The sequence below is a fragment of the Maribacter spongiicola genome, assembly GCF_052119685.1.
In the GTDB taxonomy this organism is placed as follows: domain Bacteria; phylum Bacteroidota; class Bacteroidia; order Flavobacteriales; family Flavobacteriaceae; genus Maribacter; species Maribacter spongiicola_A.
This window is the reverse complement of the sequence record NZ_JBGQOO010000010.1, coordinates 57,672-114,774: the sequence shown is the minus strand read 5'-3', so window position 1 is coordinate 114,774 and position 57,103 is coordinate 57,672. Positions and strand designations below refer to the sequence as shown.

62 protein-coding genes (2 of these 62 only partly in view) are annotated in these 57,103 nt (G+C 34.3%); 39 read left to right on the top strand and 23 right to left on the bottom strand.

Going from position 1 to position 57,103, the window contains the following annotated elements; genetic code table 11:
- On the bottom strand, positions 1-105 hold the start of the coding sequence (locus ACEN2N_RS14510) for a DJ-1/PfpI family protein (RefSeq protein WP_441825000.1). 639 nt of this gene lie to the left of the window's left edge; only the first 105 of its 744 coding nucleotides appear in the window; the start codon lies at positions 103-105; its stop codon lies beyond the left edge, outside the window.
- A 90-nt stretch (positions 106-195) separates the two neighbouring features.
- Here ACEN2N_RS14510 and ACEN2N_RS14505 point away from each other — a divergent pair, with 90 nt between their 5' ends.
- Positions 196-840 (top strand): DUF1684 domain-containing protein, encoded by a 645-nt coding sequence (locus ACEN2N_RS14505; protein ID WP_441824999.1) that lies wholly within the window; start codon positions 196-198, stop codon positions 838-840.
- Positions 841-924: 84 nt separating this feature from the next.
- Here the strand turns inward: ACEN2N_RS14505 and ACEN2N_RS14500 are convergent, their stop codons facing one another.
- The 5 genes from ACEN2N_RS14500 to ACEN2N_RS14480 all read right to left on the bottom strand — a co-directional run bounded on the left by ACEN2N_RS14500 (position 925) and on the right by ACEN2N_RS14480 (position 4,560).
- Positions 925-1,989, bottom strand: a complete 1,065-nt coding sequence (locus ACEN2N_RS14500) for an outer membrane beta-barrel protein (RefSeq protein WP_441824998.1) — start codon at positions 1,987-1,989, stop codon at positions 925-927.
- A gap of 99 nt (positions 1,990-2,088) precedes the next feature.
- Positions 2,089-3,327, bottom strand: a complete 1,239-nt coding sequence (locus ACEN2N_RS14495; protein WP_441824997.1) for an ammonium transporter — start codon at positions 3,325-3,327, stop codon at positions 2,089-2,091.
- A 33-nt stretch (positions 3,328-3,360) separates the two neighbouring features.
- Complete coding sequence (locus ACEN2N_RS14490; RefSeq protein WP_133672409.1) at positions 3,361-3,699, bottom strand: P-II family nitrogen regulator; 339 nt, start codon at positions 3,697-3,699, stop codon at positions 3,361-3,363.
- 291 nt (positions 3,700-3,990) lie between these two features.
- On the bottom strand, positions 3,991-4,362 hold the full coding sequence (gene crcB, locus ACEN2N_RS14485; RefSeq protein ID WP_441824996.1) for a fluoride efflux transporter CrcB: 372 nt from the start codon (positions 4,360-4,362) through the stop codon (positions 3,991-3,993).
- A gap of 18 nt (positions 4,363-4,380) precedes the next feature.
- Complete coding sequence (locus tag ACEN2N_RS14480) at positions 4,381-4,560, bottom strand: hypothetical protein (protein WP_441824995.1); 180 nt, start codon at positions 4,558-4,560, stop codon at positions 4,381-4,383.
- Between the two features lie 351 nt (positions 4,561-4,911).
- Here ACEN2N_RS14480 and ACEN2N_RS14475 point away from each other — a divergent pair, with 351 nt between their 5' ends.
- Positions 4,912-5,298: a nucleoside triphosphate pyrophosphohydrolase family protein gene (locus ACEN2N_RS14475; protein WP_133686810.1), complete on the top strand. Its 387-nt coding sequence runs from the start codon at positions 4,912-4,914 to the stop codon at positions 5,296-5,298.
- Positions 5,299-5,323: 25 nt separating this feature from the next.
- Here ACEN2N_RS14475 and ACEN2N_RS14470 read toward each other — a convergent pair whose 3' ends face one another.
- The gene (locus ACEN2N_RS14470; protein ID WP_441824994.1) at positions 5,324-6,394 is read right to left on the bottom strand and encodes a branched-chain amino acid aminotransferase; all 1,071 of its coding nucleotides are present in this window, start codon (positions 6,392-6,394) and stop codon (positions 5,324-5,326) included.
- A gap of 108 nt (positions 6,395-6,502) precedes the next feature.
- Here ACEN2N_RS14470 and ACEN2N_RS14465 point away from each other — a divergent pair, with 108 nt between their 5' ends.
- The 10 genes from ACEN2N_RS14465 to ACEN2N_RS14420 all read left to right on the top strand — a co-directional run bounded on the left by ACEN2N_RS14465 (position 6,503) and on the right by ACEN2N_RS14420 (position 16,045).
- Positions 6,503-6,982, top strand: a complete 480-nt coding sequence (locus tag ACEN2N_RS14465) for a DUF4920 domain-containing protein (RefSeq protein ID WP_441824993.1) — start codon at positions 6,503-6,505, stop codon at positions 6,980-6,982.
- Between the two features lies 1 nt (position 6,983).
- Positions 6,984-7,646, top strand: a complete 663-nt coding sequence (gene mnmD / locus ACEN2N_RS14460; RefSeq protein ID WP_441824992.1) for a tRNA (5-methylaminomethyl-2-thiouridine)(34)-methyltransferase MnmD — start codon at positions 6,984-6,986, stop codon at positions 7,644-7,646.
- A gap of 113 nt (positions 7,647-7,759) precedes the next feature.
- Complete coding sequence (locus ACEN2N_RS14455) at positions 7,760-8,722, top strand: TIGR01777 family oxidoreductase (protein ID WP_441824991.1); 963 nt, start codon at positions 7,760-7,762, stop codon at positions 8,720-8,722.
- Between the two features lie 146 nt (positions 8,723-8,868).
- Positions 8,869-9,426: a nucleotide exchange factor GrpE gene (locus ACEN2N_RS14450; RefSeq protein WP_441824990.1), complete on the top strand. Its 558-nt coding sequence runs from the start codon at positions 8,869-8,871 to the stop codon at positions 9,424-9,426.
- Positions 9,427-9,435: 9 nt separating this feature from the next.
- Complete coding sequence (gene dnaJ, locus ACEN2N_RS14445) at positions 9,436-10,557, top strand: molecular chaperone DnaJ (RefSeq protein ID WP_441824989.1); 1,122 nt, start codon at positions 9,436-9,438, stop codon at positions 10,555-10,557.
- Positions 10,558-10,794: 237 nt separating this feature from the next.
- A complete protein-coding gene (locus ACEN2N_RS14440; protein WP_441824988.1) occupies positions 10,795-11,733 on the top strand; it encodes an ABC transporter ATP-binding protein in 939 nt (312 codons plus the stop codon).
- The gene (locus ACEN2N_RS14435) at positions 11,726-13,072 is read left to right on the top strand and encodes an ABC transporter permease (protein WP_441824987.1); all 1,347 of its coding nucleotides are present in this window, start codon (positions 11,726-11,728) and stop codon (positions 13,070-13,072) included. Before ACEN2N_RS14440 ends, ACEN2N_RS14435 begins: the two co-directional genes overlap by 8 nt.
- On the top strand, positions 13,069-14,004 hold the full coding sequence (locus ACEN2N_RS14430) for a mechanosensitive ion channel family protein (RefSeq protein WP_441824986.1): 936 nt from the start codon (positions 13,069-13,071) through the stop codon (positions 14,002-14,004). Before ACEN2N_RS14435 ends, ACEN2N_RS14430 begins: the two co-directional genes overlap by 4 nt.
- Positions 13,991-14,872: a DUF6268 family outer membrane beta-barrel protein gene (locus tag ACEN2N_RS14425; RefSeq protein WP_441824985.1), complete on the top strand. Its 882-nt coding sequence runs from the start codon at positions 13,991-13,993 to the stop codon at positions 14,870-14,872. The genes ACEN2N_RS14430 and ACEN2N_RS14425 overlap by 14 nt, the downstream gene beginning before the upstream one ends.
- A 9-nt stretch (positions 14,873-14,881) precedes the next feature.
- Positions 14,882-16,045, top strand: a complete 1,164-nt coding sequence (locus ACEN2N_RS14420) for a sigma-54-dependent transcriptional regulator (RefSeq protein WP_441824984.1) — start codon at positions 14,882-14,884, stop codon at positions 16,043-16,045.
- Positions 16,046-16,055: 10 nt separating this feature from the next.
- On the opposite strand, the gene ACEN2N_RS14415 is transcribed toward ACEN2N_RS14420, so the two are convergent.
- Positions 16,056-16,751 (bottom strand): hypothetical protein, encoded by a 696-nt coding sequence (locus tag ACEN2N_RS14415; RefSeq protein ID WP_441824983.1) that lies wholly within the window; start codon positions 16,749-16,751, stop codon positions 16,056-16,058.
- Between the two features lie 184 nt (positions 16,752-16,935).
- Between ACEN2N_RS14415 and ACEN2N_RS14410 the strand changes: the two genes are divergently transcribed.
- The 3 genes from ACEN2N_RS14410 (at position 16,936) to ACEN2N_RS14400 (ending at position 20,215) form a co-directional block, all read left to right on the top strand.
- On the top strand, positions 16,936-17,814 hold the full coding sequence (locus ACEN2N_RS14410; protein ID WP_441824982.1) for a PPK2 family polyphosphate kinase: 879 nt from the start codon (positions 16,936-16,938) through the stop codon (positions 17,812-17,814).
- On the top strand, positions 17,789-19,183 hold the full coding sequence (locus tag ACEN2N_RS14405) for a M20/M25/M40 family metallo-hydrolase (protein ID WP_441824981.1): 1,395 nt from the start codon (positions 17,789-17,791) through the stop codon (positions 19,181-19,183). The genes ACEN2N_RS14410 and ACEN2N_RS14405 overlap by 26 nt, the downstream gene beginning before the upstream one ends.
- A 99-nt stretch (positions 19,184-19,282) precedes the next feature.
- A complete protein-coding gene (locus tag ACEN2N_RS14400; RefSeq protein WP_441824980.1) occupies positions 19,283-20,215 on the top strand; it encodes a peptidylprolyl isomerase in 933 nt (310 codons plus the stop codon).
- A gap of 319 nt (positions 20,216-20,534) precedes the next feature.
- Here ACEN2N_RS14400 and ACEN2N_RS14395 read toward each other — a convergent pair whose 3' ends face one another.
- Both ACEN2N_RS14395 and ACEN2N_RS14390 read right to left on the bottom strand, forming a co-directional pair.
- Positions 20,535-20,729 (bottom strand): cold-shock protein, encoded by a 195-nt coding sequence (locus ACEN2N_RS14395; RefSeq protein ID WP_068486174.1) that lies wholly within the window; start codon positions 20,727-20,729, stop codon positions 20,535-20,537.
- 129 nt (positions 20,730-20,858) lie between these two features.
- Positions 20,859-21,497: a peroxiredoxin gene (locus ACEN2N_RS14390; protein WP_423998385.1), complete on the bottom strand. Its 639-nt coding sequence runs from the start codon at positions 21,495-21,497 to the stop codon at positions 20,859-20,861.
- A gap of 110 nt (positions 21,498-21,607) precedes the next feature.
- On the opposite strand from ACEN2N_RS14390, the gene ACEN2N_RS14385 reads away from it, so the two are divergent.
- A complete protein-coding gene (locus ACEN2N_RS14385; protein ID WP_441824979.1) occupies positions 21,608-22,144 on the top strand; it encodes a YfiT family bacillithiol transferase in 537 nt (178 codons plus the stop codon).
- 5 nt (positions 22,145-22,149) lie between these two features.
- Here ACEN2N_RS14385 and ACEN2N_RS14380 read toward each other — a convergent pair whose 3' ends face one another.
- Together ACEN2N_RS14380 and ACEN2N_RS14375 are read right to left on the bottom strand one after the other, a co-directional pair.
- On the bottom strand, positions 22,150-22,677 hold the full coding sequence (locus ACEN2N_RS14380; RefSeq protein ID WP_441824978.1) for a GNAT family N-acetyltransferase: 528 nt from the start codon (positions 22,675-22,677) through the stop codon (positions 22,150-22,152).
- Between the two features lie 25 nt (positions 22,678-22,702).
- Positions 22,703-23,266, bottom strand: coding sequence for a thioredoxin family protein (locus tag ACEN2N_RS14375; RefSeq protein ID WP_441824977.1), 564 nt, complete (start codon positions 23,264-23,266; stop codon positions 22,703-22,705).
- A gap of 89 nt (positions 23,267-23,355) precedes the next feature.
- On the opposite strand from ACEN2N_RS14375, the gene ACEN2N_RS14370 reads away from it, so the two are divergent.
- The 4 genes from ACEN2N_RS14370 to ACEN2N_RS14355 are packed head-to-tail and all read left to right on the top strand — an operon-like array spanning position 23,356 to position 25,970.
- Positions 23,356-23,658 (top strand): phosphoribosylpyrophosphate synthetase, encoded by a 303-nt coding sequence (locus ACEN2N_RS14370; protein WP_441824976.1) that lies wholly within the window; start codon positions 23,356-23,358, stop codon positions 23,656-23,658.
- Positions 23,658-23,996, top strand: coding sequence for a tRNA-binding protein (locus ACEN2N_RS14365; RefSeq protein ID WP_441824975.1), 339 nt, complete (start codon positions 23,658-23,660; stop codon positions 23,994-23,996). Before ACEN2N_RS14370 ends, ACEN2N_RS14365 begins: the two co-directional genes overlap by 1 nt.
- A gap of 4 nt (positions 23,997-24,000) precedes the next feature.
- Positions 24,001-24,921 (top strand): bile acid:sodium symporter family protein, encoded by a 921-nt coding sequence (locus tag ACEN2N_RS14360; RefSeq protein WP_441824974.1) that lies wholly within the window; start codon positions 24,001-24,003, stop codon positions 24,919-24,921.
- Positions 24,918-25,970 (top strand): lysophospholipid acyltransferase family protein, encoded by a 1,053-nt coding sequence (locus tag ACEN2N_RS14355; protein ID WP_441824973.1) that lies wholly within the window; start codon positions 24,918-24,920, stop codon positions 25,968-25,970. Before ACEN2N_RS14360 ends, ACEN2N_RS14355 begins: the two co-directional genes overlap by 4 nt.
- Before the next feature lie 71 nt (positions 25,971-26,041).
- Here ACEN2N_RS14355 and ACEN2N_RS14350 read toward each other — a convergent pair whose 3' ends face one another.
- The gene (locus ACEN2N_RS14350; protein WP_441824972.1) at positions 26,042-26,428 is read right to left on the bottom strand and encodes a PUR family DNA/RNA-binding protein; all 387 of its coding nucleotides are present in this window, start codon (positions 26,426-26,428) and stop codon (positions 26,042-26,044) included.
- Between the two features lie 65 nt (positions 26,429-26,493).
- Entirely contained in the window at positions 26,494-28,245 is a 1,752-nt protein-coding gene (locus tag ACEN2N_RS14345; protein ID WP_441824971.1) for an ABC transporter ATP-binding protein, read from the bottom strand.
- A 278-nt stretch (positions 28,246-28,523) separates the two neighbouring features.
- On the opposite strand from ACEN2N_RS14345, the gene nusB reads away from it, so the two are divergent.
- The 4 genes from nusB to ACEN2N_RS14325 all read left to right on the top strand — a co-directional run bounded on the left by nusB (position 28,524) and on the right by ACEN2N_RS14325 (position 31,739).
- Positions 28,524-29,471: a transcription antitermination factor NusB gene (gene nusB, locus ACEN2N_RS14340; RefSeq protein ID WP_441824970.1), complete on the top strand. Its 948-nt coding sequence runs from the start codon at positions 28,524-28,526 to the stop codon at positions 29,469-29,471.
- Positions 29,472-29,514: 43 nt separating this feature from the next.
- Positions 29,515-29,985, top strand: coding sequence for a DUF1573 domain-containing protein (locus ACEN2N_RS14335; RefSeq protein ID WP_441824969.1), 471 nt, complete (start codon positions 29,515-29,517; stop codon positions 29,983-29,985).
- A gap of 24 nt (positions 29,986-30,009) precedes the next feature.
- Positions 30,010-30,297, top strand: a complete 288-nt coding sequence (yajC, locus tag ACEN2N_RS14330; protein WP_068486194.1) for a preprotein translocase subunit YajC — start codon at positions 30,010-30,012, stop codon at positions 30,295-30,297.
- Between the two features lie 92 nt (positions 30,298-30,389).
- Positions 30,390-31,739, top strand: a complete 1,350-nt coding sequence (locus ACEN2N_RS14325; protein WP_441824968.1) for a Gfo/Idh/MocA family protein — start codon at positions 30,390-30,392, stop codon at positions 31,737-31,739.
- Here ACEN2N_RS14325 and ACEN2N_RS14320 read toward each other — a convergent pair.
- Together ACEN2N_RS14320 and pepT are read right to left on the bottom strand one after the other, a co-directional pair.
- A complete protein-coding gene (locus ACEN2N_RS14320; protein WP_441824967.1) occupies positions 31,734-32,342 on the bottom strand; it encodes a YdeI/OmpD-associated family protein in 609 nt (202 codons plus the stop codon). The two genes, ACEN2N_RS14325 and ACEN2N_RS14320, sit on opposite strands and share 6 nt — an antisense overlap.
- Positions 32,343-32,346: 4 nt before the next feature.
- The gene (gene pepT / locus ACEN2N_RS14315; protein ID WP_423998399.1) at positions 32,347-33,570 is read right to left on the bottom strand and encodes a peptidase T; all 1,224 of its coding nucleotides are present in this window, start codon (positions 33,568-33,570) and stop codon (positions 32,347-32,349) included.
- 71 nt (positions 33,571-33,641) lie between these two features.
- Between pepT and ACEN2N_RS14310 the strand changes: the two genes are divergently transcribed.
- Both ACEN2N_RS14310 and ACEN2N_RS14305 read left to right on the top strand, forming a co-directional pair.
- Positions 33,642-34,091 carry a hypothetical protein gene (locus tag ACEN2N_RS14310; protein WP_441824966.1) on the top strand — a complete coding sequence of 150 codons (450 nt, stop codon included), beginning with the start codon at positions 33,642-33,644 and terminating at the stop codon, positions 34,089-34,091.
- A gap of 57 nt (positions 34,092-34,148) precedes the next feature.
- The gene (locus ACEN2N_RS14305) at positions 34,149-35,192 is read left to right on the top strand and encodes a quinone-dependent dihydroorotate dehydrogenase (RefSeq protein WP_441824965.1); all 1,044 of its coding nucleotides are present in this window, start codon (positions 34,149-34,151) and stop codon (positions 35,190-35,192) included.
- Between the two features lie 79 nt (positions 35,193-35,271).
- On the opposite strand, the gene ACEN2N_RS14300 is transcribed toward ACEN2N_RS14305, so the two are convergent.
- Positions 35,272-35,679, bottom strand: a complete 408-nt coding sequence (locus tag ACEN2N_RS14300; RefSeq protein WP_441824964.1) for a Dabb family protein — start codon at positions 35,677-35,679, stop codon at positions 35,272-35,274.
- An 86-nt stretch (positions 35,680-35,765) separates the two neighbouring features.
- On the opposite strand from ACEN2N_RS14300, the gene ACEN2N_RS14295 reads away from it, so the two are divergent.
- From ACEN2N_RS14295 to guaB, 7 genes are all read left to right on the top strand, one after another.
- A complete protein-coding gene (locus tag ACEN2N_RS14295) occupies positions 35,766-36,386 on the top strand; it encodes a LysE family translocator (protein WP_441824963.1) in 621 nt (206 codons plus the stop codon).
- Between the two features lie 53 nt (positions 36,387-36,439).
- Positions 36,440-37,309, top strand: a complete 870-nt coding sequence (locus ACEN2N_RS14290; RefSeq protein WP_441824962.1) for a hydroxymethylglutaryl-CoA lyase — start codon at positions 36,440-36,442, stop codon at positions 37,307-37,309.
- A 143-nt stretch (positions 37,310-37,452) separates the two neighbouring features.
- Positions 37,453-38,688 carry a DUF4856 domain-containing protein gene (locus tag ACEN2N_RS14285; protein ID WP_441824961.1) on the top strand — a complete coding sequence of 412 codons (1,236 nt, stop codon included), beginning with the start codon at positions 37,453-37,455 and terminating at the stop codon, positions 38,686-38,688.
- A gap of 86 nt (positions 38,689-38,774) precedes the next feature.
- Entirely contained in the window at positions 38,775-39,905 is a 1,131-nt protein-coding gene (locus ACEN2N_RS14280) for an imelysin family protein (RefSeq protein WP_441824960.1), read from the top strand.
- A complete protein-coding gene (locus ACEN2N_RS14275; protein WP_441824959.1) occupies positions 39,905-41,272 on the top strand; it encodes an HTTM domain-containing protein in 1,368 nt (455 codons plus the stop codon). The genes ACEN2N_RS14280 and ACEN2N_RS14275 overlap by 1 nt, the downstream gene beginning before the upstream one ends.
- Positions 41,253-43,727, top strand: coding sequence for a TonB-dependent receptor domain-containing protein (locus ACEN2N_RS14270; protein ID WP_441824958.1), 2,475 nt, complete (start codon positions 41,253-41,255; stop codon positions 43,725-43,727). The genes ACEN2N_RS14275 and ACEN2N_RS14270 overlap by 20 nt, the downstream gene beginning before the upstream one ends.
- A gap of 163 nt (positions 43,728-43,890) precedes the next feature.
- Positions 43,891-45,363: an IMP dehydrogenase gene (gene guaB / locus ACEN2N_RS14265; protein ID WP_441824957.1), complete on the top strand. Its 1,473-nt coding sequence runs from the start codon at positions 43,891-43,893 to the stop codon at positions 45,361-45,363.
- 62 nt (positions 45,364-45,425) lie between these two features.
- On the opposite strand, the gene ACEN2N_RS14260 is transcribed toward guaB, so the two are convergent.
- Both ACEN2N_RS14260 and lysA read right to left on the bottom strand, forming a co-directional pair.
- On the bottom strand, positions 45,426-45,962 hold the full coding sequence (locus ACEN2N_RS14260) for a thioredoxin family protein (RefSeq protein ID WP_441824956.1): 537 nt from the start codon (positions 45,960-45,962) through the stop codon (positions 45,426-45,428).
- Positions 45,963-46,022: 60 nt separating this feature from the next.
- Entirely contained in the window at positions 46,023-47,261 is a 1,239-nt protein-coding gene (gene lysA / locus ACEN2N_RS14255) for a diaminopimelate decarboxylase (RefSeq protein ID WP_441824955.1), read from the bottom strand.
- A gap of 151 nt (positions 47,262-47,412) precedes the next feature.
- Between lysA and ACEN2N_RS14250 the strand changes: the two genes are divergently transcribed.
- From ACEN2N_RS14250 to ACEN2N_RS14235, 4 genes are all read left to right on the top strand, one after another.
- The gene (locus tag ACEN2N_RS14250) at positions 47,413-48,051 is read left to right on the top strand and encodes an LON peptidase substrate-binding domain-containing protein (protein ID WP_441824954.1); all 639 of its coding nucleotides are present in this window, start codon (positions 47,413-47,415) and stop codon (positions 48,049-48,051) included.
- Positions 48,052-48,202: 151 nt separating this feature from the next.
- Positions 48,203-49,396: an ADP-forming succinate--CoA ligase subunit beta gene (gene sucC, locus ACEN2N_RS14245; protein WP_423998414.1), complete on the top strand. Its 1,194-nt coding sequence runs from the start codon at positions 48,203-48,205 to the stop codon at positions 49,394-49,396.
- Positions 49,397-49,622: 226 nt separating this feature from the next.
- Positions 49,623-49,958, top strand: coding sequence for a hypothetical protein (locus tag ACEN2N_RS14240; protein WP_441824953.1), 336 nt, complete (start codon positions 49,623-49,625; stop codon positions 49,956-49,958).
- A gap of 364 nt (positions 49,959-50,322) precedes the next feature.
- Positions 50,323-50,658, top strand: a complete 336-nt coding sequence (locus tag ACEN2N_RS14235) for a hypothetical protein (RefSeq protein WP_441824952.1) — start codon at positions 50,323-50,325, stop codon at positions 50,656-50,658.
- Between the two features lie 48 nt (positions 50,659-50,706).
- Here the strand turns inward: ACEN2N_RS14235 and ACEN2N_RS14230 are convergent, their stop codons facing one another.
- A complete protein-coding gene (locus tag ACEN2N_RS14230) occupies positions 50,707-51,108 on the bottom strand; it encodes a DUF1456 family protein (RefSeq protein WP_441824951.1) in 402 nt (133 codons plus the stop codon).
- 301 nt (positions 51,109-51,409) lie between these two features.
- Here ACEN2N_RS14230 and ACEN2N_RS14225 point away from each other — a divergent pair, with 301 nt between their 5' ends.
- Entirely contained in the window at positions 51,410-51,847 is a 438-nt protein-coding gene (locus ACEN2N_RS14225; RefSeq protein WP_441824950.1) for a TerB family tellurite resistance protein, read from the top strand.
- Here the strand turns inward: ACEN2N_RS14225 and ACEN2N_RS14220 are convergent.
- Positions 51,844-53,112 carry a DUF2254 domain-containing protein gene (locus ACEN2N_RS14220; protein WP_441824949.1) on the bottom strand — a complete coding sequence of 423 codons (1,269 nt, stop codon included), beginning with the start codon at positions 53,110-53,112 and terminating at the stop codon, positions 51,844-51,846. The genes ACEN2N_RS14225 and ACEN2N_RS14220 overlap by 4 nt on opposite strands.
- A gap of 205 nt (positions 53,113-53,317) precedes the next feature.
- Between ACEN2N_RS14220 and ACEN2N_RS14215 the strand changes: the two genes are divergently transcribed.
- A complete protein-coding gene (locus ACEN2N_RS14215) occupies positions 53,318-53,743 on the top strand; it encodes an Hsp20/alpha crystallin family protein (RefSeq protein WP_441824948.1) in 426 nt (141 codons plus the stop codon).
- A gap of 73 nt (positions 53,744-53,816) precedes the next feature.
- On the opposite strand, the gene ACEN2N_RS14210 is transcribed toward ACEN2N_RS14215, so the two are convergent.
- Complete coding sequence (locus ACEN2N_RS14210) at positions 53,817-55,343, bottom strand: M20/M25/M40 family metallo-hydrolase (protein ID WP_441824947.1); 1,527 nt, start codon at positions 55,341-55,343, stop codon at positions 53,817-53,819.
- A 135-nt stretch (positions 55,344-55,478) separates the two neighbouring features.
- Positions 55,479-57,103: the 3' portion of an excinuclease ABC subunit UvrB gene (gene uvrB, locus ACEN2N_RS14205; RefSeq protein WP_441824946.1), read on the bottom strand. The gene runs 364 nt beyond the window's last position; 1,625 of the gene's 1,989 nt are visible here — the last part of the coding sequence; its start codon lies beyond the right edge, outside the window — the gene reads right to left on this strand; its stop codon occupies positions 55,479-55,481.

Below are 57,103 nucleotides of genomic sequence, written 5' to 3'. Positions count from 1 at the left end.
TATTCTAATATCTTCAGTGATGATCTCTTTTTCAACGGTAGTTTTTTTCTCTTGACAGCTTATTAAAATTATAAGAAATAGCGGTAAAATATAGGTGAATTTCATATTAAAAAAGTATAAGGTTCTAAAGTACGATTATATGTAAAAAAAACTTACAATGAATAAATTGTATTTTTGAAGTGTAAAGTTAGAGATATGAGATTATGTATTGCTGTTTTGGTTTTAGGTATGTTGATTTCGTGCGGACAAGAAAAGAAATATCATGATGTTAAGAATGATGTGGCATCTACCGTAACTTCAGATAAATTAGCAGATATTTTATTGTTTCAAAAAGAATTGAATGCGGAGTTTAAAAACCCAGAAACTTCCCCATTGGCGGATCGTTTTCGTATAAATTTTGAAACTTTAGATTTCTTTGAGGTAGATACAAACTACGTAGTTGTTGCAGAGTTTATTAGAACTCCGGAAGCACTTCCTTTTTCAATGCCAACCACTACAGATAGAGAATCAACAGAGGTGCTTTATGGTATTGCGAAATTTACATTAAACGGTAAGGCGCATCAATTAGAAATATACCAGACTCCCGAATTAATTACCCAAGAAAAATATAAAGATTATTTGTTTTTACCCTTCACAGATAAAACAAATGGCGCCGAGACCTATGGTGGTGGACGATATTTAGATTTAAGAATACCAGAAGGGAATACTATTGTTTTAGATTTCAATAAAGCATACAACCCATACTGTGCTTATAACAAGAAATTCAGTTGCCCATTGGTGCCTTCGGTAAATAATTTAAAAACTGCAGTGAAAGCCGGGGTAAAGGCTTTTGAACATTAGGTTGTGAAATTAAAAAACCTCGGCAGGTATTGCCGAGGTTTAAAACTTAAACTATAAAATCAACCATTAATTTTATTTTTCAACTTAGAAAGAATATACCGCTGCAAGTACAAAAGACGAAAGACTGCTCATTGGCTCTCCGTTTCCGTTAACAAAAGTAGTGTCTTCAGAAGTACTGTCTAATCTAAATTCAGGCTTAATTATTAAATCACCTATTGTCGCACTTCCTGTTAATGTAACGGCAAATACACTAGCGTCACCATCTGCATCTACAGCACCGATTGCACCAAAGAAATCAGTTTCAGCAAAATATTCACCTCTAAGACCTATTGTAAAGTTTTCAGAAGTTGCTAATTGCGGATATACAGCTACACCTGCAAAGCTTCCAATGCCATCTTCATCATCCCCGCTAAAGTAAGCAGCGTTTAATCCTAAGAAAAAATCATCAGAAAGATCAAAACCACCTGTGTAATCTATTTCGAATGAACCATTATCCATTAATAGATTTGCATATTGCCCACTATATCCTAATTGGACACCATATGCATATTGTCCTGTTGGGTTAAATTCAGTTAAATCTGTAGGATTCATTACTGCTAACATTAAACTAAAATCATCAGATAAAGCAAAATCAGCTTTTAGACCAGTATGAGAAAATGGTCCGTAAGAGAATAGGTAAGATGTGCTGTAGTTAAAGTTTGCTACTGGTGAAATAACTTCGTAACCTAAGAAGGTATTGAAATTACCAAAAGTTAGAGTTACCTTGTCACTAACATTCCAATAAGCATATAACTGATTGACTATATCACCTGTAGCAGAGTACATTGGAGATGCGAAAATTGCATCTGTACCTCTAGGACCAAAAACTAAGTCAGCAACAAAACCAACTTTTTCACCTTCGTAACCTGCTATTACATTTGCCATGCCCAAAGAGAATCCTGGTAAATTTGCAAATGAACTGCCTGGGGCTTGAGAGTCAATGCCGTTTCCAGCATTTAAGTTTGCTCTGTAGTAAGCATCAATTGATCCACTTAAGGTGAATTTTTTCTCTTCTTCCTCTTCTTGAGCTACTACACCAGCCGCTGCAAAAAGCATAAGACCTGTTGCGAAAATATTTTTTACGTACTTTGTATTAATAATCGTTTTCATAAGTTTTGATTTAATCCCCAATGGGATGAATTAATTTTGAGAAATTATTTATTGAAAAGGTTATGTAACGGAGCGTTCTGCAAAACGCTCCGTATTTTTTTAGTGTTGATTCATTCTAAAATCGGCATAAGCATCCATACCGTGCTCATGAAGATCTAAGCCTTCAACTTCTTCTTCTTTAGAAACTCTAAGTCCCATTGTTGCTTTAAGTACACCTAAGATGATACCAGAAGAGACAACACAGAACCCACCTACGATTAATACACCGTATAGTTGCGTCATAAATTGTGCTCCACTAGCCATGCTTCCGAAAATACCTACTGCTAATGTTCCCCAGATACCGCAGATCAAGTGAACTGCTACCGCACCTACAGGATCGTCTAATTTAATTTTATCTACTAATGCTACACCGCCAACGATGATAATACCTGCGATGAAACCGATTACTACAGCTTCATTAGGTGACATTAAATCTGCACCGGCAGTGATACCAACTAATCCGCCTAGAATACCATTTAAGAACATGGTTAAATCTAAATTTTTATATAGTATAGTTGATGTAATCATTGCGCCAAAACCACCAGCTGCTGCTGCTAAACTTGTAGTAACCAATACTAGCGAAGTTAATTCTGGATCTGCAGATAAAACTGATCCACCGTTAAAACCGAACCAACCTAACCATAGTATTAATACACCGGCAGTTGCCATTGGTATACTATGACCTGGTATTGCATTTGGTTTACCGTCTTTACCGAATTTTCCAATTCTAGAACCTAATAAGAAAATTGCTACTAAAGCAGCCCATCCACCTACTGAGTGTACTAATGTTGAACCTGCGAAATCGTAGAATCCCATTGAATCCAAGAATCCACCACCCCATTTCCAAGCGCCTACAATTGGGTATACTAAACCTACGTAGATAACGGTGAATATCATAAAAGCACCAATTTTCATACGTTCTGCCACTGCACCAGATACAATTGTAGCTGCTGTTGCTGCGAACATTCCTTGAAAAAGAAAATCTGTCCACCATGTATAACCTCCGTCTGCGTATTCTGCAGTCATTCCGCCTTCTGGGGCAGCAATACCGAAGCCTGCAAATTTTAAGATTCCCATGTCACCTTCTTCGAAACCAGGGTACATTAAATTGAAACCCCATGCGTAATAAAGTAATAGACCACCTGTAATAATAAAGATGTTCTTAAATAATATGTTTATTGTGTTCTTTTGTCTGGTTAAGCCAATTTCTAAAAAGGCAAATCCTGTATGCATGAAGAATACCAATGCGGTAGCCAACATCATCCATATATTATTAGCTGTAAATAATCCTGCGTCCATTTCGTTTAGTTTTTAGTTATTTAGTTTTATGGTTTAGTTGATACCTGCTAAGCCGTCTTCTTTGGTTCTTATTCTATATGCTTCAAGTACTTCAGAAACAAATATTTTACCATCACCCACATTGCCAGAGTATGCAGCTGTAAGAATAGCGTTAACTGTTTTTTCAAGAAAGTCATCTGATACTACTATGGTTAAGTACCTGCGCTGAATATCTGTAGTACTGTAAGAGATGCCGCGATAAACGTGACCTTCTTTTTCATTTCCAACCCCTGTTACATCCCAGTAGCTGAAGAAGTTGACCTCTATATTGTGCAACGCCTCTTTGACATCGTCAAACTTTGATTTTCTGATAATTGCCTCGATTTTTTTCATTTGAATACGTTTTTGATATTGCCAAATATATGTTAATAATGATTGTGCCCTAAAATTAATGGGGTCTTAAAGCTAATTTTTATCAGTATGATAATATATACCCCTAAAAAATTAGGGTATTGCTATTTATAGAAGATAATATTGAAGATACTAAGAGTGGGTAATGGTGATTTACGCTACATCATAGAATAATCGTCAGGAAAAGGAGTGATTATCTAACGATTGTTTAATAAAATAGCAAATACTTAAAAAAATGAATAAAAATAAAATAGTGGATGGTGAATGTTAAATCTATAACATTTTACAAATCCATAGCCCTAGTGATATGGCTAGTATTCCAATTGCTACACTGAAACCCATATATAGGGATGTTTGGAGTAATGAAGATTCTTTTAGTAATATGTTACTTTCTAATGCAAATGTCGAGAAAGTGGTAAAGCCCCCGCAGAAACCGGTGGCCAATAATAATGTTTGATTTTCTGAAATATAATTGTTCTTGAGAGAGAGACCTATTAGTATACCTATTAATAAGCAGCCAATAATATTGACTAGAAAAGTACCTAAGTAGAAATTTGAATAATAGGCGTTGAGGTTTTTAGATATGTAATACCTTAATATGCTACCAAAACCACCACCTAAAAAAACCAGTAAAAATTGTTTCATACCTTATAAAGGTAAAAACTAAACTGCTTTCTTGTAGCTTGTAGTAAGTAAATCTAACGGATAGATTACAGATGTTGGTTGTTTAGCTGTTTTTTGAGATGGTGTTTTTGCTTTTTGCGAAACACTAATTAAGCTAACGGCAACTAACGCAATGTTAATACCTACTAATACTAAGAAAATTGTAAGAAATGTCATCATAATATATTACACCTTATGGATGAATAACGCAAAATTACGGTATTTGGTATACTAAACGCTGATATTCACTGTTTTGTTGTGAAAATGTTAATTTTTGTGGTGTAGGAAAAAAATTAACTATTCTTTTAGGATATACTTCATAATTAATAACAGTATTATGAATAGTGCAAAGAAAATGCCAATCCACTTAACGCCTTTAAAATTTTTTTGGTGTAATTTGAAGTCCTTTTTATAAGTAAAGACAATAATTATAGCGAAAACCACTGCAAAAGCGATTGCAAAAATGATTTGTCCGGTGCTAAACATATTTCATATTTTTATGCAAAGCTAACGGAAAACAGTATAATAAAGATGAAAAACAAAATCAAAGCAGTAGCAGAGTTTCATAATTCATTTGGTCTAGGCGTATCAGAAAATATGATAGCAGATTTGGGGGAGGCAAAAAATATGTTGCGTTTCAATTTAATGGATGAAGAGAATAAAGAGTATTTAGAAGCTGCGCAGAATAATGACCTTGTTGAGGTTGCCGATGCTCTAGGTGATATGCTATACATTTTATGCGGTACTATTTTAGAGCATGGTATGCAGTATAAGATTGAAGAGGTATTCAATGAAATACAAAGAAGCAATATGAGTAAACTTGGTGAAGATGGTAAACCTATTTACCGTGAAGACGGTAAGGTGTTAAAAGGGCCTAATTACTCTAAGCCAAATATTGGTGTCATATTAGATAAATAAAAAAAGGGGCGTTTCGCCCCTTTTTTTATGCATTTACTTTAACTCTCCAACCATATTTGTCTTCAGACTTATTGTATTGTATGTCTGTTATGGTCTTTTTAAGTAGTAGACCATAGCTATTTTCTAACTCTGGTAGATCATAATCGGTATCTCTAAAACCAAAACCTGATATTGGTGATATTACAGCTGCCGTACCTGCACCGAACATTTCTTTTAAAGATCCGTCCTTAGCTGCATCAACAACTTCTTTTACGGTAATTTTTCTAACTTCTGTTTTAATGCCTAAATCTTTGGCAATTTCTAATATACTTTTTCTAGTAATACCATCAAGAATACGATCACTAGTTGGGCCTGTTAATAAGGTATCGTTAATTCTAACGAAAATATTCATGGCACCTGCCTCTTCTATAAATTCGTGGTTGGTATCATCTGTCCAGATTACTTGGTTGTACCCTTTAGCTACAGCTAATTGTGTTGGATAAAACTGACCGGCATAGTTACCACCTGCTTTGGCATAACCAACCCCACCATTGGCAGATCTAGAATATTTTTCTTCTATAAGTACTTTTACTTTTCCAGAAAAATATGCTCCAGATGGAGCAAACGCGATAATGAATTTATATTCATCGGCTGGTGAAGCATGAAAGCCATTTCCAGAAGCGAACATAAAAGGTCTTATATATAATGAACTACCTTCTTGTGTTGGTATAAAATCTTTTTCAAGGTTTAGAAGTGCAATTAGACCTTCCATGAAATAATCTTCAGGAATTTGTGGAATACACATTCTCTCGGCAGAAATATTAAAACGCTTATGGTTTTCTAATGGTCTAAATAAAAAGACATCATTATTTTTATCCTTATAAGCTTTCATACCTTCAAAAATAGATTGCCCGTAATGAAAAATCTTTGACGACGGGTCAAGCGTAATTGGCTGGTAAGGTGTAATCTTTGGTGTTTCCCATGCACCATTTTTATAGGTACAGATTAACATATGGTCGGTAAATACTGATCCGAAAGCAAGATTTTCAAAATCTATTTGATCAATTTTTGAAGTTTTAACCTTTTCTACTATGATATCTTTAGATGAAATACTCATGAAATACGTAACTTTAGTTGATTAAAATTAAACAAATATCCATACTAGCACTTCTTTTTCAGTTTTAAATTGATGAGTTTTGTGGGGAAATCAACATTTTTAGGATTTATGAAAGGATTTAACATTTTACTTGTGTTTTTATTTGGAGTTTTTTCGTGTTTAGGACAGCATGAAGCTAAAAGCGGATCGGCAGAATTCTATGGCGAGGAGTTTAAAATCATTTCTTTAAGTAGTAAAGATGATGTAATGAAGCAATTTACATCAATGCCAGTTTCAGATTCTTTAAATCTTCAATTTAAAACGAAGGTAAAAGAGGTTTGTAAAGTAAAAGGATGTTGGATGATTGTTGAGCTACCACAAGGGGAACAGGCTATGGTTCGTTTTAAAGATTACGGATTCTTTATGCCTGCAGATATTCTAGAGAAAGAAGTCGTTTTAAACGGCTTAGCATTTGTTGAAGAAATGAGTGTTGATGATCAAAAGCATTATGCAAAAGATGGTGGTAAGACAGAAGATGAGATAGCAAAAATTACAGCTCCAAAAAGAACATATAGTTTTGAAGCATCAGGAGTATTAGTCCCAAATTAATTTGAAAAGAGAAATTATTACTACAGGCGATGGTTCTAAAACCATTCAGATTATGGATTGGCAAGAACAGTACCACTCTAAACACGGTGCTATTCAAGAAGCCTATCATGTATTTATCAAGTCTGGGTTAGATTTGTTCAAAGACCAAGAACTTCATATTCTTGAAATTGGTTTTGGTACTGGTCTTAACGCCTTTATTACATTAATTGAATTTGAAAAACGCAATTTACAAATCAAGTATACCGGTGTAGAGGCATATCCTGTTTCAAATGAAGAACTCGAACAGCTTAATTATTTAGAAGAATTAAAATCACTTTCTAGAAAAGAAGATTTTGATTTTATGCATTCATCGCCATGGAATAAAGTGGTTGAAATTAGCCCAAATTTTAGTTTACTTAAAGAACAAAAGTTTTTCAAAGAGATTGATGCGGTCGCCGAATATGATCTGGTTTATTTTGATGCTTTTGGTGCTCGTGTGCAACCAGAATTATGGACGGTCGAAATCTTTCAAATCATGTTCAATGCCATGAAAAATGGCGGGTATTTAGTTACTTATGCAGCTAAAGGAAGTGTAAGGCGAGCTATGTTAGAAGTGGGCTTTCTAGTAGAACGGCTTCCTGGACCTCCTGGTAAGCGAGAAATGCTGAGAGCAAAAAAACAATAATATTTTTCTTGTTAATATAACTTTAACGCGCTGCACATCAATAGGTTCGGCGACAATGTTAAATCGGAATTAAATTGTGTATCAAAAATCTTCAAAATTGATACCTTTAGTCCATGAAAGTATTGATTACAGGTGCGACGGGTTTAGTTGGTAGCGAGTTAGTCTCTCAATGTCATGAAAAAGGTTATAAAGTTAACTACTTAACCACGCGTAAAAATAAGATTGTCTCTGAAGATAATTATCAAGGTTATTTCTGGAACCCGAAGTCGGGCGAAATAGATTCTAAGTGTTTAGATGGAGTTTCTGTTATTATTAATTTGGCAGGTTCTAGCATTTCTAAACGGTGGACGACTAGTTATAAAAAAGAAATTATAAATAGTAGGGTCAACACCTTAGAACTACTTAAGAATACACTTTTAGCGAATGAAAATCATACGGTAAAATCACTAATTTCTGCATCTGCGATAGGTATTTATCCAGATTCGGTAAGTAATTTTTACACGGAAGAAGAAGCTTCTGTTGATGATAGTTTTTTAGGAGAGGTAGTAGCTGTCTGGGAGAAAAAAATTAACGAATTTAAACCCTTAGGGTTAAAGGTTGCCAAAGTTCGTATCGGTTTGGTCATGTCAAAAGAGGGTGGTGCATTGCCAGAAATGGCAAAACCGGTTAAATATTATGTAGGCGCAGCTTTTGGTTCTGGTCAACAATGGCAATCTTGGATACATATTACAGACCTAGCAGCCATATTTCTTCATATAGCTAAATATGAATTGAAAGGTACATATAATGGAGTCGCTCCAAACCCGGTCACTAATGCCAAGCTGGTAAAGGAAATTGCTAAGGCATTAGATATGCCGCTAATTTTACCAAATATTCCTAAACTTGTAATGTATACGGTACTTGGTAAAATGGCATATATTTTATTCGCAAGTCAGCGTGTTAGTAGTAAAAAAATTGAAGAAGAAGGGTTTGTTTTTAAATATACCAATATCTGTCAGGCACTTGGGGCTATTTATGATACTAATGCTGAATGTACGCCTTCTAAAGGTAAGGTGACAAAACAATACGTGTCTTAAAAGTTAATCTTTTATTCAGATGAAATGAAATCCGCTTTTGGCGGATTTTTTTTTAATCTTTTGCGACATCGTGACATTTTGACATTTTTAAAAAATTGGCAGTACTTTTGCCTGCTTTTAATCAGCGATTTAAATTACAATAAATTATGAGTGATAAAGAAAACACTTTGGATGATGAATTCTTGGAGGATGCGCTATTAGATGGCGAAGATCAAGAACAAAAGCTAGAGAATGAAAATGCAGAGGAAGAAAAGTCGGTAGAAGAAACGCTTAGCGACGAACTGGCAAAAGAAAAAGATAAGTTTTTAAGACTATTTGCAGAATTTGAGAATTATAAAAGACGTACTTCAAAAGAGCGTATGGAGTTATTTAAGACTGCTGGGCAAGAAGTAATTGTTTCATTGTTACCTGTTTTAGATGATTTTGATAGAGCTATGAAAGAATTGGCAAAGTCAGATGATAAAGATGCATTTACCGGTATTGAACTAATTAATGTTAAGCTTAGAGAGACTCTTAAAAATAAAGGTCTAGAAATGGTTGAGGCTAAGGCCGGCGATGTTTTCGATGCAGAAATACACGAAGCAATAACTCAAATACCAGCACCTGACAAAAAGATGAAAGGTAAAATTATCGACGTTATCGAAAAAGGTTTCAAGCTGGGCGATCGTATTATTAGGCATCCAAAAGTAGTAGTAGGAAATTAAAAAATTGGAATGAAGGAAGATTATTATGAAGTATTGGGCATCAGTAAGAGTGCAACTGCTGCAGAAATAAAAAAGGCATACCGTAAAAAGGCATTGCAATATCATCCAGATAAAAATCCGGGAGATAGCTCGGCCGAAGAGAAATTCAAAAAATCTGCTGAAGCTTATGAAATATTAAGTGATGCCGATAAGAAAGCTCGTTACGATCAGTTCGGTCATTCTGCTTTTGAAGGCGGCGGTAGCGGTGGTTTTGGCGGTGGCGGTATGAATATGGATGATATCTTCAGCCAATTTGGTGATATTTTCGGTGGCGGCTTCGGCGGTGGGGGCTTTGGTGGCTTCGGCGGTGGCGGTGGTCAGCGAAGAGTGAAAGGGAGTAATCTTCGTATCAGGGTGTCATTGACTTTAGAGGAGATTGCAAATGGTGTAGAGAAAAAAGTTAAGGTAAAACGAAAAGTTCAGGCTGAAGGGGTTACCTATAAAACATGCTCTACCTGTAATGGTAGAGGTCAGGTCACCAAAATTCAGAATACGATTTTAGGTAGAATGCAAACAGCTGCTGTTTGTAGCACTTGTGGTGGTAGCGGTCAAATTTTAGACGGTAAACCTGGCGATGCAGATGCACAAGGTTTAAAGGTTGTCGAAGAAACGGTTTCTATAAATATACCTGCAGGTGTAGAAGAAGGTATGCAGTTAAAAGTGCCTAATAAAGGTAATGAAGCTCCAGGAAATGGAGTGCCAGGAGATTTATTGGTTGCCATCGAAACCCAAGAGCATAGCACCCTTAAAAGAGAGGGCGATAATTTACATTATGATCTTTATGTTAGTATTTCAGAAGCTGTATTAGGTACTTCGAAAGAAATTGATGCAGTAGGTGGCAAAGTTCGTATTAAATTAGAAGCTGGTATTCAATCTGGTAAAATACTTAGACTTAGAGGTAAAGGTATTACTAGTTTAAATGGTTATGGTGCCGGTGATATATTGGTGCATGTAAATGTTTGGACACCTAAAGAATTAAATAAAGAGCAGAAAGAGTTTTTTGAAAAAATGCAGGGCAATGATAATTTTGAGCCTAAACCAGAGAAATCTGATAAGTCATTTTTTGAAAAAGTAAAAGATATGTTCTCGTAGATACTAAATATTTTGTTTTTAAATAAAAAACGTATATTTGAAATAATATTGGGCAACCAATATTAATTTTCTTTTTCATAGCAATTTTTTTCCCATCCTTGATTTATCAAGGGTGGGTTTTGCTTTTTAGGTTAAAAATGACTTCTCTTCCCTTTGATTTAAAATGTTGTTTTATAAAGGAATCATAAAGAGGATAGCTAGTCGAAACATTTCAATATCTTTGAAGAAATTGAGTACATGAGTCACATTTTGGTCGCTAAAGATGTCTCCAAACAGTTTGGGAGCCATACGGCATTAAAAAACGTTTCCCTCGAAATTCCTAAGAATAGTATTTACGGCTTACTGGGTCCGAATGGGGCTGGTAAAACCACGTTAATACGTATTATAAATCAAATTACATATCCTGATCAAGGATCCGTTTATTTTGACGGCGAACTATTGAAATCTGAACATATTTCACAGATTGGATATTTGCCCGAAGAACGTGGTTTGTATAAAAGTATGAAGGTGGGCGAACAGGCACTTTATCTTGCTCAGCTCAAAGGTTTATCTAAAGATGAAGCAAAAAAACGCCTAAAGTATTGGTTCGAAAGATTGGAAATTGGCGATTGGTGGAACAAAAAAATACAGGAGCTTTCTAAAGGTATGGCGCAAAAAATACAGTTTGTGGTTACCGTACTGCATGAGCCAAAACTGTTGATTTTTGACGAACCGTTCAGTGGTTTTGATCCTATTAATGCCAATATTATAAAAGAGCAGATCTTAAGTTTAAAAGAAAAAGGTACCTCTATAATTTTTTCTACCCATAGAATGGAATCTGTTGAAGAATTATGCGAGTATATCGCCCTGATTCATAAGTCTGAAAAAATACTGGACGGCAAATTATCAGATATTAAGAAAGCCTATAAGAACAATATTTTTAAAATTGGGTTAGAGACCGATAATCATGAAGTATTAGTTCGTGAAATACAAGATAAGTTTGATGTACTTACCCAAGAGTATAATAACATTGAAAAACAATTGAACCTGACCGTTCAATTACCTTCTAATGAGTCTAGCGAAATTCTATCTTTTTTAGGTACAAGAGCCAATGTAAATGGTTTTGTAGAAACAATACCTTCTGCAAATGATATTTTTATTAAGACCATCCAAAATAAAAATCTGGACAATGAATAAGTTACCTCTAATTATAAAACGGGAATATATTGCGAAGGTTAGAAATAAGTCTTTTGTCGTTATGACATTTTTGAGTCCTTTTTTAATGGTAGGTATGATTTTGTTGATCGCATATCTTACCCAGTTAAATGATAATGATAAAAAGGTAATTGGTGTATTGAACGATAGTAGCTATTTTTCAAATGAATTTGTAACATCAGAAGCTACATCCTATATAAATTTCAAAGATATTTCATTGGCTGCTGCTAAAGATTCTACCCTTAGTTTAGGCTTTTACGGACTTATTTATCTACCAGACGAACCTAATTTAGAGCAAGTAGCTCAACGTGCATTCTTTTATAGTAAAGATGCACCAAGTGCTACAATTCTAGACAAATTAGAAAATTCGATTACTGGCAGATTACGGCAAGAGAGACTACGTGAAATGGGGTTGTCGCCAAAAGAATATGCTGAAATGGATCGCAGCTACAATATTAATATTGAAACGTTCGATGGAAATCAAAATATAAAGGGTATTAATGAAATTAAAGCGATAATCGGTGGCGCTTTTGGGTATCTAATAATGATGTTCATTATAATATATGGCGGTTTTGTAATGCGAAGTGTTATTGAAGAAAAAACGAGTAGAATTATCGAAGTGATTATATCTTCTGTAAAACCATTTCATTTAATGATGGGTAAAATTATAGGTACCTCTTTGGCAGGTATTACCCAATTTGCAATTTGGATCGTCTCTGGCGCTATTTTGCTATTCATCGGCCTGGCTATTTTCGATATTGATCCTGCTAGTTTAACCAAAGGTGGCGGTATGGCACCGGGCATGGCTAATGGTGCAAATGTAGATGTTGATGCCCTTACTCAAAATATTCAATTATACGCTCAAGAAATTTTTGATTTGCCCATTTTTGCGATGCTGTTTTTTTTCATTGTCTATTTCGTTTTGGGTTATTTAATTTATAGCTCTATTTACGCGGCTATTGGTGCTGCAGTGGATAATGAAACCGATACGCAACAATTTATTTTTCCCGTAATTCTTCCACTGATGCTGGCGATTTATGTGGGGTTCTTTTCTGTATTCAGCAATCCGAACGGACCTATAGCTGTTGCATTTTCCCTTTTTCCTTTGACATCACCTATTGTAATGTTAATGCGTTTGCCTTGGGGTATTGGTGAAGGTGGCGTACCGGTTTGGCAATTGATTACATCAATTTTAATATTAATAGGTACTTTTATTGGTATTGTTTGGGTGGCTGCGAAAATATACCGCGTAGGGATTTTAATGTATGGTAAAAAACCAAGCTATAAAGAATTGTATAAGTGGCTTAAATATTCGTCATGATCCAAGAAAGTACAGAGAAGATAAAAGAAATAATAGAAGATGATATTTGGGGAACTATAAAGAAATTTTTAGACCTAGGTTATCATTTCGGCGAGGGTGAAAAGTCTATTCACATAACCATTGGGTTACTATTATTGCTGACCGTGGCTTTCTTATTGACCAGTACTATTCTACAGGGAATACGTCGGTTTTTTACAAGAAAAATGGAAGCCGATGATAAACTCAAGTTTATCAGCATTTTTAAATTTATTAAATATCTGGTATATGTTATAGTCATACTTTTTACAATGAGTGCTGCTGGTATAAATATTACCATTCTTATTACCGCATCGGCAGCATTATTCGTCGGACTTGGATTGGCTTTACAGGAGATTTTTCAAGATATCATTGGTGGTATTTTCATTATTGTAGATAAGTCATTGAGGGTAGGCGATATCATTGAAATAGATAATAAAGTCGGTAAAGTATTTGAAATTAAATTACGTACTACAAGAGCTATTACCAGAGATGATAAAGTTATCATTATACCAAATCATAAGTTCATTAGTGATATCGTTTATAATTATACACAAAATCATAAAACGACAAGAGAATTGGTACGTGTGGGTGTGGCTTATGGTAGTGATATTGAATTGGTGACCAACTTGCTTTTAGAAGTTGTTAAATCGCAAAGAAATATATTAAAGAGTCCGAAACCATTTGTCATTTTTGAAGATTTTGGAGACTCGGCTTTAATTTTTGCAGTGAACTTTTATATTACAGATAGTTTTACCGATCCACGTGTAAAAAGTGAAGTGCGGTATAAAATCGATGCCGCTTTTAGAAAAAATAATATTTCGATACCATTTCCTCAAAGAGATATTCATTTGTTTCAACAAGGTCCCTTTCAGCATAGCAATGTTTCAAATGCAGACAATAATGATAAAGCATAGCAGACTATTTCTGTTTATAGGCTTGTTGATCGTTTCTATAAATTCAATAGAAGCGCAAACACCCGATGTTTTTAGGTTGGAATATATGCTAATGCCAGAAAATAGTGGCGATGTTGAAACCTCACGAATAAAATTGGTTTTGAACGTACCTATTGCGGTTCGTGATAAAAAAGATTTTTTGGTATTAGGTACAGAGTATAATCGATATAACTTCGAAGTGCCAGATGACCTATTCCCAAATTCAGGAGATTTAAATAAGTTTCATGTACTAGATGTAAACTTGGCATACATGTATAAGTTGAGTGAAACTTGGCGATTAATAGGTGTTGTAACGCCAAGATGGTCTTCGAATTTTGTACAAGAATTACAGAAAGAAGATTTTAATATGAACTACACTGCTGGGGCATATAAAAATATAAAAGATGTAGACAAACCCTATATGTTGGTTTTAGGTATTTCATATAATGGTACTTCGCCAATAGATGTTCCTTTGCCGTTTGTGTATTTCGAGAAACGATTTCATCCTAACTGGTCTTACACGTTAGGGGTTCCGAAATCGGGTATGAAGTACTTTACTAAAAAAGGACATTTCTTTCAGACCGAAATATTTTTAGATGGGTATTATGTAAATATTCAAAACGATATTTTGTTGCCGGGTAATAATTTATCTACCGATGTATCTTCTACGGCATTATTATTGACATTAGGGTATCAGTATAAGATAACTAAAGATATGTCCGTTTACTTTATAGGTGGTCGGTCTATTTATCAAAATAGTGCATTACGTAATGAAGATAGAGATGACATTTTTACATTAAACGATGCATCAGGTCTTTATTTTAGAACAGGAATAAGAATAGGAATTTAAAAAGCAGTTATGTCAAAAATATTAGTAATAGAAGATGAAGCGGCAATTAGAAGGGTATTGGTCAAAATTTTATCCGAAGAAAACGATTCATACTCTGTAGAGGAGGCTGAAGACGGATTAAAAGGAATTGAAACTATTAAAAATAACGACTATGATTTGGTGCTCTGCGATATAAAAATGCCTAAGATGGATGGCGTAGAGGTACTTGAAGCTGCAAGAAAAATAAAACCTGAAATTCCGTTTATAATGATATCCGGACACGGGGATTTAGATACTGCGGTAAATACAATGAGGTTAGGCGCCTTCGATTATATCTCAAAACCGCCAGATTTAAATAGACTGCTAACTACGGTTAGAAATGCTTTAGATAGAAAAGTTCTTGTTGTAGAGAATAAAAACTTGAAGAAAAAAGTAAGTAAGAATTACGAGATGATCGGCGAGAGTAGCGAAATAGATACTATCAAAGAAATGATAGAGAAAGTTGCGCCAACAGATGCTCGTGTTCTAATTACGGGATCTAATGGTACAGGTAAAGAACTTGTAGCACATTGGCTACATGAAAAAAGCCCTAGAAGTTCAGGATCATTTATTGAAGTGAATTGTGCTGCTATACCATCAGAATTAATAGAAAGTGAGTTGTTCGGGCATGTAAAAGGTGCATTTACCTCGGCAGTAAAAGATAGAGCAGGTAAATTTGAAACTGCTAATAAAGGGACCATCTTCTTAGATGAAATTGGTGATATGAGTCTTTCTGCCCAAGCAAAAGTACTTAGAGCGCTTCAAGAAAGTAAAATATCGCGTGTAGGTTCAGATAAAGATATAAAAGTCGATGTGCGTGTAATCGCAGCTACCAATAAAGATTTAAAAAAGGAAATTGAAGAAGGTAATTTTAGAGAGGATCTATACCACAGGTTGGCAGTAATTCTTATACAAGTACCAAGTCTTAATGATAGACGCGCTGATATTCCTTTATTAATAGAACATTTTTCAAATAAAATTACTGAAGAGCAAGGTATGGTTGCCAAAACTTTTTCTGATGCGGCAATTAAATTGTTAAAAGCCTATGATTGGACAGGTAATATTCGTGAACTTCGAAATGTTGTAGAACGTTTAATTATACTTGGCGGTCAAGTGGTTTCAGAAGATGATGTAAAATTGTTTGCCAGTAAGTAATCTTTAATGATTATTTAGTAGCAGCGCAATTACCAATTTTATTCAATGCTTCTTGGGTAATTTCTTTGGTGCGTAAGTTGTAATATTTGCTTCCTTCCGAAATATTCGGTTTTAGTAATTGAGCTTCACATTCATCGTGAATTCTACGGGCGAATGCGGTTGCATCTTTACAATTTACGCTCTCAACTACTTTATCAAGTGATATACGATACTTTTCTAAAGAAATATCAATAGTTTCGAACAGGCTCTTGTTATGTGATGCTTTACTAGTTGCTGTTGTTTTTGATGTCGAACTTGTGTTCATCGAAAGTGCGTCGCTAGCATAGGCGCTTTCATGTGTATCGTGAGATTCTAATACCAAAATAGTATTGTTCGTAAGTTCTATAGATGCGTTCAAATAATTAATAGTACCTTCTAATGTAGTAGATTTTGTAGCAAGTGATAATACTTCTATATTTTCAAGCATGCTTTCTTTTGCATATTTACAACCACAAACATTTAATTGATTCTTAGATTTTTCTAAAGCACTCAGCGCTTTGTAAGCATAAAATCGTGCTTGATTAATATCTTGTGTTTGTAATGCTGCATTGATTTGCGATTTCGCATAACCCATATTAGAATTTGCATATTCGCACTCTACATTCGAGCTAAATGAGGATAGGGATAGTAGTGCAATAGCACAGAAAAAAAAGATATTTTTCTTCATAAGTAGGTGATTTAGATGTAAAATTTGGGATCTTACATCGATAAATTTATATCCTTTACCTTGTTGAAAATATTATTTTCGATACAATACACATCAATTAGGATGAACGGAATTTGTGCGAATTATATTACTTAGCTTTTGTTGCCAAATTAGTATTCATAACTATTAAATTTTATATTTCAGAATGGATAAAATAAAAGTAGACAATTATAGAACCAATAAGAACTTTAAAATCTCTGATAATGAGACTTTTGAAGATTTTGGTAAGTCTGAAAAGGAACTGAAAAAAGAATTATCAAAAATTAGAAGAGAACTAGGGGAGTTTCAAGATACTATTTATGCTCATGGCAAATATAGTATTCTTGTATGCCTACAAGGTATGGACACCGCTGGTAAAGATAGTTTAATACGAGAGGTGTTTAAAGATTTCAATGTTAGTGGTGTAGAGGTGCACAGTTTTAAAGTACCTACAGAATTAGAACTGAGCCATAATTATCTTTGGCGTCATTATTTAGTGTTGCCTGCAAAAGGTAAATTCGGCGTTTTTAATAGAACCCATTACGAAAATGTATTAGTAACTAGAGTGCACCCAGAATATATTTTAAACGAACATATACCGGGTATACATACGGTAGAAGATATTGATCAGAATTTTTGGGATAAAAGATTTGAACAGATCAATGATTTTGAACGACACCTTGCCGAAAACGGAACCTTAATATTTAAGTTCTTTCTTAATCTCTCTAAAGAAGAGCAACGTCAACGTTTATTAAGAAGGCTTGCCTTAAAAGAAAAACACTGGAAATTTTCTCCAGGAGATTTAAAAGAGCGTAAACTATGGGACGTTTACCAACATTGTTACGAAGAAGCTATTTCTAAAACAACCCATGATCATGCGCCATGGTTTGTAGTGCCTGCAGATAATAAGAAAGCAACAAGAATAATAATCGCTTCAATTTTATTAGAATCGTTAAAAAAATACAAAGATATCAAAGAGCCTATGTTGAGCGAAAAAATAATGGCTAATTTAGACAGCTATGAAGAACAACTACAAAGTGAATAGTAAACTTGCGCTTTTATTTGTTATTGCTTTCACATATGTGGGGTCGTCACAAAATACAGATCAAGAACAGATAAAGAAACTTTATGATGTAGCATTGACAGAAGGTGCTGGTTATAATTGGTTGAATTATTTATCGAATCAAATTGGTGGGCGACTATCGGGATCTATACAGGCTCAACAAGCTGTTAATTATACAAAATCTCAATTAGATTCTTTAGGCGTTGATAAAGTTTGGTTGCAACCGGTTATGGTACCTAAGTGGGTTAGGGGCACACCTGAATTTGCTTATTACGAAACTTCGCCAGGTGCCACTACGAACGTGGCTATTTGTGCGTTAGGTGGTTCAGTACCTACTCCGCAACAGGGTATTAAAGCCAATATAATTGAAGTTGATGGTATAGAACAGTTGGCTATTTTAGGTAAGGATAAGATTTCTGGTAAAATCGTATTCTTCAATAAACCGATGGATGCTACCCAGATAGATACCTTTACTGCATATTCCAATTGTGTTGATCAGCGTTATGCCGGTGCAGAAGAAGCCTCTAAATACGGTGCATTGGGTGTAATTGTACGCTCGTTGAATCTGCGCTTAGATGATTACCCGCATACGGGTTCAATGGGTTATGGGGAACAGCCGGAATCAGAAAGAATACCTGCTGCTGCTATTAGTACCAATGGTGCTGAATTATTGAGTACTTCGTTAAAGCTGAATCCAGAAATTAACTTCTATTTTAAACAAAACTGTAAACAATTTAATGATGTAGAGTCATTCAACGTTATTGCAGAAATTAGAGGAACAACGAAACCTGAAGAGGTGATTGTAGTTGGCGGACACCTAGATTCTTGGGATTTAGGCGATGGTTCTCATGACGACGGTGCCGGTTGTGTTCAAAGTATGGAGGTTTTAAACCTTTTCAAAAAAACAGGTTACAAACCTAAACATACCGTTAGAGTTGTTCTTTTTATGAATGAGGAAAACGGATTAAGAGGTGGTAATAAATATGCCGAAATTGCCAATGCCAATAATGAAAAGCACATATTCGCTCTAGAAAGTGATTCTGGCGGATTTACACCTCGCGGATTTACTATCGATAGTTCTGATAAGAACTTTGAGAAAATATTGACCTGGAAAAATCTTTTTGAACCTTACCTAATTCATTCCTTTGAAAAAGGATTTAGTGGTGCAGATATTGGTCCGTTGAAACAAGAAGGATTAGTTCTTGCAGGGTTAAGACCAGATTCTCAACGTTATTTTGACCATCACCATGCCGAGAACGATACTTTTGAACATGTAAATAGACGCGAACTACAATTAGGTGCTGCTTCTATGGCAAGTTTGGTATACTTAGTAGACAAATATGGATTCTAATTAAATAAAAAATCGAACAACAGTTTTTGGGTTTTGAACTAGACGAAATGTACAAATCGTTAAATTTCTTTACCTTTGTCAGATATAAAAAAAACAAAAATGGAAGACGGAATTTACGCCAAGTTCAATACAAATAAAGGCGAAATACTAGTAAAATTAACTCACGATAAAACTCCTGGTACAGTAGGTAACTTTGTAGCCTTAGCAGAAGGTGATAAAGAAAATAGCGCTAAAGGTAAAGGTGAGCCATATTATAATGGTTTAAAATTTCATAGGGTTATTCCTGATTTTATGATTCAAGGTGGTTGTCCTCAAGGTAGAGGTACTGGTGACGCCGGTTATAAATTTGATGATGAATTTCACCCAGAACTAAAGCATGATGCTCCAGGTGTGCTTTCAATGGCTAATTCGGGTCCTGGTACTAATGGTAGCCAGTTTTTTATTACGCATGTGCCAACACCATGGTTAGATAATAAACATACTATTTTTGGTCGTGTTGAGTCTGGTCAAGAAGTTGTAGATGCTATAGCACAAGATGATTTTATTGAATCTTTAGAAATTGTAAGAGTTGGTGATGCTGCCAAAAAATGGGATGCATTAAAAGCATTTGAAGATTTTAACGCTTCTGGCGAAGCAAGACTAGCAAAAGAAAAAGCAAGGCAAGAGGCTGAACTAGATAAAGTTGCTGCAGGTTTTGAATCTACTCCCTCTGGACTTCGTTATAAAATGATTCAGAAAGGTAGTGGAGCGCAAGCTGAGAAAGGAAAAAAAGTATCTGTGCATTATGAAGGTTCACTTCTAGATGGTCAGGTTTTTGATTCATCTTACAAGCGTAATTCTCCAATTGATTTTCAATTGGGTATTGGGCAAGTTATACCAGGTTGGGATGAAGGTATCTCATTATTAAAAGTTGGTGATAAGGCACGTTTCGTAATACCTTCTGACTTAGCATATGGGTCGGCTGGTGCTGGCGGGGTAATACCACCTGATGCCACATTGATATTCGATGTAGAGTTAATGAAAGTGGGTTAAGAAACCACTTCAAAATTATAGATAAGCACCTGTATTTTAATGATATAGGTGTTTTTTTTTTTTTTTTGATGATTATTTTTTGCGGGTAATAAAACTTCCTAAAAGCAATACTACATTAACAAACATCAGCACTAAAAATACGGTCAAAAATGTGGTCATAAATACATGTATAAGGTCGGGGAACCGTTCTTGTTTAATCTATAGATATGTATTTAGGTAAAAGGTTGCGTTTTTATTGAACAAATTTTTAAAAAATAAGCATAAAAAAACCCGAACCAATTGGTTCGGGTTTTAAACTATAAAAAAGTTAAATCGTTACCTAGTCAAGTACCTTCACATTAACGGCGTTTAATCCTTTTTTACCTTGTTGTAGTTCAAATTCTACAACATCACCTTCACGAACTTCATCGATTAAGCCAGAAATGTGTACAAAATGATCTTCGTTTGAACCATCTTCAGTGATAAATCCGTAACCTTTAGAATCATTGAAGAATTTTACTGTTCCTTTACTCATAATAGAAAAATTAAATATTAATTAAAGCACGAAGATAGTTTTTTTTTGTTTAAAAACTTAAAATCTTATATGTTATCTTAAGGTTAACAATTTTTGTCTAATGTATTGAGGATGAACTCGTTTTTAGACCTATGCAGTAGGGTCTGGTGTCATTCTTAAATATGGTTTTACCTCGGTAACTCCTTTAGAAAACATATCTTTTGCGTCAGCAGTAGATATTGCGGGGCTAACCACCACTTCTTTACCTTTTTCCCAGTTCGCCGGTGTAGCAACTTTGTGGTAAGCAGTAAGTTGTAAAGAATCTATAACTCTTAGCAATTCGTAAAAATTTCTGCCAGTAGATGCTGGGTATGTCAAAGTTAGCTTTACAGATTTATCTGGTGCAATTATAAAAACTGAACGTACTGTTAGGTTATTATCTGCATTTGGGTGAATCATATCATATAAATGAGATACCTTTTTATCTTCATCTGCAATGATTGGAAAGTTAACAACTGTATTTTGTACTTCATTAATATCCTTAATCCATTCTGCATGAGACGCTGCACCATCAACGCTTAAAGCAATCATCTTTACATTTCTTTTATCGAACTCATCTTTGAATTTTGCCGCCGTACCTAACTCTGTAGTACAAACGGGAGTGAAATCTGCAGGGTGAGAAAATAATATTCCCCAACTATCACCTAGGTAATCGTACAAATTAATAGTGCCCATTGAGCTATCTGCAGTAAAATTTGGTGCTTTATCACCTAAACGTATTGTTGCCATAATAATATAATTTTGTCTGTTTATTTTAATATCCTATAAAATTAGTAGATTATATAATGTTGTGGGTAGGTTTTAGGTTAAAAGTCTATTAAAATTTTTACATTTAGTACATGGAAGAATTAGAAAAATTAAAATACCCGATAGGCTTTTTTGAATGTCCTGAACATATCTCGAAAGATGATATTGCAAATTGGATAACTATATTAGATACACTACCTAAACGTTTGTCAAATTTGGTACATGATTTTTCTGAAGAACAGCTAAATACACCTTACCGCGATGGTGGATGGACGGTTAGGCAAGTAGTGCACCATATGGCAGATAGCCATCATCATAGTTATACTCGGTTCAAATGGGCATTGACAGAGAATAGACCACTTATAAAAGTCTACGAAGAGAAATTGTGGAGCGAACTTATTGATGCAAAAACAGCACCAATTTCTTTATCACTTTCTTATCTAACAGCATTGCATGCTAAACTAGTGTATTTACTAACTCACCTTGAATCGGCAGATCTTGAGAAAAGTTATATTCACCCAGAGGGTAGTGTCAATGTTTCAGTTGCCGAAAATATTGGTAAATATGCATGGCACAGTAACCACCATTTGGCACATATTCAAAATTTGGTAGATAGAAAAGGTTGGTAGAATACTTACAAATTCTTCTGTAGTACATACATTGGTTTTTCTTCTTCAATAACATTGTTGAATGGTACTTGCGTGTTCGCAACAATTGTGAAAGAATGTGATAAGTAAAAGGGTAGTGCCAGACCTTTTTGCATAGACTCTAGAAAAATCACTTTTTTAGAATGGTCTGCAGCAATTTGCTCAACAAATTTTAAACCTTCAGAGCCTAAACCTTTACCAGAGAATTCGTTAAGAATATAGATTTTGTCAAGGTATAATGCATCGACTTTGCTATACTCTTGTAGTTGTTTGTGCAGGGTAATTTTTAGTATACCTACGTATGTCGAATTTGTCTTTATAAGATATAGAACTGTGTCTTCGTCTTGCTCTTCATTTAAAAGTACTTCTTCGGTAAAACTGTTTTTAATATATGTGCTCGTGTCGCCATTAGGCCAAAGATGTTTGTAATGTTGATCATAGGCTTTTGTACCTATTTCATTATACGTACTATAAAGTTCTGGCTTCAGTGGTACAAACTGAATATTATTCTCCATAATCTAAAATAAAAAGCTACTATATTTAAGCGTTAGATTTCCATTTAATATTACAACCAATACTAGGTTTTTGAATAGGATTAATTTCTTTACCTTTTAATAGGTTTTCAATGGCATCTCTAAGGTCTTTGCCAGTTAATGGCAATCCGTTACCCGGTCTAGAGTCGTCTATTTGACCTCTGTAAACCAATTTTAATCCATTATCAAATAGATAGAAATCTGGGGTGCAGGCCGCATCATATTTTTTAGCTACACTTTGGTCTTCATCATACAAATAAGGAAAAGTGTAATTTTCGGCTTTTGCTTTTATTCTCATGTATTGTGGTCCATCTTCGGGGTAGTTCTCCACATCATTACTAGATATAGCAATAAAGTGAATACCCTTTTTTTGATATTCTAATGCCATTTTAGTGATTACTGGATTTACATGAATAACAAATGGACAGTGGTTACAGATAAACATGATAACCGTTCCTTTACTACCATTTAAAGAGTGAAGGTTCATGGTTTTTTTACTAACCGTATCTAACAGACTAAATTCTGGTGCAACAGTACCTAATGCCAACATTTTGCTTTCTGTTCTTGCCATATCAATTAATAATTTATGGTACTAAGTTAACGATTATATTAAGCTTGTCTTTTCTTTATAATATTCATTAAAATATACAAATGACTATTATGGAAAATGCATATATTTCTTTATCCATCGCAATTAAAGAATTACAAGAAGAAGGTTACACAGAAGATTTTAATTTATGTGATGCCGGTGTAGAAAACAAAAGCAAGAAGAATATTCATAACGCGAAAGAATTAAAGGTTGTAAAATTCTATAGGTTCGAAGGTATGAGCAACCCCGATGATAATACAATATTGTATGTTATTGAAACAAGTACCGGTGAAAAGGGCTTATTAGTAGATGCATATGGCATGTATGCGGGCAATGTGCCTAAAGATTTAATAGAAAAGCTTAAATTGAGCTAATGAAAGAACCTATAACATGGCAAGATTTTAGTAAAATAGATATGAGGGTTGGCACTATTATAGAAGCTCTAGACTTTCCTGAGGCTAGAAATCCATCGTACAAGTTACATGTAGATTTTGGTGAAGAAATAGGGGTGAGAAAAACGTCTGCCCAAATTACAGAAAAGTATAATAAAGAGGAATTGATCGGACTTCAAGTGACTGCTGTTATTAATTTTCCGAAAAAACAAATTGCCAATTTTATGAGTGAATGTCTTATATTAGGTGCTGTAGACAATAGTTCGGTGGTGCTGCTTCAACCTCAAATGAAAGTGCCAAACGGACTAAAAATTTCTTAATTTTTTGACTGATACTATCTTAGATAACATTCATATTAATTTTGATTCAGGTTTATTATGGATAATGAACATTGTTTTAAGTTTGGTAATGTTTGGCGTAGCCTTAGAAATTTCAATTTCAGATTTTAAGCCTCTATGGTCAAAACCTAAGTCCTTACTAGTTGGGTTATGTAGCCAATTTATTATTCTGCCTGCAATAACTTTTTTACTTGTCTATAGTATAGAACCGCTGCCCAGTATAGCTTTGGGTATGTTTATGGTGGCTGCTTGCCCAGGCGGTAATATTTCTAATTTTATATCTTATCTATCTAAAGCAAATACGGCATTATCTGTTAGTCTTACTGCCATTGCTACTATGTTAGCGGTTATAATGACACCATTGAATTTTCATTTTTATTCAATGTTGTATGAGCCTAGTTCTAGGCTTATTCAAGATATAACCATATCACCTATCGAAATGATAAAATTGGTGTTTTTGCTCTTGGGTCTGCCTTTATTATTAGGTATGTATGTGAATTTTAAAAAACCGGTGTTAGCTTTAAAAATTGCAAAGAAGCTTAAAATAGTGTCTTTGGTTTTTTTCATTGGCTTGGTATTTATTGCCTTATACAATAACCGCATCATCTTTATGGATTATATTTTTTATGTTTTTTGGATTGTTTTAATTCATAATCTAATAGCATTATCTACAGGGTATAGCCTTGGTCGCATTTTTAAATTACCTGAGGATAGTCTACGGTCGATAACCATAGAAACAGGAATACAGAATTCTGGATTAGGATTATTATTGATTTTTACTTTTTTCGACGGATTAGGCGGTATGGCTCTTCTTGCAGCCTTTTGGGGTATTTGGCATATAGTTTCGGGGTTAATTTTGGCTGCTTTTTGGAATAGAAAACCAGTTGTTAAAGAGACGTTAGCGTGAGTACAATTCTATATTCATTAGTAAAATATGTTGTAAAAACAGGACTCTACGGCTACCATAAGAAAATTGTTATTTCAGGGTTGGAGCATATAACAAAAGATAAGCCTGTAATGTTTCTGCCTAATCATCAAAGTGCATTAATTGACGTATTGTTAATTGCTACAGACTGTAATCGAAAACCGTACTTTCTAACCCGATCAGATGTTTTCAAGGGTAAATTGCTAAAACGTATTTTCTCATATTTTCGAATGTTGCCAATTTACAGAATGCGCGACGGTCGAGATACGCTTTCCAATAATGAAGCTATTTTTAATTCATGTGCAGAAATTTTAAATAGGGGTGAAGCCTTGCTTTTGTTTCCTGAAGCCAATCATAATTTACAGCGTAGGGTTAGACCATTGAGTAAAGGTTTTACAAGAATACTCTTCAGAACTTTTGAAATGTGCCCAGCGTTAGATGTTCAATTGATTCCTGTTGGGTTTAATTATAAGCACGCAGCTCATTTTCCTGATGAGGTGACTATATGTTATGGAAAACCAATTTCGGCAAGAAGTTTATATGATAAGAATGATTTGAATACATCTTCCATAATTATAAAAAACCAGATTTCGTCAAGTTTAGAAAATTTGACTACTCATATTCCAATTGATGAAGATTACGATGAAATTTTAAACAGACTAATAGCAGAGAAGGCTGATTTTCTTAAGCCTACTTCTGTCAACGAAAAAATAAAAGTACTAACGCAGCAAGGTATAGATAGCTCAAATATGCCTGCACTAGAAAAGCGAGTTTTCAATTTATTTAGTTGGCTGCTTGCATTTCTAAATTTCCCAATAATAATAATTTGGAGATTATGGTTAAAGCCAAAAGTACCCGAAGATGAGTTTATGGGCACGTTCAGGTTTGCGTTTGCGATGATATCTTATCCTATTTATATGACTTTTATTTTTGCGGTTATAGCAATAGTATTTACGCCATATATTGCAATAAGTGCTATCTGTATTTTGACTTTACTAAATGTAGGGTTGGTAAAGTACGGTTTAAGGTAATTATCAAATACCTTAAAATAAAAAACGACTCTTAAAAAGAGTCGTTAATTTTTTAAAAGATAGTTTTAAAACTAGATGTCTTCAAAACTAACATCTGTAAAACTAGAAGTAGTAGAGGTATTTTCTACAGGTATTTCAACTTCTGTTTCTGAATCTTCTTTCTTAAAATCTTTTTGATGTCTTTCAGAAATTACTTCAGAACCTTTTTCGTTGATGATGAAATCCATCATTTCTTCTACATTTTCTTTAAAGGCGTCGAAGTCTTCTTTATATAAATAAATTTTATGCTTCTTATAATGGAATGAACCATCGTCATGTGTAAATTTCTTACTTTCTGTAATCGTTAAATAATAGTCCCCTGCCTTAGTACTTCTTACATCGAAAAAGTACGTTCTTCTACCTGCGCGTAAAACTTTGGAGTGAATTTCTTCCTGATCTGATAAATCTCTTTCGCTCATTTCTAATGTTTAGTGTCGTTATGCTATCAAAAATGAAAAAAAAATCGTTATCCGACAACAATTTTCTAACTTTCTTTCTCTGAGAGCTGTTTGCTATAGAGGTCTTTATAATACCCTTCTCGAGTATTTAATTCGTCGTGCGTACCCTCTTGAATGAGTCTGCCGTCATCTAACACCAATATTTTATCGGCATTTTTAGCCGAAGAAACCCTGTGACTTACAATTAATGTAGTTCTATTCTTAGAAGCTTTTTTAAGATTGCTTAAAATTTCTTCTTCCGTTTCTGTGTCGACCGCAGAAAGACAATCATCGAACAAATAAATTTGCGGCTTTTTAATTAATGCTCTTGCAATTGAAACACGCTGCTTTTGTCCGCCACTTAAAGTAATACCTCTTTCACCTAATACCGTGTCGTATTTTTTAGAGAAACCCATTATGTTTTCGTGAACAACGGCATCTTTGGCGATGTCAATAATTTCTTGGTCTGTAGCGTCTTCTTTTCCGAATTTAATATTGTTCTTTATACTATCAGAAAATAGAAATGCATCTTGTGGTACTGCCCCAATAGATTCTCTTAAACTGGTTAGGTCAATATTTTTAATAGGCTCGTCATCTATTAAAATTTCACCCGATGTAGTATCGTATAACCTGGCAACTAAATCTAGAATTGTAGATTTGCCTGATCCTGTTTTGCCAATAATAGCTGTGGTCTCCCCTTCGTTTATGGTAAATGACAAGTGTTTTAAGGCATTTATGTTGGTATCTTGATAAGTAAAATCAACATCTTTAAACTCAATTTTACCTTTTACCGTATGCTCGTGAGTGGGCGTGTTTTTAATTTCTGACTCCTGATTTAAAAATTCGTTGATACGTTCTTGACTTGCAGCAGCTCTTTGTACGATAGATGTGAGCCATCCTACAATTGCAACAGGCCACGTTAACATGTTTACGTACAATATAAACTCCGCAATTAAGCCAACTTCAATTTCACCCGCCAAATATTGTTTTCCTCCTATATATATGACCAAAATATTACTGATACCTATTAATAGTATCATTAGAGGGAAAAACCAAGCATTTACTTTTGCCAGACTAACACTCTTTTCCTTTCCTTCAATGGCAAGTTTTTCTAAATCTTTATTAGTTTGTGGCTCTAACGCATATGCTTTAATAACCGAAACACCTGAAAATATTTCTTGTGTAAACGTCGATAACGTAGATAAATACTGCTGTACAATGGTACTTCGCTTGTGTATTACCTTACTTATTTGATAAATTAAAACAGATAAAAAAGGTAATGGTAATAAGGTGTACGCAGCCAAAGTAGGTGCTTTGATAAACATTAGGGGTATTAGACAGGCAAATAAAGTTAGTGTCTGTATGCCGTACATAATAGCCGGACCCGCATACATACGTACTTCATTTACATCTTCACTTATTCTGTTCATTAAATCACCAGTTCTATTTTTCTTATAAAAGTTGAGGCTTAATTTTTGGTAGTGATCGAATATTTCGTTTTTAAGGTCGTATTCTATATATCTCGAAATATTGATAATTAATTGACGCATTAAAAAAGTGAAGAATCCAGATAATAAAGCGGCGCCTACTATTATTAGTATGTACTCCATTAACAAATCTTGCGCGGTAGATTTTTCTATTTCAGCTTTTATATATTGCTCAACTACGGTAATAGAATTATTGACGTAAGACGGCATGATCAATTGAAATAGCCTGGCTATAACAGTAATTATAATCCCGAAAAAAAGCTTAAGCCAGTATTTTTTGAAGTATTTATTTAGATGCTTAAGTTCTTTCATAAGTAGTAGAAAAGGTAATAGTATAAATTTCTATGGGCAAAGATAGTTTTTTGACCTAAAACGATATGTTATAAATAAGCTAAGATAAATACGATTGCTATTGTGACCCTTTAAATAGATACTTACCTTTGCGGCTTTATTTACTCGATAATCGAGATTTAAAAGCTTCGACGCCTGCCTGAAAGGCTTGCGTGGAAATATTAATTATGTTTTAAATTCAATGCCTCGCGGGCTTGTCCCCAAGGTAATTTACTAATATATTAAATAAGTTCTTTCAAATGCTTACAAGAAGGCACATTAGGGTTAAGGTAATGCAGAGCATATACGCACTCATTCAATCTAAAGATGATTCGTTACAAAAACAAGAGAAGTTTTTAAAAGTAAGCATAGAGAATACCTATACGCTATACTTGTTGTGGCTAAGTCTTTTCGTAGAGATACAAAAAAGGGCAGCTGACCAGATTTCTTTATCTGCTAACAAATATATTAACGACAAAAAGAAAGAATTTTCTAATCCTAAAAAGTTTATTCAAAACAGATTGCTGTTGCAAATTGTTGAGAACAAGACCTTAGAGGAAGAAATTACTCATAGAAAGTTAGATAACTGGTACTTGAACGAAGAGTATGTAAAACTTATCTATAAAGAGATTATCGAGAGCGAGGCATATCAAGAATACATGTCTACACCTGAAAGCGACTATGCGGCAGATAAAGAATTAGTGCTGAACTTGTTTAAGAACATTATAGCCCCCAACGATAAAATTTACGATTACTTTGAAGATGATAAGTTAACTTGGGTAGATGATATACCTATTGTTAATACCTTTATATTAAAGCATTTAAAGAAGGCAAAACAAGTACACCCAGAATCTTACTTTTTGCCAAGTTTGTTGAAAGATGATGATGATATGACTTTTGCCATGCAATTGCTATCTAGAACATTATTAAAGAACGATGCATTAGAAAAAGAGATTGAAGGTAAAACGCCGAATTGGGATAAAGATCGTATCGCAGGTATTGATAGTATATTATTAAAAATGGCTATTTGCGAGTTGTTACATTTTTCTTCTATACCAGAAAGGGTAACCATAAATGAGTATTTAGAAATTGCTAAAGAATACTCTACACCAAAAAGTAGCATATTTATAAACGGAATTCTCGATAAGCTTACTAAAGAATACAAGTCAGAAGGAAAGCTTAACAAGATGGGAAGAGGTCTATTATAAAAATATTTTATAATTTTACAAATAATTGATAAATCTAAATAGTATGAAAAAAATAGTTCTAATTGTTGGTCTTGTATCAATGGTAGCTTTTACTTCTTGTAAAGACAACGCATCAAGTAAAATTAAAACTGATAATGTAGCAGAGGCTGCGGTAAGAGATGAGGCTGCTAAAGCAGTACCTGTAATGTCTTTCGAGAAGGCAGAGCATGATTTTGGTACAATTGAGCAAGGTACTCCACAAGAGACTGTATTTGTATTTACCAATACTGGTAATGCCCCATTAATTATTACCGATGCTAAAAGTAGCTGTGGTTGTACAGTTCCTAATCCTCCAAAGGATCCTATTGCACCAGGTGAAAAAGGTGAGTTGAAAGTTAATTTCAATGGTTCTGGACAAAACCAGGTTACTAAAACTATTACAGTTACGGCTAACACTGAAAAAGGTTCTGAGCTTTTAAGAATCAAAGCTTTCGTTAACCCAAAAGGAGCAGCTTCATTAGGACCTGTTAAATAATTATAAATTACAGATATACCAAACATGGGTGATATAGGGCAGTTTCTTCCGATGATTTTAATTTTTGTGGTCGCATATTTTTTTATGATCAGACCTCAAATGAAAAGACAGAAGGATGAAAAGAAATTTTCAGCAGAATTAAAACGTGGTGATCGTGTTATTACCAAAAGTGGTCTGCACGGTAAAGTAGTAGATTTGAACGACAATGATTTTTCTTGTGTATTGGAAACAATGGCCGGGAAGTTAAAGTTTGATAGATCTGCCATATCCATGGAAATGAGCGCTAAATTAAACGCTCCAGAGAAAAAGTAATTCTTTCTGAATTCATATAAAAAACACCGATGGAAACATCGGTGTTTTTTTTGCTCAATTGTGTTATATTTAAGTGCACTTAAATCAATAACATGCTACAAAATAGAAGAAATTTTATCAGAAAAGGAACTGCAGGATTGTTAATGACTGGAGCATCGTTTATGTTTCCTATGGAATTGTTATCAATGATGCGAAAGAAAGTTGGGGCAAACGATACTATAAATGTGGGTTTGGTAGGTTGTAAAGGAATGGGGTTTTCAGATTTGACTTCTTTTCTAAAAATGAGCGAAATTAATGTTATTGCTCTGTGTGATGTTGATGAGAATGTGCTAAGAGAGAGAACTTCCGATTTGGAAAAAGCAGGAATTAGAAAACCAAAGTGGTATAGCGATTATAGAAAGCTATATGAGAACAAAGATATTGATGTAGTTATCATTGGTACACCAGATCATTGGCATTGTCTACAATTAACAGATGCGTTGCAGGCAGGTAAAGATGTCTACTGTGAGAAGCCAATTGCTAACTCTGTGCAAGAAGCGAACATTATGCTAGATTTTGTGCAATCTCGAGATAGAATGGTACAAATTGGGCAGTGGCAACGTAGTCAACCGCATTTTGTAGACGCTATTAAATATGTGCATACGGGCGCATTGGGCGAAATACGTTTGGCAAAAGCTTGGGCATACCAAGGATGGATGAAACCTGTGCCTGTAGTAGCTGATAGTGCTGCTCCTGCGGGAGTTGATTATAAAATGTGGCTGGGTCCTGCACCAGAAAGAGCATTTAACAAGAATAGATTTCATTTCGATTTTAGATGGTTTTGGGATTATGCAGGCGGATTAATGACCGATTGGGGAGTTCATTTAATGGATTATGCTCTGTATGGTATGAAGGCTGAAACTCCTAAATCTGTAATGGCTTTAGGTGGTAAATTTGCGTACCCGAACGATGCATCAGAAACTCCGGATACATTACAAACAGTATATGAGTATGACGGATTCTCAATTCTATGGGAACATGCAACAGGTATTGATGGTGGTAATTACGGTCGAAATCATGGCATTGCTTTTATAGGTAATAATGGCACCCTTGTTTTAGATAGAGGTGGCTGGGAGGTTATTCCTGAAAATGAATTTAAAGGTTGGGGTAAAGATGGTATTCCAAAAATGGAAGCGATGACATATGATAATGGTGGACTTAGTGGATTAGATTTACACACACAGAATTTTATCGATGCGGTCAAAAGTAGAGATAATTCTAAATTGAATGCACCTATAAAAGTAGGTTATGATGCTGCTTTGGTATCGCATATGGGTAATGTTGCCTTTAAGACAGGAAATAGAATTTATTGGGATGAAACTACAGGGCAATTTAAAAATGAAGAAGCTAATCAATTCTTAAAAGCTAATTATCATAATGGTTGGAAGCTGCCCACATTATAAATAATTTTTTCGGTAAATGTCATGTATTCCCCTGCCAGCTAATATCAACGGAACTATCTTTTCTAATCTAGATAGTTTTGTTTTCTCTTGTTTGGCGGTTGCAATGTACTCGGCATAGTCTTTTTTTTTTGAATAGGTTAATTTGTTAAAAGCATTTTTTATGTCCTCGTTGTTTTCAAGTGTAATTGATAGGTGAGTAGGAATGACAATTTTTGTTTTCGGCTTTCTATTTACGTTTATTTCTAATCCCTTCTTATGATTTTCTATAGCTTCCGTTAAGTACGCTGTAATTTCCTTTTTATCGATAGCTTCAAGTGAAGAAAATTTCCAATGTCGCATTGCCATGGTTTTTCCTTCTTGTGCATTTTCTAATACATTTCTCGAATCACTTAAAAACACTCCGTTAAAGAACCAGATTCCGAAGTGGTTTTTGAATTTGTTTATGGCGATGATATTTTTATTATCTACCATATATGTGGGGAAACTCCATTTGTAAGTTTCTGTCATTCCACAGGCTAAGGCAAGAGTTCTTAATATTGCTACTTCATTTTTAAAGTGATGTGGCTCATCATAGAATTCATCTAATTTCTCTTGCTTTTCCATCGTATCATTGATTTGCTGTTAGCTCACAAATACGTACAATAACTTCAACCGCTTTTTGCATACTCTCTACGGGCACATATTCATACTTACCGTGAAAATTATGTCCGCCAGCAAATATGTTAGGGCAAGGTAAGCCCATATAACTTAACTGAGAACCATCGGTGCCACCGCGTATTGGTTTAATAATTGGTTTTATGCCGATATCTTGCATTGCCTTTTTAGCGATTTCTACAATATGAAAAACAGGTTCTACCTTTTCTTTCATATTAAAGTATTGATCTTTTAATTCTAGCTCAATACAATTGTCGTAAACGTTATTAAATTTTTGGACGATGTCTTTTACTAATTGTTTACGTTGCTCAAAATGCTTTAAATCGTGATCTCTAATTATTAGCTCTACAGTTGCATTTTCGATTTCTCCGTCAAAATGATGTACATGAAAAAAGCCTTCTCTACCAGATGTTTCTTCAGGTACTTCGTGCTTGGGTAAATCGCTTATAATTTTATTGGCTATTAAAAGTGAATTTACCATTTTGCCTTTTGCATAACCTGGGTGTACACTTTTTCCTTTTATAGTTATTTTGGCACCTGCTGCATTGAAATTTTCATATTCCAATTCACCAATCTGGCTACCATCCATAGTATATGCCCATTCTGCACCAAATTTTTCTACATCAAATTTATGTGCACCACGACCAATTTCTTCATCGGGTGTAAACCCAATTCTTATATTGCCATGCTTTATTTTAGGATTATTGATCAAATACTCCATAGCTGTTACAATCTCGGCAATACCTGCTTTATCATCGGCACCTAACAATGTTGTGCCATCTGTAGTAATTAGTGTCTGACCAATATACTGCAGTAAATCATCAAAATAAGATGATGATAGAATGATGTTTTTTTCCTTATTCAGAACAATATCTTTACCGTCGTAATTTCTGATAATTTGCGGATTTACATTAGTGCCAGAAAAATCAGGAGAGGTATCAACATGCGAGATAAAGCCTATAGTAGGTACATCATGTTCAACATTAGATGGTAGTGTTGCCATGATATAGGCATTTTCATCTATGGTCACATCAGATAAGCCTATTGAACGTAATTCATCAACTAATTTATTCGCTAAATTCCACTGTTTTTCAGTACTCGGGGTGGTCTCTGATGATGAATCGCTTTGCGTATCAATAGTAATGTAGCTTATGAAACGGTCAATTATATGTTGCATTGTAAATGGTTTTATCAAAAATAAGCTTATATATTGTAATTTAGTAGACGTAAGATTTTATAAATTTTGATATGAATAATTTTAAATTTTTGGTACTAACGGCTTCTGTTTTATTTTTCGTAAACGGATATTCTCAAGCAGATTGCATATTAGGGGTAGGCGTTACCAGCGATTCTATTATATCAGATATTTTTCAACTTAATGAAATGCAGCATGAAAAACTAGAAAGTTTAAGTGCCGAGGTTAAATATAGAAACAATGTTTTAAGTAATGAATTAGAGAATGTAAAGAGTAGACATCCTCAAAGCAATGTTACAGAACTACGTCAATTAGCGGATAAATACAAAGTGGTTATGGATAGTATGGCTAGGGTTCAAGAAATGACGGATAAGAAAATGCTGGCTTTATTCAACCCCAAGCAATACGAACTGTACCAATCATTATGTAAAGAGGCTTATCGTTCTCCTTATATTGTTGCGCCCACAATGAACACAGATAGTATTGTTGATGAAAACAGATAAGTTCTAACTAACATTCTCATTTACAGTTTGTATTTTTACCGCTTCTAAAATATAGACATGTATAGGCTTTTTATTAGACCTCTTTTATTTCTTCTTGATCCCGAGAAAGTTCATCATATTAGTTTTTCAAGTATTAAGTTTTTCTCTAAAATAGGACTGTCTGGTCTTATTAAATCTATGTTCGTAGTTGAAGATAAACGTTTGGAACGTGAGCTATTCGGATTAAAATTTAAGAATCCGGTTGGTTTGGCTGCTGGGTTTGATAAAAATGCTGTCTTATATAACGAATTATCAGATTTCGGATTCGGATTCGTAGAAATTGGCACCCTTACCCCAAAACCGCAAGACGGCAATCCAAAGAAAAGATTATTTCGTTTAAAAGAAGATAAAGCTATTATAAACCGAATGGGATTTAATAATCACGGGGTTTTTGAAGCTGTAGAAAATTTAAAGAAAAAACATAAGGTGCTTATTGGTGGTAATATTGGTAAGAACAAAGTGACACCGAATAATGAAGCTATTAAAGATTATTTGATCTGTTTTGATGCTTTATTTGATCATGTAGATTACTTTGTTGTGAATGTAAGTTCGCCAAATACACCTGGCTTAAGAGAATTACAAGATAAAGAGCCATTAACGGCTCTGCTAAATGAGCTTCAATTAGAGAATTCAAAACAAAGCGAACGTAAGTCTACTGTTCGTAAACCTATTTTATTGAAAATAGCGCCAGACCTAACTGATAGCCAATTGTTAGATATTATTGATATTGTAAAAATTACTGCTATTGATGGTATTATAGCTACCAATACAACTATTTCTAGAGAGAATTTAAAATCTCATGCTTTGGTAACAGAAGAAGCTGGCGGACTAAGTGGTGCTCCATTAAAAGATAGAAGTACTGAGGTAATTCGTTTTTTAGCGGAGAAGAGTAATAAGGCATTCCCTATTATTGGTGTGGGCGGTATAAACTCTGCTGAAGATGCTATCGAGAAATTAGAAGCTGGTGCAGATCTAATTCAATTATGGACAGGCTTTGTATATGAAGGTCCGGCTTTGGTTAAAAAAATTAATAAAGCGCTTATTGAAAAAGCTGCGGTTTAAGATTTTAACTATTACTATAAAATAAAAATGGCCTTGCACAATTTGTACAAGGCCATTTTTATATATGTGCAATTTTAATTTACGGTTTGGTCCAGTAATCAACTACAAATACATCATCTAAAAACGGAGTCAGTACAGCACCAAAAGCAGCATGGTCTGGGTGTGGCAAGTAAATTGCTCTATCTTCTTCACTTTCAAATGTTAGAAAAAAGGCGTGAGTAAAGCCTTTGTTCAAACCTTCGGGACTATTGTTCAATCCCCATTCGTACCCTTTTATTTGTTCGATTTTTGAAGGTAGAGCGCTAAATGCATCTTCAACTTTCTTTATTTGTTCGGCAGTTGTTCCTTCCTTGAACTTAAAAAAAACAGTATGCCTTAAAAGGCTATCAGTTTGGATCATGGTGGTGGTTTTGTTTTTATCCGTCTTTGCAAAAGCATTAGACATGAATGAAATACTAATTAGGAATACAATTACTTTAATTTTCATAGTGTATCGATTTTTAAACAAGATATTAAAAATAGGTGTAATTATAGGTTATTCGTACATTTCATGTAGAACTAAAACCCTTAAAATTGAATTACGATATTTTATTAGCCTTTTCTGTAGCAACCTTTGTTTTGTCTCTGTCACCAGGTCCTGATAATATTTTTGTTCTTATACAGAGTATAAGTAATGGTAAAAAACAAGGATTGGCTGTTGTCGCAGGTTTAATGTCTGGTTGTTTGGTGCATACTACTCTTTTAGCATTTGGTGTTTCTGCGGTTATAAAAAATAACCCAACCATATTTACGGCTATTAAAGTATTTGGTGCTGCGTATTTATTGTATCTCGCAATAATGGTTTATAGAGGAGGCGATGCTATAGCAATAGAAGGAGAGTCAAAGAATAAAAAAAGTCTATGGGCATTATATAAACAAGGGTTTATAATGAATGTATTCAACCCAAAGGTGACGATATTCTTTCTTGCCTTTTTTCCCGGATTTCTATTTTCAGACTCTTTAAGTACTGTACTCCAATTTTATGCGCTTGGTTTTCTTTTTATTTTAGTTTCATCGGTTGTATTTAGTGGTATTGCCATTTTATCTGGTCAGATTTCAAAATTTTTAATAACTAAAAAACGAACAGGCTTTATATTAAAATGGTTACAAATTATTGTCTTCATCGGCATTGCTGTTTATTTATTTTTCGGTTAGTTTATTTAAATTATTAATAGGAGATACTTATTTAGAGTTTGTATTTTTACGAAATGTCTAATTCAAAGATCAAATTAGTAGAATGCCCACGAGATGCTATGCAAGGCATTAAGCAATTTATACCTACTGATGAAAAGGTGAGATATATACAATCGTTGTTGGGGTGTGGTTTTGATACGCTAGATTTCGGAAGCTTTGTTTCACCAAAAGCAATACCGCAAATGGTAGATACCGCTGAGGTTTTGGCAAAATTAGACTTATCAAAAACGAATACAAAGCTGCTTTCTATTGTTGCTAATGTTCGTGGTGCAGAAGATGCAGTTTCGCACCCTGAAGTTGATTATCTAGGTTTCCCTTTTTCTATTTCAGAGAACTTTCAAATGCGTAATACGCATAAAACAATTGCACAATCTGTAGAGACTTTACAAGAAATATTCAATTTAGCCGATGCCGCAAACAAAGAGGTAGTGACTTATATTTCGATGGGATTTGGTAACCCTTATGGTGATCCTTGGAATGTTGAAATTGTTGGGGAGTGGACAGAGAAACTTGCAAAAATGGGCGCTAAAATATTATCACTTTCAGATACTGTAGGCTCTTCTGACCCTGAAACGATTTCATACTTGTTCTCGAATCTTATTCCTAAATATCCTAATATCGAATTCGGAGCACATTTGCATACGACACCAACTAAGTGGCACGAAAAAGTTGCCGCGGCTTACGAATCTGGTTGTAGACGTTTTGATGGCGCTATACAGGGTTTTGGTGGTTGCCCAATGGCTAAAGATGATTTAACGGGTAATATGCCTACCGAGAAAATGCTATCCTATTTCACTGCAGAGAAAGTTGATTCAGGTGTTAACTGGATGACTTTTGAAGCTTCTTACAACAAGGCTACTGAGCTGTTTTCAAAATATCATTAATACTTTTCTTTTTACATTTTTAATAGAAGATAAGTTTTCGTTAAGTTTATTTAGATTTAATATAGATAGTCTTGTTTTGTATTGAAACATGTTATACGTTTGCATGATTATTTAAATCAAGTCTAAATAAAACGGATAATAAGATGAATAAATATTTTTTGGCTTTTACTGCCATTGCAGGTTTAACCTTTATCTCATGTAGTTCTGATGATGATAGTTTAGAGCTTTCACCATGTGAAAATTGTTTTGTTGAATTTGAAGTGCCGGATTCTTACGTATTTACTAGAAACGGAGTTTCCACGGTTAGTTTTGATGGGCAAACCACAAGAATAAAAATGGGGCAAGAGCTTTTGTCAAATTTCAACATACCAACAAATACGCTTGAGGATTTAAGTGGAATGTTCGCTCATGTAGAAGGAGATATCGATTTTCAAGAAGCGGCATTAAATGAGTCAGATAAAAGTCTTCGAAGTAAGGTTGCAGCATCTGCAGATTATTTTTCTACAAATGCAACAGATCAAGCTATAATTCGTGGTGATCTTGATGGATTTATTAGTGCTCAGGTTACAGACGTTTATCCTAATTGGGAAGTTGCCGCTAAAGCTGGTACTGCAGGGCAATTAGCTGATGGTGAAAGTACACGTTATGTAAATGCCAATGGTTTGGAATATAATCAAATGTTCGCAAAATCATTAATAGGTGGCTTAATGACAGATCAGATGTTGAACAACTACCTAAGTACTGCTGTATTGGATGAGGCAGACAATGTTGCTAATAATGATTCAGATGTAGTAGAAGAAGGTAAGGACTATACTACGATGGAGCACAAATGGGATGAAGCTTATGGTTATGCCTATGGTTTAAATAACGATCAAGCAAACCCTAATGCCGATTTGGGGGCAGATAGTTTCTTGAACGAATATATAGAACGTGCCAATGGAGATTTAGATTTTGAAGGTATTGCAGATGATATATTTGACGCCTTTAAATTAGGTCGTGCAGCAATTGTTGCTAAAGATTATGATATTAGAGATTTACAAGCAGAAATAATCAAGGCTAATATTTCTAAAGTAATTGCTATTAGAGCGGTTTATTACTTGCAAAATGGTAAAACAAAATTAGAAGGGGAAGCTCCTAATATTGGTGGAGCGTTCCATGCACTTTCAGAGGCATACGGTTTTATCTATAGTTTACAATTTACTAGAAAACCAAACTCTGCTGATACTTATTTTACAAAAGCTGAGGTTGATGCATTCTTAACAGATTTGTTAGATGATGGTGATAATGGTCTATGGAATGTAGAATCAACAACATTAGATTCTATTTCAGAAGATATAGCAGCAAGATTTGATTTTACGGTAGCACAAGCTGCCGAATAATTGGGTATAAAAAAAGCTATTCATGCTAAAAAGTATGAACAGCTTTTTTTATTTTTGTATTTAATTAGAATAAATAAAAATAAGAGATGAAAAGGATTATTGGATTTTTGGTTGTTTTGACCTTGGTTTGGGCATGTTCCAGTGATAGTGATACTGAAGTTACTGAGGTTGTAGACCCGATTGATGAAGTTTCTTTTGAGCGAAGTACTATGCTTATAAATTGGGCCGATAATATTATTATACCATCTTATGAAGCATTTTCTTCTGACTTAGAAATATTGGTAAGTTCATTTAATACTTTTAAAGAGGATGCAAGTGAGGTCAACTTGGTTGAATTACGTTCATCTTGGGTAAATGCATATATATCTTATCAAAATGTTGCCTTGTATGAAATTGGTCCGGCAGAAACTGTGGGGTTTCAGTTAAATATGAATGTTTATCCTACTAATACCGATAATATAGATGAATACATTTCCACAGGTACTTATGATTTGTCTCTTTCATCCAATAGAAGCTCTAAAGGCTTTCCGGCACTAGATTATTTGTTGAATGGTTTAGGAGAGGATGATGCAGCGATTTTAGCTTTCTATAATGGTGATGAAAAAGATACACTGTTTACGTTTACAGAAGATGTTTTGTTAGATATGAAATCGTTAACAGATACTGTTCTGTCAGACTGGGAAGAAGGGTATAGAGATACTTTTGTAGCTAAAGATGGTGCTACATCTACTGCCTCTGTAGATCGTATGGTAAATGATTATATCTTTTATTATGAAAAGTATTTAAGAGCAGGTAAAATGGGAATTCCTTTAGGTGTTTTTTCTGGAGCTCCTTTACCTCAAAATGTTGAAGCGTATTATGACGCTACTGTTTCTAATGAATTATTTTTAGAAGGATTAAATGCTGTTCAGGATTTTTTCAACGGTAAACATTTTAATTCCGAAACTGAGGGGGAAAGCCTTGATTCTTATTTAGATGCGTTGAATACAGTAAAGGATGGCGAAGATTTATCTTCTCTTATTAATACTCAATTCAATACGGCTAGAGATATGGTTCAAGATTTATCATCCTTTAGAGAAGAAATTGAAAATAATAATACTCCAACTGCTATGTTTTTAGCATACGACGAAGTACAAAAAGCAGTACCAATGCTAAAGGTAGACATGGTTTCTGCCATGAGTATCAGTATTGATTTTGTTGATGCAGATGGTGATTAATGAAATCGATAATAGATACATATATAAAAGCTCCCGTAGAGGCCGCCCCATTGGCGGTCTTTCGTATTTTATTTGGTTTAATGATGCTTTTAAGTATTGTTAGATTTTGGGCTTATGGGTGGATTGATAAATTTTATCTGCAACCAAAGTTCTTTTTCTCCTATTATGGATTTGAATGGGTAAAACCAATTGGCGAATTCACTTATTTAATTTTTATCATTTGTGCAATTTCTGCCATTTTGGTAGTTCTAGGTTATAGGTATAAACTGGCTATTATAGTTTTCTTTTTAAGCTTTACCTATATAGAGCTTATGGATAAAACCACGTATTTAAATCATTACTATTTTATTAGTCTGTTAAGTTTTTTGATGATTTTTTTACCGGCAAATGCTTATTTCTCATTAGATGCCTATAGGAACTCCAATAAAGCTTTTCAATACATATCAAGTTGGACAATAAATAGCATAAAATTATTATTAGGGATAGTCTATTTTTATGCCGGCTTGGCAAAATTAAATTCAGATTGGTTGCTAAAAGCCATGCCTTTAAAAATATGGTTGCCATCTAAGTTTGATACTCCCTTAATTGGTAGTTTTCTTGGCGAAGAGTGGTTGCACTATGCTTTTAGTTGGTCAGGTGCTTTGTTTGATCTCTTTATTCCTTTTTTGCTCCTAAATAAAAAGACGAGAACTTTTGCATTCGTAATGGTGGTAATATTTCATGTACTTACCAGAGTATTATTTCCAATCGGCGTTTTTCCTTTTGTAATGATCATCTCTGCCATGATATTTTTCGACGCCAATATTCATTCAAAATTAATAGGCTTCATCTCCAAACTTTTCAAGATAGATTCTAGTAGTTTCAATACTGGGAAAATTTTCGAGCAAATACCGACTTTTAAAGTCCAAATTAAATATGGAATAGTAGCACTTTTCTTTTGTTTACAGCTATTGTTGCCATTTAGATACGTATTGTATCCGGGTGAGTTGTTTTGGACAGAAGAGGGGTATCGTTTTTCATGGCGTGTTATGTTAATGGAAAAAACGGGATATGCGCAATTTAAAATAGTAAATGGAGATACGGGTCGATGGTTTTATGTGAATAATTCAGATTTTTTAACTCCTATTCAAGAAAAACAAATGGCTTTTCAGCCAGACTTTATATTGGAATATGCTCATTTTTTGAAAGATCATTTTGAAAACGATGGGCATAAAAATGTACAAGTATATGTAGATTGCCAGGTAAGTTTGAACGGGAGGTTAAGTACAAAATATATAGATTCTACCATTGATTTGTCAAAAGAGGAAGAGTCTTTTTTACATAAGAATTGGATAACACCATTTAAAGATGAGATTAAAGGAATTTAGTTTTTTGCTATTGTTAGTATTTCTGTCGTTCCCTGTTTTTGGGCAATTTAGTATTACTGGGCAAGTATTGGATACAGAAGGCGAGCCAATACCAGATGCAGAACTGTATATTAAAGAATTAGAGCGCTTAGAAACTGCCAATTCTCAAGGTGATTATGTGCTAGATAACTTAAGTTCTGGCACTTATACACTTGTTGCATTTGCTTATGAATTCGAGATTTTAGAACAAGAGCTTGTTGTAAACGGTAATACGACATTCAATATAGTTTTGCAGCAATTAAAAACTCAAAACCTGTCGGAAGTGGTACTTACGCAGAAAAGAGAAGAAGTTTTCGCTTTAAAACAATTAAAGAAAGTAGATGGTACCGCAATTTATGCAGGTAAAAAAAGTGAAGTGGTATTATTAGAAGGTATAACAGGAAATTTGGCAGCCAATAACCCTAGGCAAATATATAGTCAAGTAGTGGGGCTAAATATTTATGATAATGGTGATGCTGGGTTGCAACTTAATATTGGCGGTAGAGGTTTGGATCCTAATAGAACGGCAAATTTTAATACAAGGCAGAACGGTTACGATATAAGTGCAGATGTTTTAGGGTATCCAGAGAGTTACTATACGCCTCCAGCTGAGGCGCTAGAAGAAATTCAAGTAGTTAGAGGTGCTGCTTCTTTGCAATATGGTACTCAGTTTGGTGGTTTGGTAAATTTTAAATTTAAGCAACCAAATACAACAAAGAAAATAGAATGGGTTAGTAGACAAACGGTAGGGTCTTATAACCTTAAGACTAGTTTCAATAGCTTAAGTGGTACTGTTGGTAAAGTAAGTTACTATACCTATTTCAATTATAAAGAGGGGAGTGGTTTTAGACCAAATTCTGATTACAACAGCAGAAATTATTTTGCTCACGTGGGTTATGAGTTTTCAGATAAAACTAAGGTTACACTAGAGACAACGTTTCTAAATTATTTAGCTCAACAACCTGGTGGTTTAACTGATGCTCAATTTATTGAAGATCCAACTTTTAGTAATAGGGATAGAAATTGGTTTGATGTTGACTGGAAATTATTCTCTTTACGTTTAGATCACAAGTTCTCGTCAAAAATGGATTTTAGTTTAAATGTTTTTGGATTAGATGCATCAAGAAGTGCACTTGGGTTTAGAACAAATAGGGTATCACAGCCCGATGATTTAGAAGAGCCAAGAGAATTGCTCATAGATAACTTTCAAAACTGGGGTGCAGAGGCAAGATTGCTTACCAGATATAAACTGGGTGATACCGAATCTGCTTTATTGGTTGGGTCTAAAATATATAGAACAGATAATGATCAAAGACAAGGTCCTGGAACAACAGCTGCAAATGCCGATTTTAATTTCGCTGATGATGAATTTCCTAATTATGAAAGGCAGTCTCAATTTAATTTTCCAAACTCCAATCTTGCATTTTTTGGAGAGAACATTTTCAATATAAACTCTAAATTGACTTTGACACCTGGTTTTAGGCTAGAACATATTAATACAGAAAGTATAGGCAGCTACAAAAACATCGTTTTAGATTTGGCGGGTAACTCATTGTTAAATGAGGATGTAGAAGATAATAGGGCTTTTGATAGAACATTTTTATTACTTGGTTTAGGTGCTACGTATAAACTAAACTCAAGTGTAGAATTTTACGGAAATTTTTCTCAAAACTACAGGTCGGTAACTTTTAGTGATATAAGAGTTGTAAATCCTTCATTTCAAGTAGATGAGAACATTAGTGATGAAGATGGTTTTACTGCAGATTTTGGTTTGCGAGGAAGGCATAAAAATGTCTTTTCTTATGATGTAAGTGCTTTTGGTCTGTTGTATGATAATAGACTTGGAGAAATCCTTAAAAGTGAAACTCAGATAAATGCAGCTGGCGTAGAAGTTGAGACAGGTAGCATTATTCGCTTTCGTGGTAATATAGGTACCGCTTTTATGTACGGATTAGAAAGTTTCGGCAACTGGAGTATCAAGGAAACTTTTTTTAGTGGAAATGATAAATTAAAATTGAACTACTTTTTAAACCTGGCTCTTACAGAATCTGAATATTTATCTTCAGAAGAGACAAATGTAGAAGGTAATAACGTTGAGTTTATACCAGCCGTTAACTTAAAAACAGGATTAAATTTTGGTTACAATAACTTACTGGGAAGTTTACAGTATACATATTTATCAAGACAGTATACAGATGCTACCAATGCTCCACAAGATATAAATGACAACCAAAGAGGTATTGAGGGGGAAATACCAGCTTATGATATTCTTGATTTTTCATTAGCATATACATACAAGAACTGGAAGCTTGAGGCAGGTATAAACAATGTTCTTAACAACAGTTATTTTACACGCAGAGCTACTGGGTATCCAGGGCCGGGTATTATTCCTTCAGAACCTAGAACGTTTTACACAACACTGCAATTTAAACTTTAGAATACTAATCTTAATTTTTTTGTGGTTACTTATGGTGTTTCGGTTATCGGTGTTTTTAAGCTACCGATGTTTAATTTATGTGAAGCTTTTACTAAGGTTTCATGAAGAATTAATAAACCAACTATATTCACTATATTTGCACGCAATTAAATCCTTAATTGCTATGCAAGCCCACCAAAACAAAATTCTAGGAGAAGGTCTAACATACGACGACGTATTATTAGTACCTGCATATTCTGAAGTTCTTCCAAGAGAAGTCAGTATTCAGACAAAATTTACAAGAAATATTACTATAAATGTACCTATTATATCGGCAGCGATGGATACGGTTACGGAATCTAGAATGGCAATTGCCATGGCTCAAGAAGGTGGTATTGGTGTGTTGCACAAAAATATGTCTATTGAGCAACAGGCAATGAAGGTGAGAAAAGTAAAAAGAGCTGAAAGTGGTATGATCTTAGATCCTGTTACTTTGCCGCTCTACTCTAAAGTACAAGATGCTAAAGCTAGTATGAAGGAGTACGGTATTGGAGGTATTCCGATCGTAGATGCCAACGGTAAACTTTTAGGTATTGTAACTAATAGAGATTTACGTTTCGAGAAAAATAATGAAAGACCAATTTCTGAGGTAATGACTTCAGAGAATTTGGTAACAGCTGCAGAAGGGACTTCACTTTCAGAGGCTGAAGATATATTACAAGAACATAAAATTGAAAAATTACCTGTCGTAGATAAAAACTATAAGTTGGTAGGTTTGATCACATTTCGAGATATTACAAAACTTACCCAAAAGCCTAGTGCCAATAAAGATCAGTTCGGTAGACTTCGTGTTGCAGCAGCTTTAGGTGTTACAGCCGATGCAGTTGAAAGAGCAGAGGCATTGGTTAATGCAGGCGTAGATGCAGTAGTGATTGATACAGCTCATGGTCATACCAAAGGTGTAGTAGAGGTGTTAAAAGCAGTAAAGAAGAAATTTCCGAACCTAGATGTTATCGTTGGTAACATTGCTACGGGTGCGGCAGCAAAATATTTGGTAGATGCAGGTGCAGATGCTGTTAAAGTTGGTATTGGTCCTGGTTCTATTTGTACTACAAGAGTTGTTGCAGGTGTTGGTTTTCCTCAGTTCTCTGCGGTATTAGAAGTAGCGGCCGCTATAAAAGGTTCAGGTGTTCCGGTAATTGCAGATGGCGGAATTCGTTATACGGGTGATATCCCTAAAGCGATTGCAGCAGGTGCAGATACAGTAATGTTAGGGTCACTTTTAGCAGGAACAAAAGAATCTCCGGGAGAAACGATTATCTATGAAGGTAGAAAGTTTAAATCTTACCGAGGTATGGGTTCTGTTGAAGCAATGAAACAAGGTAGTAAAGATCGATACTTTCAAGATGTTGAAGATGATATTAAAAAATTAGTTCCTGAAGGTATTGTTGGTCGTGTACCTTACAAAGGGGAACTATACGAAAGTATTCACCAGTTTATTGGAGGATTAAAAGCTGGTATGGGATATTGTGGAGCGAAAGATATTGCAACACTACAAGAAACAGGTAGGTTCGTTAAAATTACAGCTAGTGGTATTAACGAAAGTCACCCACATGATGTTACTATTACCAAAGAGAGTCCTAATTATAGTAGATAGAAAATATAGTAGTATAAAAAAAAGAGGTCTCTAAGACCTCTTTTTTTTTATCTGATTTTTTATTATTTACCAGCTTCACCAGTATAGGCTTTCCAATCTTTTTCTTTATAAATATCACTACCAAAATAACGCGCTATTTCTAAAAATGGCTCTGGTTTTTGATATCCAGGTATTGGCGAAAGCATGTTTAATTCTTCATCCAAGAAAATAGTAGTTGGGTAACTTAAGCGACCTTGCATTAAGGCTGCTGCAAATTCATGATATCCTTTTCTGCCAGATGGAACAAACTTATAGGTCTTTCCTTTATATTCGATAGGGTCTTTACCTTCGCCATCAAATTTAACCATGTAGTAGTTCTCTGCCATATAAGCAGCTACTTCAGCATTTTGAAAAGTGTCCTTATCCATTTTCTTGCACCATCCACACCAATCCGTATATACATCAATAAAGACTTTTTTTGGGTTTGCGTCGGTTGCCGTTAATTCGGCAGCCTCGTCCCAAGAAATCCAATTTACCTCTTGTGCATAACTTGCAGCCGAAACAAAGAGTACGGCTAAGAATAAAAATGATTTGGAAAAAGATAAAGAATACGTCTTCATGAGTTTTATTTGATTGTTTAATCCAACTATTATACCAAAACTAACGTATTTTTAAGTGCTTTATTTCACTTTAGCTGTTTCTTTAACAGCGAACAAATCTTTTATATCTACTTGATTGCGAATTAAATCTTCAAAAGTTTCTCTTTCGCGTATAAGAACTGCTTTCCCTTTATGCCAAAGAACTTCTGCTGGTCTAAATCTTGAGTTATAGTTACTTGCCATGGTAAAGCAATACGCACCTGCATTTTTAAAGCAAAGAATATCACCTTCTGTAATTTCATTTATTCTTTTATTACTGGCAAAAGTATCGGTCTCACAAATATAACCTACTACAGAATAATAGCGCTCTCTACCGGCTGAGTTCGATATGTTACTTATGCTATGCGTAGCGCCGTAAAGCATTGGTCTAATTAAATGGTTGAAACCAGAATCTACACTTGCAAATACTGTTGATGTCGTTTGTTTAACCACATTTACTTTTGCTAGAAAAACACCTGCCTCACTCACTAAAAATTTACCAGGCTCAAAAGCCAATGTCAAATCTTTACCGTATTCTTTACAGAACTCATTAAAACGAGTACTTAGTTTTTTGCCTAATTCTTCAACATTAGTTTCTATATCACCATCTTTATAAGGTACTTTGAAGCCGCTACCGAAATCTATAAAATCAAGATTTTTGAAATTACGTGCAGTATCGAATAAAATTTCAGAAGCATATAAGAATACGTCGATATCTAAAATGTCACTACCTGTATGCATGTGAATACCGTTGATATTCATTTTAGTTAACTCTACAATACGAAGTAAATGTGGAATTTGATGAATGCTGATTCCGAATTTAGAATCTATGTGACCTACAGAAATATTAGAATTTCCACCGGCCATTACATGCGGATTGATACGAATACAAACAGGAATTTTAGGATGCTTGCTACCAAATTGCTCTAAAATAGAAAGGTTGTCAATATTTATACGAACACCCAATTTTGCTGCTTGTTCAATTTCTTCTAAAGAAACTCCGTTAGGGGTAAATATGATTGACTCTGGTTTGAAACCAGCTAATAATCCTAATTGTACTTCTTGTATAGATACGGTATCTAAACCACTACCTAAACTATTCATTAATCTTAGAATAGTAATATTAGAAAGTGCCTTGGCTGCATAGTTAAGTTGCAATTTCTTTACAGAACCAAATGCTTTGGTCAGTCTATTGAACTGTGAAACTATTTTTTCCGAGTCGTAAACATACACCGGATCACCATAGGTTTTTGCGATTTGCAATAAATCCTCATTTCTCATACTATACAATTTTGCTCAAAGTTACTTTTCTAATTCATTAAGAACAAAAATAATAACATAAAAATGATTAAAATAACAAATTGTGATATTTGTAACTTTTGAAAATTGTATTTATTTTGGTGCTATATAAAGTCCTTCGTAAATTTAGCCTATGAAATTACCTTTATTTCCATTACAGTCTATTTTCTTTCCAGGAGAGACCGTGCCGCTGCATGTGTTTGAAGATCGCTACAAACAATTGATACAAGATTGTAGAGATGAGGCGATTACTTTTGGTATACCAGTTTTTATAAATAATAAGATGGAATATGGGGTAGAAGTACAGCTGGTAGAAGTGGTGACAACGTATGAAACGGGCGAGATGGATGTGGTATGTGTTGCGAGGCAAGTATTTAAATTACTGGCTTTCGACAATATCATGGATGATAAGTTATATTCAGGAGGAATTGTGAAGTTGTTGGAGTATGACTATGAAGCATCCGAAGAAAAAAAACAAACTATTATCAATGGTATAGAGCAGTTATATGCTATTATGGATGTGCCATATACCAAACTCAACGTAAAAGAATTTAATAGTTTTACGCTAGCGCACAAAATAGGATTGTCTTTCGAGCAAGAATATCAACTATTACAGATACCCTCAGAAAATGATCGACTTAATTTTATAAGTCTGCATTTAACTGCTACTATTACGGTACTTTCTGAAGTGAACAGAACCAAAAAAACAATCGAACTTAATGGTCATTTCAAAAATTTTGACCCTTTAGATTTTAAAGATTTGGAGATTTAGGGAGTTTTTTAGCTACAAAATTCAATCGTATTACAAGCGATTTGGGTTTTTATCAGGTTAATTATACTAGTTATTCTAATTAATCACCAGTATTTTTAGATTATTACTTCCTGTTTCCTATTTTTGCTTAACAATTAAATTCACCATATATATGAACCTTCACGAATATCAAGGAAAAGAGATATTAGCAAGTTTTGGGGTGCGCATCCAAAGAGGAATAGTTGCCCAAAATGCAAAAGAGGCTGTTGAGGCTGCAAAGCAATTAACTGCTGAAACCGGAACTGGATGGCATGTTATAAAAGCGCAAGTACACGCAGGTGGTCGTGGTAAAGGTGGTGGAGTTAAATTAGCCAAAAACCTAAAAGAGGTAGAAGAGATAGCAAACCAGATCATTGGTATGAACTTAATTACACCGCAAACTTCTGCGGAAGGTAAAAAAGTACATCAAGTATTGGTTGCCGAAGATGTTTATTACCCAGGCGAAAGCGAAACTAGTGAATTCTATATGTCTGTTGTATTGAACAGAGCTACTGGTAAGAATATGATTATGTATTCTACAGAAGGTGGTATGGACATTGAAGAGGTTGCTGAAAGCACTCCGCACTTAATTTTTACAGAAGAAATTGACCCAGCTACAGGTTTATTAGGTTTTCAAGCAAGAAAAATTGCTTTTAACTTAGGTCTTTCTGGTACTGCGTTCAAAGAAATGACAAAATTCGTTGCGTCATTATATAAAGCATATGTAGAAAGTGATTCTAATATGTTCGAAATTAACCCAGTATTAAAAACATCTGATGATTTGATCATGGCTGTTGATGCTAAGGTTTCTATCGATGATAATGCACTATACCGTAGAAAGAAGTATGCTGATATGCGTGATCTTAGAGAAGAGAATGCTATTGAAGTTGAAGCAAGAGAAGTTGGTCTTAACTATGTAGATCTTGACGGTAACGTTGGTTGTATGGTTAACGGTGCAGGTCTTGCAATGGCAACTATGGATTTAATTAAAATGGCAGGTGGTGAGCCAGCTAACTTCTTAGATGTTGGTGGTACTGCAGATGCTAAAAGAGTAGAAGAGGCTTTTAGAATTATCTTAAAAGATCCAAATGTTAAAGCTATTTTAATCAATATTTTTGGTGGTATCGTTCGTTGTGATCGTGTAGCGCAAGGTATTGTTGATGCTTATAAGAATATGGGCGACTCAATTAAAGTGCCGATTATAGTAAGATTACAAGGTACTAACGCTGAGTTAGCAAAAGAGATTATTGACAACTCTGGACTTGCAGTGCAATCTGCCGTACAGTTTCAAGAAGCTGCAGATAAAGTAAAAGCTGTATTAGCTTAAACAAATTTGCTTATCATATTATATAAAGACCATTCATATTGAATGGTCTTTTTTTGTTTTAAGATTAATGTAATTATTGAAAATGTAGTTTATATAGCTAAAAGCTGCATATTTTATTAATTTAATATTAAATAGATGTTAAAATTATCATATTAATATTTTTAATACGTTATTTTGTAGTATACGCAATATGTACGTATAATTTCAAACCTTTAAAATATATAGTATGAAAAAAGTCAAAATTATTTTAATCGCAATGTTAGCATTTGGGATTGGGACTGTTACGGCTCATGATACCGAGTCGAATGAGGATAAAGGAACAAAGTGGATAACTGCTCAAATTCATGAAATGTTAGCTGATGAGGAAATACCTGATCAAATACGAGGTGCTAAAGCTGAAATTAAAATTGCCGTTGCAGAAGATGGTATGTACAGGTTATTATCAATTGAATCTACCAATAATCAATTAAAAGAGTTTTTAAAGAACGGTATCGATTTTAAAAATCTTGAACCAGGCAATTCAGATGTAGTTTATGTTATTCCAATTGAAATAGCAGACTAGTAGAATTACTATTTACCAAAAAAAAGAACGCTAAGTAAGCGTTCTTTTTTTTTGGCTAAATGTATCGAGTTTTTTCTAGTTGTGTATTTATAGTATCTGTAGGTTTAATTTATTGTAATGGTAAAAGGATTGAAAGACTACTTAAGGTTACCGAAATGAAATAATGGTTAAGTCTTTAAAAACCTGTTTTTTCTATGTTTCGTATTTTTAATTTTGACAAGAATAATTGAGGAATTTATATTAAAGAGATGTTAAAATATGCTCAAATTGTAACATTGTCATTTTTCAGTCGTCTTTTTAGTAATTCATCATCAATCAATTTTAATCACGCTTCACTATAAACTGAAGCAAAAAACAAAAAGTCATGAGAAAATTAAGTTTAGTAGTCGTAGCTGCAATGCTATTAGCAACAGGTAATGTATTGGCAAACGATACAAAGGGTGAAAACCCAACAAGAAATCTTTCTAACCAGATATCAGAAATGCTATCGGATAATACTTTTTCTATTGAACATAACGATTTAACCGCACAGGTACGTTTTACATTAAATGCAGACGGTGAGATCGTTGTATTGTCTGTGAATACAGAATTTGATGAAATGGAAAGTTTCGTGAAAGCCAAACTAAACTACCAAAAAGTTAATTTAGCAAATGTAGAGGAAGGTAAAGTATACACTATTCCTGTACGTATCGAAGGGTAACCTTTTAAAAGGTTAGCGTTGAAAAAAATCTTAATACACCTCGGTGTATTAAGATTTTTTCTTGTTTTTATACTTGACAGAACTAATGGCAGTATCTACCTTTTTCATCTGCTTTGTTTTAAAATCTCTTTTACTGATATTTTTTTGAGCTGGTTTTTGAGTCGGTTTTTGTACTGGTTTATCGGTGTTGCCAGCCATTCCTAAAAGCACTTCTCCAGGTGTTTTCGGATTTTCTTTTGTTCCACGAAGATGAAGAACCAGTCCGTTTAAAAAATTACGGAGTACCTGATCTCCACATTCCATATAATTAGGATGATCCTCGTTTCTAAAGAAAGCTCCTAATTCACTTTTTGAAATTTTGAAATCTACAAGCTCTAATATCTGCACGATTTCATCATCTCTAAATTTTAAAGCTACCCTTAGTTTTTTAAAAATATCATTATTAGTCATACCACGAATTTAAGGAGTGCAAGTTATTATAAAAATATGACGTGTTGGTTGCTATGCCTTATTATTAGGTGGTTCTTAGGTGTATATTGTATTTTATATACTTCATAGAATATACTTTGTCGATAATAACATAAATATTTTTGACAAATAGATGCTTCATGCTATGCCAATAAAAATCAAAATGAAGATAAACATGTTGGTCGAAACTATATTTCTAAATGAATTCTTATTATGAGTGTTAATTTAAGGGCAGTTAAATCTGCTTAACTGAAATAAAACAGCTGACTTTTACGTTAAAAGCATGTACCAGCTGAATATCAATTTGTTACGTAAGATTATGCCTACTACTAAAGAAAAGTTGAGTATTTTATCAGAAATGATTTCGTTTGCGAAAGTAAATAACGAGGTGAAAGAATCAGAGTACGATTTTCTTTTTTCGGTTGCCCAGCAATTAGAGGTAAGTAAAAAAACTTTTGATAGTCTGTTTACTTCAAATGTAGAGCATGTGATACCAAAATCAGAATCAGAAAGGTTGTTGCAATTTCACAGGTTGATTTTGCTAATGAATGTTGATAATGAGCAAGATATTCATGAGGTCAAAAGAATATATGACATCGGTCTTAATATGGGTTTGCCACCAGGTGCAATTCAGCAGGTTCTTTCTATAATGCATACTTACCCTAATAAAGTTGTACCGCCAGAGGTGCTGATTTCTATATTTAAAGCTCATTACAACTAAGACCACGATATAAAATCGGCATCAAGTTTACTAAGGTCTCTCTTATTCTCGATGTGGCCTTTGGCATCTACTTTTAACTCATTTATTTCTGACTCTATAATTTCTAACTGTGAAGAATTTATTACATGTTCGCTAAGTGCCTTTAACATATGCATTAGTTTTCTCATTACAGTTATATCATGTTTGCAATAAAGGCGATAGGCTGCCATAACGTTAAATAGCACTTCTGAGAATTTGGCGCATTTTATTTGAACCCAATTCGTGCCCTTTTTGTCATTTATATATTCATAGTCTGTTTTGCGCATTAAATCTATGAAAAGTGAAGTCAGGTAGTCAATAGTATTTAATGCGGTGCCTGGGTCATTAATTCCTGGGGACATCGCCTTTACACCAATCTCTGAAATTTGCCTAAACCCATAAATATAGTTTTCTCCAATAAGTTCTTCTTGACTGAACAATAAGGTATCCATCACCTTTTTTTTCAATTTAGTGTCTATTGGTTTTTCGGTTAATAACCCTATGGTGTTATCTAATATGAACTGACCTTTGTGTAATTGAATCATAACTTTCATAGAATTTTCTTTGCATAATTCTAATAAGTCATCATTAAGTATTCCGTAGAAATAACCTGTTTTAACAATTTCATATTTTTCCCAATGCTCATAATTGGGGAACTCGAAAGAATTCTTTTCTTGATTTTCGACGATAGAGAGTATTTCAGATTTTGTTCTAGAATGAATAGCGGTTAGAATATTGCCTACTTGTATCGCTTGTGAAATATGGTGGATGAAGTATATAAAAGCCGCCAAACATATCACTACTAATATAATGCCCAATAATACAGAAAAGCCGGGAGTTTGATATGAGTTTTCTGTGGGCTCTATAGAGATAAGAATAAAAATGTTGTAGAGGATGGTGGCAATGTAGAGCCCCAATACAATTTGATGTTTCTCGTCTGAAATAATACCTGGTAATACTCTTGGTGAGAAGTTGCTAGATGCTTGATTCAAAAGAACCATCACCATCGAGAAACTAAATACGGTTAATGAGATTAAACCACCTATAAGCGTACTTAAAATTGTTTTAGCTGTATCGGTATCATCTATTACTAAAGCGGGAGCAACATCAATCAGATACGCTGAAATGTTGTTTTGTTCTAGATAAATCATTAGAAAAGCCAACAGTAATCCTGCTAAAGAGATAATTGTGGGAAAAAAGGCAATTCTAGTTCTAATTTGGTCTATGAAGTTGGTAAGTCTATCCATTTAAATAATTCTGCCTATAAAATTAGTGAATGTGCGAACAGATAACTGTCTTATATGCTAAAATTACAGACTCTTAACATGTAAAAGCGCCAATATGTCGCTATTTCAAATATGAAATACGCCATATTGTCATTCTAATTCAGTTGGTATAGCATTTGTTCTGTTCAAATCGACTATTAAATTAATTTATTTAAAAAATACGATTATGAGTTTAACAAAGAGAAACGATGTTTTGTTCCCAGCATTAATGAATGAGATTTTTAGACCAGATTGGTTTGGTGGAACTGAGAATTCACGGTCATCTATACCAGCAGTGAATATTAAGGATAATGAGAAAGAATTCGAATTAGAGCTTTTTGTTCCAGGAAGGGTAAAAGATGATTTTAAAATCGAAATTGATAAGGATGTGCTCACAATTTCAGCGGAAGTTAAAGAGGAGAATATTGCGGTAAAAGAAAATTTTACTCGTAAGGAGTTTAGTATCTCTTCTTTCAAAAGAGCATTTACTATGCCAGATACGGTTGCAACTGATAAAATAGAAGCTACATATGAAGGCGGAATTTTAAAATTTAATCTTCCTAAAAAAGAAGAGGCTTTACCAAAGCCAAAAAGAATGATTGAGTTAAAGTAAGTTTTAGTTAGTACGTTTTTTAGGTTGGTTTAAGTTGTTTGGTGAAGTGCTTTGAGAAATCAAAGCACTTTTTTTATGGTAGTTTTTCAGTCAAAACAGCAATACATGAAATTATGCCCTCTCTATAGTTACCCATTCTTAGATTTTCGTTAGGGGCATGTATGTTGTTATCTGGGTTAGGAATTCGAATAGATACCGCAGGTATATTTAAAGCTTCTATAAATGGGGCCATAGGTTGAGATCCGCCGGTAGTTCTCATATTTACAATAGTATTACCGAAAACTTTAGTCAAAGCCGAATTTAAAAATTCGCCAATTGAACTATCCATTTCAGTTCTAAATGGTTTTGACCCAATTCTGTAATTAAGCGACGCAAGTTTAGGGTAGACTGCTCTTTCTTCTTTAGTTGGTGTGGAGTCGACTATATAAAATCCCTCTTCTTTAATATGCGCCCGTAGGAATTCTATTTGTCTTTCCCCGGGCGTTTCAGGTACTAATCGCATATCTATTTCTATAACAACATCTTCTGGAATTAGAGTACGGACTTCCTTGCCTGTCCATCCTGCTTTTAAACCTCTAATGTTGAAAGAAGGAAATTGTAATGCCTCTTGATACGTGTCGGCAACTTTTTCAGAAGCGGCTATACCTAGTCTCGAATTTAGACTATCCATATTTTCTGGTATAGCACTAAGTAGTTCTTTATCGCGTTCAGATAAATGAACACCATCGTAAAACCCAGGAATTTGAACTATGCCTTTTTCATCTTTGAAACTACTTATTAATTGTGCTGCCTTAAAAACGGGGTTCGGTGCATAATTTCCATATTGACCGCTATGCAATGCATCGGTCGAGCCAAAAACGGTAATTGTTGCTGTGGTAATACCTCTTGCGCCATATGTCAATGTCGGTAAATTAGAAAGATGTCTAGTGCCGTCCATAATCAAAAGCATTTCTGATTTCAATAAGTTTTTATTTTTAAGAACCGCTTTTGGTAAATCTGGTGAGCCAAGTTCTTCTTGAAAATCCATGATTACTTTAATGTTGTATTCGGGAGTGATTTGTTGTTCCTGTAAAATTTTCAATGCTGAAATTAATGACATTGCCGGACCTTTGGAATCGGATGCCGATCTGGCAAAAATTCTCAAATCATCGGGTATATTTTTTTGAGTAAAATCGAATTCTTCCGTAGTCCATTCTCCATTTTTTAGGGTCTTAAAAACGGGTTCAAAAGGATCGTTTTGAGACCACTCAGAACGGTCGACAGGTTGCCCATCAATTTGTAAATAAAATAGTACGCTCTTTTTGTTTTTATGAAATATTTTTTCGGCAAAGAGTAGGGGTGCGCCATCGGTAATTATGGTCTGTGTTTTAAATTTTAAACTCTTAAAAATACTGTCGCACCACGCTTTGTTATTTTCAATTTGTTCTTGAAAATTACCGTCATTTGGTAATCTTAAAAAATGATGTAAATTCGTAGTAGCGGTCATGAAATTTTCATCGACCATTACTCTAATGTCATCGCTATTTAACTTCTGTGAAAAGCTGTTTAAGCTACTGCTTATGCATATTGAAATAAGCAATAAATTCGCAAAATTTTTCATTTTATATAGAAATTAAAAGATTTAGTCTTGTCTAAAAATTGTGATTAACTATTTATTATTCAGTATTTAATGTAAATTAATTTGAAGTAAAAATAGAGATATCATTTGTCTTAGTATAAATTGATTAAACTAATCTTACTCTTGTTCTTGTAGCGACTTTATTTCATCTCTTAACTTCGCCGCTTGCATAAAATCTAACTCTTTCGCTGCTTTTTCCATAGCCTTTCTTTTGTCTTTTATGAGCTTCTCTATTTGCTCTTTGGTAAGGTAATCCATATCTGGCTCGGCAGCTCTTAACTCCTCTTTTATGAAGTGATAGGTTGAGACCGAATTCTTAGAGAGTACATTGTCTAAACTCTTATTTAAAGCAGTCGGCGTTATATTATTATCAGTGTTATATTGAATCTGTTTTTGCCTTCTATAATTTGTTTCGTCGATGGTTTTTTGCATGCTTGCAGTGATCTTATCTGCGTACATAATTGCACGTCCATTTAGGTTTCTTGCAGCTCTACCGACCGTCTGTGTTAACGAACGATTACTACGTAAAAATCCCTCCTTGTCAGCATCTAAAATAACCACTAAAGAAACCTCTGGTAAGTCCAATCCTTCACGTAATAAATTCACTCCGATAAGTACATCAAAAATTCCCTTCCGCAAATCTTGCATAATTTCTACACGTTCTAGAGTGTCAACATCACTATGAATATATCTGCATCGAATATTGATTCTGTCCATATATTTAGCCAACTCTTCTGCCATTCTTTTTGTTAAAGTGGTGACTAGTGTACGCTCATCTTTTTCAACACGAATTTGAATTTCTTCTACCAAATCATCAATTTGGTTTAGACTTGGTCTTACTTCAATTATGGGATCTAGCAGTCCGGTTGGTCTAATTACTTGCTCGACATATACACCTTGACTCAATTGCAATTCGTAATCTGCGGGTGTGGCACTTACATATAAAACCTGATTCTGTAATGCTTCGAACTCTTCAAACTTTAGAGGTCTATTGTCCATTGCAGCAGGTAATCGAAAACCATAATCTACCAAATTTACTTTTCTAGAACGGTCACCGCCATACATAGCATGTACTTGGGGTATGGTAACGTGACTTTCATCAATAATCATTAAATAGTCATCGGGAAAATAATCTAGCAAACAGAAAGGTCTGGTGCCTGGCTCGCGACCATCTAAATATCTAGAGTAGTTTTCTATACCTGAGCAATACCCAAGTTCGCGTATCATTTCTAAATCAAAATTGGTACGCTCTTCTAATCTTTTTGCTTCAAGTGGCTTCGCGATATCTTTAAAGTAGTCTATCTGTTTAACCAAATCATCTTGTATGCTATGAATGGCATTCTGTAAAACGTCTTTAGAGGTCACAAACATATTTGCTGGGTAAATAGTAAGTGTCTCGTAAACTTCAATAATATTATTATTAAATGGGTCAAAAGCTTCTATTTCTTCAATTTCATCGCCGAAAAAATGAATTCTATATGCATGGTCGGCATAACTAGGAAATACATCTACAACATCACCTTTTACCCTAAAATTACCGTTCTTAAACTCCGCCATAGTTCTAGAATAGAGCGATTGCACCAATAGATGCATTAGTTTGGTTCTGGCAATAACTTGATCTTTTCTTATGGAGATGACATTTTTCTGAAATTCAACGGGGTTACCAATACCATATAAGCAAGAAACTGAAGCAATAACGATGACATCTCGTCTACCTGAAAGTAGTGAAGAGGTAGTACTAA

Coding starts and splice junctions, on each gene's coding strand:
- ACEN2N_RS14505 (WP_441824999.1), top strand. CDS start 196: ATGAGATTATGTATTGCTGTTTTGGTTTTAGGTATGTTGATTTCGTGC.
- ACEN2N_RS14500 (WP_441824998.1), bottom strand. CDS start 1,989: ATGAAAACGATTATTAATACAAAGTACGTAAAAAATATTTTCGCAACA.
- ACEN2N_RS14495 (WP_441824997.1), bottom strand. CDS start 3,327: ATGGACGCAGGATTATTTACAGCTAATAATATATGGATGATGTTGGCT.
- ACEN2N_RS14490 (WP_133672409.1), bottom strand. CDS start 3,699: ATGAAAAAAATCGAGGCAATTATCAGAAAATCAAAGTTTGACGATGTC.
- crcB (WP_441824996.1), bottom strand. CDS start 4,362: ATGAAACAATTTTTACTGGTTTTTTTAGGTGGTGGTTTTGGTAGCATA.
- ACEN2N_RS14480 (WP_441824995.1), bottom strand. CDS start 4,560: ATGATGACATTTCTTACAATTTTCTTAGTATTAGTAGGTATTAACATT.
- ACEN2N_RS14475 (WP_133686810.1), top strand. CDS start 4,912: ATGAAAAACAAAATCAAAGCAGTAGCAGAGTTTCATAATTCATTTGGT.
- ACEN2N_RS14470 (WP_441824994.1), bottom strand. CDS start 6,394: ATGAGTATTTCATCTAAAGATATCATAGTAGAAAAGGTTAAAACTTCA.
- ACEN2N_RS14465 (WP_441824993.1), top strand. CDS start 6,503: ATGAAAGGATTTAACATTTTACTTGTGTTTTTATTTGGAGTTTTTTCG.
- ACEN2N_RS14455 (WP_441824991.1), top strand. CDS start 7,760: ATGAAAGTATTGATTACAGGTGCGACGGGTTTAGTTGGTAGCGAGTTA.
- ACEN2N_RS14450 (WP_441824990.1), top strand. CDS start 8,869: ATGAGTGATAAAGAAAACACTTTGGATGATGAATTCTTGGAGGATGCG.
- dnaJ (WP_441824989.1), top strand. CDS start 9,436: ATGAAGGAAGATTATTATGAAGTATTGGGCATCAGTAAGAGTGCAACT.
- ACEN2N_RS14440 (WP_441824988.1), top strand. CDS start 10,795: ATGAGTCACATTTTGGTCGCTAAAGATGTCTCCAAACAGTTTGGGAGC.
- ACEN2N_RS14435 (WP_441824987.1), top strand. CDS start 11,726: ATGAATAAGTTACCTCTAATTATAAAACGGGAATATATTGCGAAGGTT.
- ACEN2N_RS14430 (WP_441824986.1), top strand. CDS start 13,069: ATGATCCAAGAAAGTACAGAGAAGATAAAAGAAATAATAGAAGATGAT.
- ACEN2N_RS14425 (WP_441824985.1), top strand. CDS start 13,991: ATGATAAAGCATAGCAGACTATTTCTGTTTATAGGCTTGTTGATCGTT.
- ACEN2N_RS14420 (WP_441824984.1), top strand. CDS start 14,882: ATGTCAAAAATATTAGTAATAGAAGATGAAGCGGCAATTAGAAGGGTA.
- ACEN2N_RS14415 (WP_441824983.1), bottom strand. CDS start 16,751: ATGAAGAAAAATATCTTTTTTTTCTGTGCTATTGCACTACTATCCCTA.
- ACEN2N_RS14410 (WP_441824982.1), top strand. CDS start 16,936: ATGGATAAAATAAAAGTAGACAATTATAGAACCAATAAGAACTTTAAA.
- ACEN2N_RS14405 (WP_441824981.1), top strand. CDS start 17,789: ATGAAGAACAACTACAAAGTGAATAGTAAACTTGCGCTTTTATTTGTT.
- ACEN2N_RS14400 (WP_441824980.1), top strand. CDS start 19,283: ATGGAAGACGGAATTTACGCCAAGTTCAATACAAATAAAGGCGAAATA.
- ACEN2N_RS14395 (WP_068486174.1), bottom strand. CDS start 20,729: ATGAGTAAAGGAACAGTAAAATTCTTCAATGATTCTAAAGGTTACGGA.
- ACEN2N_RS14390 (WP_423998385.1), bottom strand. CDS start 21,497: ATGGCAACAATACGTTTAGGTGATAAAGCACCAAATTTTACTGCAGAT.
- ACEN2N_RS14385 (WP_441824979.1), top strand. CDS start 21,608: ATGGAAGAATTAGAAAAATTAAAATACCCGATAGGCTTTTTTGAATGT.
- ACEN2N_RS14380 (WP_441824978.1), bottom strand. CDS start 22,677: ATGGAGAATAATATTCAGTTTGTACCACTGAAGCCAGAACTTTATAGT.
- ACEN2N_RS14375 (WP_441824977.1), bottom strand. CDS start 23,266: ATGGCAAGAACAGAAAGCAAAATGTTGGCATTAGGTACTGTTGCACCA.
- ACEN2N_RS14370 (WP_441824976.1), top strand. CDS start 23,356: ATGGAAAATGCATATATTTCTTTATCCATCGCAATTAAAGAATTACAA.
- ACEN2N_RS14365 (WP_441824975.1), top strand. CDS start 23,658: ATGAAAGAACCTATAACATGGCAAGATTTTAGTAAAATAGATATGAGG.
- ACEN2N_RS14350 (WP_441824972.1), bottom strand. CDS start 26,428: ATGAGCGAAAGAGATTTATCAGATCAGGAAGAAATTCACTCCAAAGTT.
- ACEN2N_RS14345 (WP_441824971.1), bottom strand. CDS start 28,245: ATGAAAGAACTTAAGCATCTAAATAAATACTTCAAAAAATACTGGCTT.
- nusB (WP_441824970.1), top strand. CDS start 28,524: ATGCTTACAAGAAGGCACATTAGGGTTAAGGTAATGCAGAGCATATAC.
- ACEN2N_RS14335 (WP_441824969.1), top strand. CDS start 29,515: ATGAAAAAAATAGTTCTAATTGTTGGTCTTGTATCAATGGTAGCTTTT.
- yajC (WP_068486194.1), top strand. CDS start 30,010: ATGGGTGATATAGGGCAGTTTCTTCCGATGATTTTAATTTTTGTGGTC.
- ACEN2N_RS14325 (WP_441824968.1), top strand. CDS start 30,390: ATGCTACAAAATAGAAGAAATTTTATCAGAAAAGGAACTGCAGGATTG.
- ACEN2N_RS14320 (WP_441824967.1), bottom strand. CDS start 32,342: ATGGAAAAGCAAGAGAAATTAGATGAATTCTATGATGAGCCACATCAC.
- pepT (WP_423998399.1), bottom strand. CDS start 33,570: ATGCAACATATAATTGACCGTTTCATAAGCTACATTACTATTGATACG.
- ACEN2N_RS14310 (WP_441824966.1), top strand. CDS start 33,642: ATGAATAATTTTAAATTTTTGGTACTAACGGCTTCTGTTTTATTTTTC.
- ACEN2N_RS14305 (WP_441824965.1), top strand. CDS start 34,149: ATGTATAGGCTTTTTATTAGACCTCTTTTATTTCTTCTTGATCCCGAG.
- ACEN2N_RS14300 (WP_441824964.1), bottom strand. CDS start 35,679: ATGAAAATTAAAGTAATTGTATTCCTAATTAGTATTTCATTCATGTCT.
- ACEN2N_RS14290 (WP_441824962.1), top strand. CDS start 36,440: ATGTCTAATTCAAAGATCAAATTAGTAGAATGCCCACGAGATGCTATG.
- ACEN2N_RS14285 (WP_441824961.1), top strand. CDS start 37,453: ATGAATAAATATTTTTTGGCTTTTACTGCCATTGCAGGTTTAACCTTT.
- ACEN2N_RS14280 (WP_441824960.1), top strand. CDS start 38,775: ATGAAAAGGATTATTGGATTTTTGGTTGTTTTGACCTTGGTTTGGGCA.
- ACEN2N_RS14275 (WP_441824959.1), top strand. CDS start 39,905: ATGAAATCGATAATAGATACATATATAAAAGCTCCCGTAGAGGCCGCC.
- ACEN2N_RS14270 (WP_441824958.1), top strand. CDS start 41,253: ATGAGATTAAAGGAATTTAGTTTTTTGCTATTGTTAGTATTTCTGTCG.
- guaB (WP_441824957.1), top strand. CDS start 43,891: ATGCAAGCCCACCAAAACAAAATTCTAGGAGAAGGTCTAACATACGAC.
- ACEN2N_RS14260 (WP_441824956.1), bottom strand. CDS start 45,962: ATGAAGACGTATTCTTTATCTTTTTCCAAATCATTTTTATTCTTAGCC.
- lysA (WP_441824955.1), bottom strand. CDS start 47,261: ATGAGAAATGAGGATTTATTGCAAATCGCAAAAACCTATGGTGATCCG.
- ACEN2N_RS14250 (WP_441824954.1), top strand. CDS start 47,413: ATGAAATTACCTTTATTTCCATTACAGTCTATTTTCTTTCCAGGAGAG.
- sucC (WP_423998414.1), top strand. CDS start 48,203: ATGAACCTTCACGAATATCAAGGAAAAGAGATATTAGCAAGTTTTGGG.
- ACEN2N_RS14240 (WP_441824953.1), top strand. CDS start 49,623: ATGAAAAAAGTCAAAATTATTTTAATCGCAATGTTAGCATTTGGGATT.
- ACEN2N_RS14235 (WP_441824952.1), top strand. CDS start 50,323: ATGAGAAAATTAAGTTTAGTAGTCGTAGCTGCAATGCTATTAGCAACA.
- ACEN2N_RS14230 (WP_441824951.1), bottom strand. CDS start 51,108: ATGACTAATAATGATATTTTTAAAAAACTAAGGGTAGCTTTAAAATTT.
- ACEN2N_RS14225 (WP_441824950.1), top strand. CDS start 51,410: ATGTACCAGCTGAATATCAATTTGTTACGTAAGATTATGCCTACTACT.
- ACEN2N_RS14220 (WP_441824949.1), bottom strand. CDS start 53,112: ATGGATAGACTTACCAACTTCATAGACCAAATTAGAACTAGAATTGCC.
- ACEN2N_RS14215 (WP_441824948.1), top strand. CDS start 53,318: ATGAGTTTAACAAAGAGAAACGATGTTTTGTTCCCAGCATTAATGAAT.
- ACEN2N_RS14210 (WP_441824947.1), bottom strand. CDS start 55,343: ATGAAAAATTTTGCGAATTTATTGCTTATTTCAATATGCATAAGCAGT.